54 protein-coding genes and 2 pseudogenes are annotated in these 52632 nt (G+C 69.6%); 23 read left to right on the top strand and 33 right to left on the bottom strand.

Features of this window, described 5'->3' with window-relative positions; all coding sequences use genetic code 11:
- Positions 1-551: 551 nt before the first annotated feature.
- Positions 552-1112 (top strand): helix-turn-helix domain-containing protein, encoded by a 561-nt coding sequence (locus AC07AB_RS32685; RefSeq protein WP_478574682.1) that lies wholly within the window; start codon positions 552-554, stop codon positions 1110-1112.
- 262 nt (positions 1113-1374) lie between these two features.
- Here the strand turns inward: AC07AB_RS32685 and sbnB are convergent, their stop codons facing one another.
- The 12 genes from sbnB to AC07AB_RS32625 form a co-directional block, all read right to left on the bottom strand.
- A complete protein-coding gene (gene sbnB / locus AC07AB_RS32680; protein ID WP_478574679.1) occupies positions 1375-2493 on the bottom strand; it encodes a 2,3-diaminopropionate biosynthesis protein SbnB in 1119 nt (372 codons plus the stop codon).
- Positions 2494-2513: 20 nt separating this feature from the next.
- Positions 2514-3866 carry a ricin-type beta-trefoil lectin domain protein gene (locus AC07AB_RS32675; RefSeq protein ID WP_478574677.1) on the bottom strand — a complete coding sequence of 451 codons (1353 nt, stop codon included), beginning with the start codon at positions 3864-3866 and terminating at the stop codon, positions 2514-2516.
- Positions 3867-3936: 70 nt separating this feature from the next.
- Positions 3937-4746, bottom strand: a complete 810-nt coding sequence (locus AC07AB_RS32670; RefSeq protein WP_478574690.1) for an ABC transporter permease — start codon at positions 4744-4746, stop codon at positions 3937-3939.
- An 86-nt stretch (positions 4747-4832) separates the two neighbouring features.
- Positions 4833-5579 (bottom strand): ABC transporter permease, encoded by a 747-nt coding sequence (locus AC07AB_RS32665; protein ID WP_478574674.1) that lies wholly within the window; start codon positions 5577-5579, stop codon positions 4833-4835.
- A gap of 61 nt (positions 5580-5640) precedes the next feature.
- Complete coding sequence (locus AC07AB_RS32660) at positions 5641-6582, bottom strand: ABC transporter ATP-binding protein (protein ID WP_478574671.1); 942 nt, start codon at positions 6580-6582, stop codon at positions 5641-5643.
- 46 nt (positions 6583-6628) lie between these two features.
- Positions 6629-7705 (bottom strand): glycosyltransferase family protein, encoded by a 1077-nt coding sequence (locus AC07AB_RS32655; RefSeq protein WP_478574668.1) that lies wholly within the window; start codon positions 7703-7705, stop codon positions 6629-6631.
- Positions 7702-8706, bottom strand: coding sequence for a pyridoxal-phosphate dependent enzyme (locus AC07AB_RS32650; protein ID WP_478574665.1), 1005 nt, complete (start codon positions 8704-8706; stop codon positions 7702-7704). The genes AC07AB_RS32655 and AC07AB_RS32650 overlap by 4 nt, the downstream gene beginning before the upstream one ends.
- Positions 8703-9401, bottom strand: coding sequence for a GTP cyclohydrolase I (gene folE, locus AC07AB_RS32645; protein ID WP_478574662.1), 699 nt, complete (start codon positions 9399-9401; stop codon positions 8703-8705). Before folE ends, AC07AB_RS32650 begins: the two co-directional genes overlap by 4 nt.
- A 21-nt stretch (positions 9402-9422) precedes the next feature.
- Positions 9423-9782, bottom strand: a complete 360-nt coding sequence (gene queD / locus AC07AB_RS32640; protein ID WP_478574659.1) for a 6-carboxytetrahydropterin synthase QueD — start codon at positions 9780-9782, stop codon at positions 9423-9425.
- A gap of 53 nt (positions 9783-9835) precedes the next feature.
- Positions 9836-10555: a 7-carboxy-7-deazaguanine synthase QueE gene (locus AC07AB_RS32635; protein WP_478574656.1), complete on the bottom strand. Its 720-nt coding sequence runs from the start codon at positions 10553-10555 to the stop codon at positions 9836-9838.
- A complete protein-coding gene (locus tag AC07AB_RS32630; protein WP_478574654.1) occupies positions 10552-11193 on the bottom strand; it encodes a 7-cyano-7-deazaguanine synthase in 642 nt (213 codons plus the stop codon). The genes AC07AB_RS32635 and AC07AB_RS32630 overlap by 4 nt, the downstream gene beginning before the upstream one ends.
- Positions 11194-11314: 121 nt before the next feature.
- The gene (locus AC07AB_RS32625) at positions 11315-12736 is read right to left on the bottom strand and encodes a hypothetical protein (RefSeq protein WP_478574651.1); all 1422 of its coding nucleotides are present in this window, start codon (positions 12734-12736) and stop codon (positions 11315-11317) included.
- 751 nt (positions 12737-13487) lie between these two features.
- On the opposite strand from AC07AB_RS32625, the gene AC07AB_RS32620 reads away from it, so the two are divergent.
- The 3 genes from AC07AB_RS32620 to AC07AB_RS32610 all read left to right on the top strand — a co-directional run bounded on the left by AC07AB_RS32620 (position 13488) and on the right by AC07AB_RS32610 (position 15940).
- Entirely contained in the window at positions 13488-14012 is a 525-nt protein-coding gene (locus AC07AB_RS32620; RefSeq protein ID WP_478574648.1) for a methyltransferase domain-containing protein, read from the top strand.
- 212 nt (positions 14013-14224) lie between these two features.
- Positions 14225-14893, top strand: coding sequence for a HEAT repeat domain-containing protein (locus AC07AB_RS32615; RefSeq protein ID WP_478574645.1), 669 nt, complete (start codon positions 14225-14227; stop codon positions 14891-14893).
- 6 nt (positions 14894-14899) lie between these two features.
- Positions 14900-15940, top strand: a complete 1041-nt coding sequence (locus AC07AB_RS32610) for a MerR family transcriptional regulator (RefSeq protein WP_478574642.1) — start codon at positions 14900-14902, stop codon at positions 15938-15940.
- Here the strand turns inward: AC07AB_RS32610 and AC07AB_RS32605 are convergent.
- Positions 15926-16897, bottom strand: a complete 972-nt coding sequence (locus AC07AB_RS32605) for a LysR family transcriptional regulator (protein ID WP_478574639.1) — start codon at positions 16895-16897, stop codon at positions 15926-15928. The genes AC07AB_RS32610 and AC07AB_RS32605 overlap by 15 nt on opposite strands.
- 84 nt (positions 16898-16981) lie before the next feature.
- Between AC07AB_RS32605 and AC07AB_RS32600 the strand changes: the two genes are divergently transcribed.
- Together AC07AB_RS32600 and AC07AB_RS32595 are read left to right on the top strand one after the other, a co-directional pair.
- The gene (locus AC07AB_RS32600; protein ID WP_478574636.1) at positions 16982-17743 is read left to right on the top strand and encodes a sulfite exporter TauE/SafE family protein; all 762 of its coding nucleotides are present in this window, start codon (positions 16982-16984) and stop codon (positions 17741-17743) included.
- Between the two features lie 203 nt (positions 17744-17946).
- The gene (locus AC07AB_RS32595) at positions 17947-18384 is read left to right on the top strand and encodes a protein-tyrosine phosphatase family protein (RefSeq protein WP_478574634.1); all 438 of its coding nucleotides are present in this window, start codon (positions 17947-17949) and stop codon (positions 18382-18384) included.
- A gap of 72 nt (positions 18385-18456) precedes the next feature.
- Here AC07AB_RS32595 and AC07AB_RS32590 read toward each other — a convergent pair whose 3' ends face one another.
- On the bottom strand, positions 18457-19356 hold the full coding sequence (locus AC07AB_RS32590; RefSeq protein ID WP_478574631.1) for an NmrA family NAD(P)-binding protein: 900 nt from the start codon (positions 19354-19356) through the stop codon (positions 18457-18459).
- A 345-nt stretch (positions 19357-19701) separates the two neighbouring features.
- Between AC07AB_RS32590 and AC07AB_RS32585 the strand changes: the two genes are divergently transcribed.
- The 4 genes from AC07AB_RS32585 to AC07AB_RS32570 all read left to right on the top strand — a co-directional run bounded on the left by AC07AB_RS32585 (position 19702) and on the right by AC07AB_RS32570 (position 23039).
- The gene (locus AC07AB_RS32585; protein WP_478574629.1) at positions 19702-20616 is read left to right on the top strand and encodes a helix-turn-helix domain-containing protein; all 915 of its coding nucleotides are present in this window, start codon (positions 19702-19704) and stop codon (positions 20614-20616) included.
- Between the two features lie 251 nt (positions 20617-20867).
- Positions 20868-21686: a phosphotransferase family protein gene (locus AC07AB_RS32580; RefSeq protein WP_478574627.1), complete on the top strand. Its 819-nt coding sequence runs from the start codon at positions 20868-20870 to the stop codon at positions 21684-21686.
- 4 nt (positions 21687-21690) lie between these two features.
- A complete protein-coding gene (locus AC07AB_RS32575) occupies positions 21691-21894 on the top strand; it encodes a hypothetical protein (RefSeq protein ID WP_478574624.1) in 204 nt (67 codons plus the stop codon).
- Positions 21895-21914: 20 nt separating this feature from the next.
- Positions 21915-23039: an MBL fold metallo-hydrolase gene (locus AC07AB_RS32570; protein WP_478574622.1), complete on the top strand. Its 1125-nt coding sequence runs from the start codon at positions 21915-21917 to the stop codon at positions 23037-23039.
- Positions 23040-23202: 163 nt separating this feature from the next.
- On the opposite strand, the gene AC07AB_RS32565 is transcribed toward AC07AB_RS32570, so the two are convergent.
- Complete coding sequence (locus tag AC07AB_RS32565; protein ID WP_478574619.1) at positions 23203-23772, bottom strand: CGNR zinc finger domain-containing protein; 570 nt, start codon at positions 23770-23772, stop codon at positions 23203-23205.
- A 26-nt stretch (positions 23773-23798) separates the two neighbouring features.
- Here AC07AB_RS32565 and AC07AB_RS32560 point away from each other — a divergent pair, with 26 nt between their 5' ends.
- Positions 23799-24293: a GNAT family N-acetyltransferase gene (locus tag AC07AB_RS32560; protein WP_478574616.1), complete on the top strand. Its 495-nt coding sequence runs from the start codon at positions 23799-23801 to the stop codon at positions 24291-24293.
- Positions 24294-24730: 437 nt separating this feature from the next.
- Here the strand turns inward: AC07AB_RS32560 and AC07AB_RS32555 are convergent, their stop codons facing one another.
- Positions 24731-25474, bottom strand: a complete 744-nt coding sequence (locus AC07AB_RS32555; protein WP_478574613.1) for a dienelactone hydrolase family protein — start codon at positions 25472-25474, stop codon at positions 24731-24733.
- A gap of 315 nt (positions 25475-25789) precedes the next feature.
- On the opposite strand from AC07AB_RS32555, the gene AC07AB_RS32550 reads away from it, so the two are divergent.
- Complete coding sequence (locus AC07AB_RS32550) at positions 25790-26539, top strand: SDR family oxidoreductase (RefSeq protein WP_478574610.1); 750 nt, start codon at positions 25790-25792, stop codon at positions 26537-26539.
- A 284-nt stretch (positions 26540-26823) separates the two neighbouring features.
- Here AC07AB_RS32550 and AC07AB_RS32545 read toward each other — a convergent pair whose 3' ends face one another.
- Positions 26824-28497 carry a VWA domain-containing protein gene (locus tag AC07AB_RS32545; RefSeq protein WP_478574608.1) on the bottom strand — a complete coding sequence of 558 codons (1674 nt, stop codon included), beginning with the start codon at positions 28495-28497 and terminating at the stop codon, positions 26824-26826.
- 19 nt (positions 28498-28516) lie between these two features.
- A complete protein-coding gene (locus AC07AB_RS32540; RefSeq protein ID WP_478574687.1) occupies positions 28517-29719 on the bottom strand; it encodes an AAA family ATPase in 1203 nt (400 codons plus the stop codon).
- 1072 nt (positions 29720-30791) lie between these two features.
- On the opposite strand from AC07AB_RS32540, the gene AC07AB_RS32535 reads away from it, so the two are divergent.
- The 3 genes from AC07AB_RS32535 to AC07AB_RS32525 all read left to right on the top strand — a co-directional run bounded on the left by AC07AB_RS32535 (position 30792) and on the right by AC07AB_RS32525 (position 33441).
- Entirely contained in the window at positions 30792-31886 is a 1095-nt protein-coding gene (locus tag AC07AB_RS32535; protein WP_478574605.1) for a helix-turn-helix domain-containing protein, read from the top strand.
- A gap of 44 nt (positions 31887-31930) precedes the next feature.
- On the top strand, positions 31931-32359 hold the full coding sequence (locus tag AC07AB_RS32530) for a hypothetical protein (protein ID WP_478574602.1): 429 nt from the start codon (positions 31931-31933) through the stop codon (positions 32357-32359).
- A 257-nt stretch (positions 32360-32616) separates the two neighbouring features.
- Entirely contained in the window at positions 32617-33441 is an 825-nt protein-coding gene (locus AC07AB_RS32525; RefSeq protein WP_478574599.1) for an SAM-dependent methyltransferase, read from the top strand.
- A gap of 175 nt (positions 33442-33616) precedes the next feature.
- Here the strand turns inward: AC07AB_RS32525 and AC07AB_RS32520 are convergent, their stop codons facing one another.
- Entirely contained in the window at positions 33617-34540 is a 924-nt protein-coding gene (locus tag AC07AB_RS32520; protein WP_478574596.1) for a helix-turn-helix domain-containing protein, read from the bottom strand.
- Between the two features lie 88 nt (positions 34541-34628).
- The gene (locus tag AC07AB_RS32515) at positions 34629-34862 is read right to left on the bottom strand and encodes a DUF397 domain-containing protein (protein ID WP_478574594.1); all 234 of its coding nucleotides are present in this window, start codon (positions 34860-34862) and stop codon (positions 34629-34631) included.
- 271 nt (positions 34863-35133) lie between these two features.
- Here AC07AB_RS32515 and AC07AB_RS32510 point away from each other — a divergent pair, with 271 nt between their 5' ends.
- Complete coding sequence (locus tag AC07AB_RS32510; protein WP_478574591.1) at positions 35134-35628, top strand: ATP-binding protein; 495 nt, start codon at positions 35134-35136, stop codon at positions 35626-35628.
- A gap of 280 nt (positions 35629-35908) precedes the next feature.
- Positions 35909-37084: a serine hydrolase domain-containing protein gene (locus tag AC07AB_RS32505; protein WP_478574588.1), complete on the top strand. Its 1176-nt coding sequence runs from the start codon at positions 35909-35911 to the stop codon at positions 37082-37084.
- 112 nt (positions 37085-37196) lie between these two features.
- Here the strand turns inward: AC07AB_RS32505 and AC07AB_RS32500 are convergent, their stop codons facing one another.
- Both AC07AB_RS32500 and AC07AB_RS32495 read right to left on the bottom strand, forming a co-directional pair.
- The gene (locus tag AC07AB_RS32500; RefSeq protein ID WP_478574587.1) at positions 37197-37325 is read right to left on the bottom strand and encodes a hypothetical protein; all 129 of its coding nucleotides are present in this window, start codon (positions 37323-37325) and stop codon (positions 37197-37199) included.
- A gap of 105 nt (positions 37326-37430) precedes the next feature.
- A complete protein-coding gene (locus AC07AB_RS32495; RefSeq protein ID WP_478574585.1) occupies positions 37431-38384 on the bottom strand; it encodes a phosphotriesterase family protein in 954 nt (317 codons plus the stop codon).
- A 185-nt stretch (positions 38385-38569) separates the two neighbouring features.
- Here AC07AB_RS32495 and AC07AB_RS32490 point away from each other — a divergent pair, with 185 nt between their 5' ends.
- Positions 38570-39403 carry a LysR family transcriptional regulator gene (locus tag AC07AB_RS32490; RefSeq protein WP_478574582.1) on the top strand — a complete coding sequence of 278 codons (834 nt, stop codon included), beginning with the start codon at positions 38570-38572 and terminating at the stop codon, positions 39401-39403.
- A 232-nt stretch (positions 39404-39635) separates the two neighbouring features.
- On the opposite strand, the gene AC07AB_RS32485 is transcribed toward AC07AB_RS32490, so the two are convergent.
- Positions 39636-40568: an alpha/beta fold hydrolase gene (locus tag AC07AB_RS32485; RefSeq protein ID WP_478574579.1), complete on the bottom strand. Its 933-nt coding sequence runs from the start codon at positions 40566-40568 to the stop codon at positions 39636-39638.
- A 141-nt stretch (positions 40569-40709) separates the two neighbouring features.
- Here AC07AB_RS32485 and AC07AB_RS32480 point away from each other — a divergent pair, with 141 nt between their 5' ends.
- The 3 genes and pseudogenes from AC07AB_RS32480 to AC07AB_RS32470 form a co-directional block, all read left to right on the top strand.
- Entirely contained in the window at positions 40710-40838 is a 129-nt protein-coding gene (locus AC07AB_RS32480) for a hypothetical protein (RefSeq protein ID WP_478574576.1), read from the top strand.
- 300 nt (positions 40839-41138) lie between these two features.
- Positions 41139-41729 carry a TetR/AcrR family transcriptional regulator gene (locus AC07AB_RS32475; RefSeq protein ID WP_478574574.1) on the top strand — a complete coding sequence of 197 codons (591 nt, stop codon included), beginning with the start codon at positions 41139-41141 and terminating at the stop codon, positions 41727-41729.
- 58 nt (positions 41730-41787) lie between these two features.
- Positions 41788-41983, top strand: a pseudogene (locus AC07AB_RS32470) (ISAs1 family transposase); the annotation flags it as partial.
- Positions 41984-42051: 68 nt separating this feature from the next.
- Here the strand turns inward: AC07AB_RS32470 and AC07AB_RS32465 are convergent.
- A pseudogene (locus AC07AB_RS32465) lies at positions 42052-42207 on the bottom strand (GNAT family N-acetyltransferase); the annotation flags it as partial.
- A gap of 375 nt (positions 42208-42582) precedes the next feature.
- Complete coding sequence (locus AC07AB_RS32460) at positions 42583-43101, bottom strand: lytic polysaccharide monooxygenase auxiliary activity family 9 protein (RefSeq protein WP_478574571.1); 519 nt, start codon at positions 43099-43101, stop codon at positions 42583-42585.
- 291 nt (positions 43102-43392) lie between these two features.
- Between AC07AB_RS32460 and AC07AB_RS32455 the strand changes: the two genes are divergently transcribed.
- Both AC07AB_RS32455 and AC07AB_RS32450 read left to right on the top strand, forming a co-directional pair.
- Positions 43393-45012 (top strand): amidase family protein, encoded by a 1620-nt coding sequence (locus AC07AB_RS32455; protein ID WP_478574568.1) that lies wholly within the window; start codon positions 43393-43395, stop codon positions 45010-45012.
- 303 nt (positions 45013-45315) lie between these two features.
- Positions 45316-46479 carry a trypsin-like serine peptidase gene (locus AC07AB_RS32450; RefSeq protein ID WP_478574565.1) on the top strand — a complete coding sequence of 388 codons (1164 nt, stop codon included), beginning with the start codon at positions 45316-45318 and terminating at the stop codon, positions 46477-46479.
- 123 nt (positions 46480-46602) lie between these two features.
- Here AC07AB_RS32450 and AC07AB_RS32445 read toward each other — a convergent pair whose 3' ends face one another.
- The 8 genes from AC07AB_RS32445 to AC07AB_RS32410 all read right to left on the bottom strand — a co-directional run bounded on the left by AC07AB_RS32445 (position 46603) and on the right by AC07AB_RS32410 (position 52436).
- A complete protein-coding gene (locus AC07AB_RS32445) occupies positions 46603-47346 on the bottom strand; it encodes a class I SAM-dependent methyltransferase (protein ID WP_478574562.1) in 744 nt (247 codons plus the stop codon).
- Positions 47347-47859: 513 nt separating this feature from the next.
- Positions 47860-47982, bottom strand: a complete 123-nt coding sequence (locus AC07AB_RS32440; protein ID WP_478574560.1) for a hypothetical protein — start codon at positions 47980-47982, stop codon at positions 47860-47862.
- 125 nt (positions 47983-48107) lie between these two features.
- Positions 48108-48572 carry a VOC family protein gene (locus AC07AB_RS32435; RefSeq protein ID WP_478574558.1) on the bottom strand — a complete coding sequence of 155 codons (465 nt, stop codon included), beginning with the start codon at positions 48570-48572 and terminating at the stop codon, positions 48108-48110.
- A gap of 52 nt (positions 48573-48624) precedes the next feature.
- Positions 48625-49467, bottom strand: coding sequence for a nucleotidyltransferase domain-containing protein (locus tag AC07AB_RS32430; protein ID WP_478574555.1), 843 nt, complete (start codon positions 49465-49467; stop codon positions 48625-48627).
- A 274-nt stretch (positions 49468-49741) separates the two neighbouring features.
- Positions 49742-50161: a VOC family protein gene (locus AC07AB_RS32425; RefSeq protein WP_478574552.1), complete on the bottom strand. Its 420-nt coding sequence runs from the start codon at positions 50159-50161 to the stop codon at positions 49742-49744.
- A 4-nt stretch (positions 50162-50165) separates the two neighbouring features.
- On the bottom strand, positions 50166-51014 hold the full coding sequence (locus AC07AB_RS32420) for an AraC family transcriptional regulator (RefSeq protein WP_478574549.1): 849 nt from the start codon (positions 51012-51014) through the stop codon (positions 50166-50168).
- A gap of 152 nt (positions 51015-51166) precedes the next feature.
- The gene (locus AC07AB_RS32415) at positions 51167-51916 is read right to left on the bottom strand and encodes an SDR family oxidoreductase (RefSeq protein ID WP_478574546.1); all 750 of its coding nucleotides are present in this window, start codon (positions 51914-51916) and stop codon (positions 51167-51169) included.
- 97 nt (positions 51917-52013) lie between these two features.
- Positions 52014-52436, bottom strand: a complete 423-nt coding sequence (locus tag AC07AB_RS32410) for a cupin domain-containing protein (RefSeq protein ID WP_478574543.1) — start codon at positions 52434-52436, stop codon at positions 52014-52016.
- Between the last annotated feature and the right edge of the window lie 196 nt (positions 52437-52632).

Raw genomic sequence — 52632 nt, 5'->3', positions numbered from 1 at the left:
CGAGACGACACTCGGGCCCTCGGCCTGCACAGCCTCATCCACGGCACGAAAACGGTCCACCGACTCCGTCCGCAGACCGTCATGAAACTTCGAGGCTAGTGAGATAGCTGAATTGTTTCTAATATGGGACCGCGGCTGTCTTTGACTCACAGCTGGCGCGATGCTTTACGCACAGCAAGTTGCATCGATCGGCAATCGGCCGACCCTCACCATCACCAAAAATGTCAGCATCAGATAAGCATGTCAACGCTCACATCCCGGATTACAAGAGACTGAACAGACGAAAGCAATAACCATCGCACCGGCATCGCCATGCCGGTCCACCACCGGCCGAATACTGAAGCTCATCACCCTGGCGACGGGGGCACATCACGGGCAGCCGGCGACGCCATCTCCAGTCCGCTCCGCCATAGGCCCGTCAGCCCCGCGCGCCCCCAGCATTCCAAGATCATCAAATCGCCTTGACCAACACCTCAGACACTCCTCTGTGCTGAGTGCGATTCCACACCTGCCAACAGGTGGATACGGGGACTCGGGGACGGGAATTGTCGATGGCATTACGAGCACGGCACAGCCGTGATGCGGACGAGGAAGCCGTGGTGCGTCGGCTGGCGCGTGCGCGGAAAGCGCCGCGCGATACGGTCATGCGCGCCCAGATGATCGAGCTGAGTTGGCAGGGCTGGCACGTCCCGGCGATCGCCGTCGAGATGGGTTGCGGCGAGAAGACGGTACGGCGGTGGCTGCACCGCTTCAACCGCTCGGGCCTGGAGGGGCTGGAGGACCGGGGTGGGCAGGGACGTAAGCGGCGGATCACCGAGACCGAGCGTTCGAGGATCATCAGCCTGGTCGGACACGCCCCGCCAGGCGGGCTGAGGGAACGGGCGGACGGAGACCCCGCTTCAGCTGAACAGGGCGGCCCGCACGGGTGGACGCTCGACGCTCTCGCGGCCGAGGCCAGGCGCCTGGGGATCGAAGTCGGGCGTTCCCAAGTCCGTAGGATCCTGCTGGCCGAGGGGGTGGACTGGCACTGCGCCAAGTCACGCGCCCGGGCCGCGGCAGCCGTCCGTCCGGCAGCGCGGCGGTCGTACGCACCGGCGAGCCCGGGCCAGTGACCCCGGGGCAGCAGCCTCCCACCGGCACCGGACGGCCCGCACCGCCGTACCGCCCGTACCGCCCGTACCGCCCGTACCGCCCGCACCGCGCCCGCACCGCGCCCGCACCGCCGTACCGAACGCGGCCCGCCCGTAGGCGAGTCCGGCGTGGCGAGGCGCCATCGGCGATCAGTCGGGAACCCGGAGAAGCCGACCGCGCACCGCTTTGCGACACCCTCAAGTGGCCGTCACAGAGCGGTGCGCGGCGGTGTGACCTCAGCGTTCAGGCCGTGCCCGCGCGAACCGCGTCACCGTAGAAGTCCGGCAAGGACCGGCCGGCCCCGGCGGCCACGGAGCCTTCCCAGACCCACTGTCCGACCGCCAGGTCGAGCACACCGAGGCCGAAGGGCGAGAACACCGCGGCCCGCCCCGGGGTACGCGCGACAGTGCCGTTCAGCAGGTCCGCGAGCGTGCCGTCGATGAACTGCCGGTGTCCCACGAGCTGTTCGGTCAGGTGCAGGGAGGTCCGCTCCCGTACGGCGTGGTCGATGTCGTCGGTGAAGTTCTGGGCGGCGAGGATCATTGCCGGGTCCAAGTCGCGCAGCGACAGGTGCAGCACGACGGGTCCGTGGTCGAGCAGCCCGGGGTCGGCGATATGCGGCTCGCCTGCCACCGTGGTGACGACGACCAGGTCGGATGTGCTCAGAACCTCCGCGGCCGTCTCCGCCACAGTGGTCTGCCCGACACCGTCCGCCGCGAGGAACCCCGCGAAGCGCTCGGCGTGAGCGCGGTGCAGGTCGAAGACGGTGAAACTGTCGGTCTCCCACCTCAAGTCGCGCAGGAAGCGCCAGACATGACCCGCGATCAGTCCGGTTCCGACGATGCCGATACGGGCGGCGCGGCGCCCCCCGGCCAGCAGTTCGGCTGCCAGCACCGCGGAAGCCGCGGTACGGCTGGCCGAAACGATCGATGCCTCCATCGCGGCGAAGGGATATCCGGTCTCGGTGTCATTGAGCAGCAGAACCGCCGAAGCGCGCGGGATTCCGCGGCTGGGGTTGCCCGGGAAACTGGCGACCCATTTGATTCCGGCGACCTCGAACTCGCCGCCCAGGTAGGCCGGAAGGGAGATGATGCGAGCTTCGGGGCGCTGGGGGAATCGCAGAAAGGAGCTCTCGGGATTGGCACTGTCGCCGGCGGCGTGACACAGATAGGCGCGGCGCACGACGTCCAGGCACTCTTCCCGCCGTCCCTCCACCCTGCGCAGTACGTCCGCGCCGGTCAGAATCCCCAGCCCTGGCAGCGCGTCGCGCGGAGCCGGGCTGGAGGCGTGGTCCTGGATACGTCGGGCGAGAGTTGCGTCCTGGTCCCCCGCGGTGGGCGTCGTAGGAGAGGGGAGTTCCATGGCAAGCGGCTCCTCGGTGCTCAGGTGGGGTGGCTGTACCAGCGCTGCCCCGCGTCGTCCTCGTCGCAGGGGCGCAGGCGCAGGGCCGGTGTCGTCTTGAGCAGGTCGTCCTGGGTGAGGCAGCGCCCGGAGGCGGAGATCCGTCCGAGCCCGTCGAGGCGCCAGCGCTGCTCCGGCCGTCCGTCGCACCGGGCGGTCGCCACGGTGGTGCCGCCGGTCAGGCAGAGGCCGGTCGCCCTGGCGCGCAGCCTGCCCCCGGCCGTACTCCAGTTCTGCGCCGCGCTGCCGTCGCAGGCGGCGGTGCGGACCTGGCGGGGGGCCGGTCCGCGGCTCGCGGAGGCGTCCAAGCAACGGCCAGTGCTGTCGTCCGTGTTGGGTGCCGTGTTGGAGCCGATCCAGGACACGAGGGTGCCGGGTGCCACCGCCGGGGGCGCGCGGTGGTACTCGCGCTTCCACCATGCGGGATAGGACGGGAGTACGGGCGGAGGCTGCTTGGGGCAGTCGGCGGGGCGGCAGCCTTCGTGGCGGAAGTAGGTCAGATAGAGCTGGGCCTTGCGCTCTTCCTGTGCGGGGGTCAGGTTTGGGGGCGACTGGTCGATCGCGTATCCGCGGTAGGCGACCAGCGGTACGGCGTGGCCGCCGACGCCATGTGGTGCAAGGTTGGTGATGTCGGCGATACGGGCCAGACGGCCCGCTACGGAGTGGTCGCTGTGGTCGGCTCCGGGTTCGGTGCTGCGACCGAGTTCGGTGTTGTCGTAGTCCAGGGTGCGCACCACGTCAGGACGGGCCGCGTCGAGGATCGCGCGGAGCGTCGCGACGAGACTTCGTCGGGTGTACCTGGCGCTGCCGTCTATTGCGGTGATGCCGTGAATTCGTCCGTCGAATATCTTCTGCAGGCTTTGGTAGTGTCCGGCGGCCGAGCCTTGCCCCCGTTCGAACCCATCGGGCAGCCGCATGAATGCCACCTCTATACCGGGGCGGCCATGCGGAACGGTGAGCCGCGAGGTGCGTATTCGGTGGCCGGGGAGACGTGTCTTCTCGTCTGTCCACGCGTCGGGGACGCCGGCGAGAAGGGAGTAGGCCGCCCGGACTCCGTCCTCACGGGACTCGTAGAAGAGCGCGCCTTGTCCGCTGTCCCCGGCCGTGAGGTACACGATCTTCAGGCAGTTGCCCCGCTGGTAGTCCTTCTCCAGGTCGGGTCCCATGAAGAGAAGGTCGTCGTCCTGGTGCGCCACCGCCGCCACCGTCGTGTGATGGCATTCGGGCCCGCCCGCGGACCGCGCCGATGCGGCAGCGGGCTTCGGCGTCAGGAGTGCGGCGGCCAGGGCCAGTACGGCTATGAATTTCGGGAGAATGTGTTCCGCGAAGGGCATCGAATCAGTAAGCACACACAACACCGGCCTTCCTCTTGGTCCCCCGGGGTGGTCTGCGAATTGCGGTGTGTCAGTGGATGAGGAGTCTGTTCAAGCGCCGGGTGGCCACCAGCAGCCCGAGCGCCAGCGCCGCCGCGAAGTAACCGAGGTGTACGGCAAGTGAGGCGTCGACATGTCCGCTGACCAGCGCCCGCATCAGCTCGATCGCCTGATAGAGCGGCGTGGCTCGGACGACCAGCTGCACCGGCTGGGGGTAGACGGAGATCGGGTAGAACGTGGTGGAGAACATCAGCAGCGGAACGGTGACGAGCCGCACGAACTGCGTGTCCTGCCAGGTGCGCATGAAGGTCGTCGCGGCCAGACCGATCGCGCCGAACCCCAGGGCCACGACGAATGCCGCCGCGGGAACGGCGACGGCCCAGGGCGACGGCACCAGCCCCAGCGCAGCCATCACGCCGATGAAGACGGTGCCGTAGCCGGCGCCCCGCAAGGCGGCCCAGAGCACTTCGCCGAGCGCGATGTCGAGCAGGCCCAGCGGCGTCGCCATGAGCGCTTCGTACAGCCGGGCGTGGCGAAGTTTGAAGAAGATGCCCATCGTTGTGTCATAGACCGCGCCGTTCATGGCGGAGGCGGCCAGAAGACCAGGGGCGATGAACGCGGCATACCCAGCGCTGAGGGCGCCCGGGCTGTCTTTGAGCAGTGCCCCCATTCCATTGCCGAGGATCACCAGATAGAACAACGGCTCGAAGAGTCCGGACAGGATTTCCCACCAAGTGCGGCGGTATACCAGCACGGAGCGCAGCAGTACGACGCCGGGGCGGCCTGCGAAGGACTCGTGCCGATTCCGTCGCGTACGGGAGGCAGCCGCCGAGGTAGGCATGGTGCGCGTCAACTCCTTTCGTGAGTATGCGCAGGCAGTGTGTGTAGGCGCTCGTGAGTACTCGTAAGTGTTCGCGAGTCGGGAATTCAGTAAGTGAGGCGCCGCCTGAAGAGGCGGACCGTGGCGGCGAAACCGACCGCCGCCCACAGCGCCAGGACGCACAGGTGCACAGCGACGGGCCCCGGCGAGAGGTGGCCTGTCACGCCTGCGCGGCACAGCTCGACCGTGTGCCACAGAGGGGTCGCCATGGCCAGGCCGCGCGCGGCCGTCGGTAGCTGTGAGACCGGGAAGTACGTTCCTGCCACCAAGGTCATCGGAAGGACGATCATTCTGTTGAGCGCCGTGAACGCCGAACCGTCGCGGACCATCGCGGAGAAGGCCATCACGGGTGCGGCGAAGGCCAGCGCGCCCACGGTGGAGAAGAGCAGAGCGAGTAGGGCCGGCAGTGAATTCATGGCATCGCTGAGGACCATGGCCAGGGCGACGAGGGCGCCCAGAGCGGCGATTTGGGCGGCTGTCCAGAGCAATTGGCCGATCACCATCTGCCGCGGCGTCACCGGGGTGACGGCCACGCCCTCGTAGGTGCGCTGCCATTTGAAGCCGGCCATCACAGGTTCCGTGGACTCGGCCACGGCGTATTGGAAGGCCGCGGTGGCAAGCACGGCAGGGGCCACGAACCTCAGATACGAGCTGTCGCCCACCGCCCCCCGCGGGACCACCGCGCCGAGTCCGAACCCGATCGCCGCCAGGGTGGCGAGGGGAATGACGAGGCCGCCCACCACGGCTCCGCGCCAGTTGCGGATTCCGTGGACCGCCTGCCATTCCAGGACCATCAGGCATCCTCGCAACCCCGTGACGCCGGTCGGGGGCCGGATACTCGGAATTCGCTCGTACTCAGTCGTCAAGGCTACGGCCCGTCAGGTGAAGGAATACGTCTTCGAGGGTGCTGCGGCGCACCAGGCTGGACTCCGGCGGCAGCCCGCTCCGGTAGATCTCGGACAGGGCTTGCTCGGAGTTCTGGACGAAGAGCAGGAGGCGCTCCGGGAGCGTTTCGATGCGGTCGCAGAGACCGGCGAGTTTCTCGGCCGCGACGGCTTGGCGGTCCGGCGGGTACCGCAGTTCCACGACTTCGGGCGGCGCATGCCTGCCGATGAGGTCGGCCGGCGTGCCCTGCTCGATGATCCGGCCCTGGTCGATGATCACCACCCGGTCGCAGAGCCGCTCGACCTCGTCCATGTAGTGCGTCGTGAGGATCAGGGTGACGCCGGCACGCTTGAGCCCGAGCAGGCGGTCCCAGAGCAGGTGCCTGGCCTGGGGGTCGAGTCCCGTGGTGGGTTCGTCCAGGAGCACCAGCTCGGGGTCGTTGACCAGGGCCCGTGCGATGGTCAGCCGACGGCGCATCCCTCCGGACAGGGATTCCACCTCCGCCCCTGCCCGGTCCGTGAGAGCCGCGAACTCCAGCAACTCCGCTACCTTCCGCCGGACTTCCGGCCGCCGGATGCCGAAGCACCGGGCGTAGACCCTCAGGTTCTCGCTCACGCTCAGCTCGGTATCCAGGTTGTCCTGCTGCGGGACGACGCCGATCCGGGCCCGGATCGCGGGGCCGTGGCGGTCGGGGTCCATGCCGAGGACGGACAGGCGGCCGTCGGTCCGGGGTGAGACACAGGCGACCATGCGCAGGGTGGATGACTTGCCCGCGCCGTTGGGGCCCAGGAATCCGAGGAATTCACCGCGCCGGACGTGTATGTCGATGCCGCGTACGGCCGTCCGGTCGCCGTACCGCTTGGTGAGCCCGTCCGCGACGACGATGTCGTCGGCAGCGTCGATGCCGCGCATGCTGGACCGGTCTCCTTTCCCTGCCATCACTGGACCTGACACATCATCAGTATGTGAGAACCTCGGCAACTCGCTCATAGTCCACACGATCCCGTACGAGGAGCCGGGACCGCCGCGCGAGCGCCGGGGGCAATTCGCCGTCGGTCACGGTGAGCAGCCGCTGTACCACGGCTTCGGTGCGGTAGTTCCGCTCGAAGAACTCGCGGAGGGCCGGCGCGGCCGCCTGCGCGTCCTTGACGGCCTGGACGAAACCCTCCGAGGAGAAGTCGCGCAGGCTCTCGGTGATCGCGAGTCCCGGTGCCAGCAGATTGGTTCCGCACTGGGCCCGGCGCACGACGACCGGTACGCCCGCGCCCGCGGCCTCCGCGACCATCCGCCCCCATGAGTCGCTGACCGAGTTGGCCAGCAGCACGTCGACGGCTTGGTAGAAGCCGGTCATCCAGCCCCATTCGTGGTATTCGCCGACGCGTAGGTGGACTCGCGGATGTGTGGCCGCCGCGGCGGGCCAGTCAGCCGCTGCCGTCGCCGACTCACGGGGGACCAAGGTGCACAGCAGGTGGGCACGCGGGTCCGTGCAGGTGTCCAGAAACGCTTCGACCAGCTCGCCGACGCGTTTCCCGGGGTGCAGTTCGTTGCCGCCGGCTCCGTAGACGAAGTCGCCCTCCGGGATGCCGTACATGTTCCGGATCGCCTGCCGCCCGATCCGCCCTACCGGCCTCTTCTGCGCGATCGGAATCACATGCAGCGGGCGGTTTCGCAGGACTGGGTGGAGTCTGAGCAGTTCGACGCGGTTCCAGTCCAGGAATGTGTACGGCACGATGTGGTGCGGGAGCGACAGCACCTCTTCCACGTATTCCGCCGGTTCGATTCCTCGGGAAGCCGGTACAAGCGGGCAGTCTGCCGCGTACCCGGAGAATTCCAGCTTCCAGAGGATCCGCGCTCCGGGAGGCAGGCGCTTCAGTACTTCCAGCGGGCGGCGGTGGAAGTTCGCGATACGGATCCATACAGGGTCCGCGTCGACGGCGTCGGCGGCGATCTCCGCCACGGACCGGCGATCCCACTGCGCGTGATCGAGCGGAAGGATCAGCCCGTCGCCGTGGCGGACCGCGATGCGCATGTTCATGGGGCGGCTCCCGGCACTTGAGGGTCATGCAGGAATACTGATTCCAAGTACCGCTCGCCGCGGTCCGGCAGGAGCAGCACATGGGTGGACCCCGGCGGGGTCGCTTCCATGTGCGCCAACGCGGCGGTGACGACGGCCCCCGAAGAGGCGCCGGCCATCAGCCCTTCCGAATTCAGCAGGCGGGTGCAGCCGGCCCGGCAGTCCTCCTCGCTGACATGGATGACATGGGATTTCTCCAGGAATCTGGCGAACGCGGGCGGGTACGGGGCCCCCATACCCGGCAGCGTGCGGTTTCCGTGCGCCTTCACGCCGAAGATGCCGCTTCCCAGAATGTCGACTGCCACTATCCGTGTCGGCCAGCCCCGTTTCTCGACATACTGTCGGCAGCCTGCGAGGGTTCCGCAGGTACTCACCGCGCCGTACAGGTAGTCGGGCGGGCGGCGCAGCGCTTGGTGAATCTCCGGCATGGTCGTGGAAACGTGCGCCGAGGTGACGGCCTCGTTCGCGTACTGGTTGGTCCAGAAGCTGTTCGGATGCTCGGCGAGCAGTTGGCGGACCCTGGCCAGCCGGGCCGGGAGGAACTCTCCGGACACCGCGTCCGGTGTGTCGATGACCTCGGTCGACACGCCGTACGCGCGCAGCAGGTCGCGGTGGGTGGCAGTGGTGCGGGCATCGATGACGCAGATCATCCGCAGGCCGGTGGTGGCGCACAACTGGGCCAGGCCGATCGCGGTGTTGCCGGAACTGGACTCGACTATCACGGTGTCGCGCGTCACGGTTCCCGAGGCGATCGCGTCGACGAGGATCTGCCGGGCGATGCGGTCCTTGATGCTCCCGCCCGGATTCGCTCCTTCCAGCTTGCCGTACAGGCGCCGCGTGCCGGCCCCCGCTCCGGCGGCAAGGTTCTCCAGGCCGACCAGCGGAGTCTTCCCGATGGCCTGGTAGACGGCGGACCGTTCCAGGACATCGAGAAGGGCCTCGTCGGTACCTGCCGTGGTCAATGGTCCGCGCTCCCGGCCCATTCGTCATCGGAGTCAGGGCCTTCCCACGGCGGGGGCGGGGCGCCCCCGCCGTGGGACGCGCCGTGCAGTGCGAGCGCCATGAATTCCGCGCGCAACTTTCCCGAGGATCGGACCAGTCCGCGGAGAGCGGATGTCCGGGTCCTCGCCCCGCGCGAGCGGACTCCCCGCAACGTCATACAGGTGTGCTCGGCTTCGAGCACGACACCGATACCGCGGGGCTGGAGGTGCTCTTCCAGCCAGTCCGCGACCTGTATGACGAGGCGTTCTTGCACCTGCGGCCGGCTGGCGCAGTACTCCACGGCGCGGGCCAATTTGGAGAGCCCGATGATATGCGACCCGGGAATATAACCTACGCTCGCGGTCCCGATGAACGGCAGGAAGTGGTGCTCGCAGATGGACCGAAACGGTATCGCGTAGGCAACCACCAGCTCGTCGTATCCATCATGGTTGTCGAAGACGGTCGGTGTGAACGGCTGGGGAGTGAAGAACTCCTTGTATGCCTGCACCATCCTCCGGGGCGTATTCTGCATCACCTCCTCGTCCTCGCCGGCCCCGAGAGCCACCAACATCTCGCGTGCCGCCTTCTCCGCCGCCTGCACATCTTGCACGCGGTGGGCCGGCAGGGGTTCCTTGCCGTCGATCAACTCGGTGTGACCGGGCAGTGTCTGCTCCATGCGACTCCGTCCTCTCGCTGATCAGGCCGGCTTGCGTAGCACGCAGGCGGACGTGCAGGTCTCGTGGACGGTGATCGCGGAGAGCAGCGGCAGGCCGGGCTGCAGGCGATCCCACACCCAATAGGCGAGCACCTCACTGGTGGGGTTCTCCAAACCCGGGAGTTCATTGAGGAAGTTGTGGTCCAGCTCCTCGATCAGCGGTTTCATCGCCGATTTGATGTCGCCGTAGTCCACCACCCAGCCGGCCGAGGCATCGACATCGCCGTCGATGTGAACAGTGATGCGGTAGGAATGCCCGTGCAGCCGGCCGCACTTATGGCCTTCGGGCACATGCGGCAGCTGATGTGCCGACTCGAAGCGAAATTCCTTACTCAATTCCATGTGGCCCCCTCGGCCGATACGGATACCGCTTTCTTCTTCCGTCCGGACATCTTTCAGACTCCTCGCTGATCACCCCAGATGAGGACATGGAGTCTCGGGGTGATATTCCAGCCGTACTCCAGAACCGTCGAGCTCAGGTCGCGCAGACCATGCAGGACCGCGTCGGAAGTCGTTCCCTCGGGCATGATGTAGACCGGATCCAGTGAGTGGTCCTCGACCATCTGACGCACTTCCGCCAGATCTTCCGTTGAGCTGACCACGAACTTGAACGCGGCCTTTCCGGTGGCGTTCAGTGCGGCGAGCGCTTGGGGTTTGACGCGCTTCGTACCGCGCACGCCGGCGTTGGCGAGCTTGGGCGATACGTTGAATCGGGCGACGCGTGCGCGGATCTCCTCGCCCGGGATGATCGTCCCGTTGGTCTCGATCTCGACGTCGACGCCGCGCGGCAGCCGCGCGAGGAGGACGCCAAGGGCCTGCTGCTGCATCAGGGGCTCGCCCCCGGTGACCACAAGGAGAGGGGCACCGATACGGGCGACGTGCTGGACGGCCGAGTCCACCGTCATGACGGTCAGTTCAGTTGCGGCGTCGTGGCGAGACCAGTCCCAGGTGTACGGCGTATCGCACCATTCACAGGTGAGATTGCAGTGGCCGAGGCGGAGGAATACGGCGAGCCGTCCGACCGACGCCCCCTCCCCCTGCCATGTCGGGCCGAATATCTCCGACACCACGAGGCTCGGTTCGAGCGCCCGTGCCGCGTCCGCGATGCTCGTCATCCCAGGGGGTCCCTGACGCCGAGCTCCTTGAAGGCCCCGGCCCGATCCAGGCAGTTGTTGCATTCACCGCACGGCACGTCCGCATCGTTCTGGCACGACCAGGTCTGACCGAGTGGCACGCCGAGCTCGATACCGCGGCGCAGGCTCTCTGCCTTGCTGCACTCCCCCAGCGGCGCCCAGGCCGTGATATCGGCCCTGGTGCCTACGGCGATGAGGCTGTTGAGCGCCCGAAAGTAGTCGGGGCTGTTGTCGGGGGTGATCCAGGGCCCGCCGATCGACCCGGTCACCACACGTTCGGCGCCCAGGGTCTCGGCCCAGGCGACCGCCAGGCTGTTGAAGACGGTGTTGCGGAACGGAACGTATTCCAGGTGGCGCGTTTCCTGGGTGACCCTGCTCGCCGTGTCCGTCAGGGCAGACCCTTTGATCTCGCCGAGGAACGGAACCGCGGCTGTGCGCAGACAGTCCACTTCCAGCCAGGCGGCGTTCTGCGCGGCGAACTTGGCCTCTCGGCTCGCGGTCCGCTGCCCGTAGTCGACGAACAGCCCGCTCACCAGAAAGCCGGCGTCGCGGGCGATTGCAGCGGCGACGACACTGTCCGGGCCCCCGCTCAACAGGCAGACGACTCGACGTTGGCTCATGGTGTGCACTCCTTTCCATCGGTAGTTGATTGCCGGTCGTTGTGCGCGAGTCGTTGTGCGCCGTTCCCATCCCTTTGACGGGCGTGCGCTGGTGTGTGGACTCGGGGGTGTTCGCGCCGCGTCAGCCCAGCAGCCCGACGTCGGCAAGGTGCGTACGTGCGAAGCTGTGGCAGCGTTCGGCGAGTCGCGCGGAGTCCGTCCCGGAATTCCCGAAGTCGGCGAAGGCGTCGGCGAGCAGCGCGGCCAGCTCGGGGATGCCGGCCGACACCAGGCCCCGCTGGGTGGCCCCGACCGTGCCCAGCCGGATACCGCTGGCCGCCGTGGGACCGCGGTCGCCGGGGAGCAGGTTGGCGTTGGTGAACACGCCGATTCTTTCGAGGTGCTGTGCCAATCGGACGGCGCGCGGTTGGTCCTTGAGGACGAGCATGTGGGTATCCGTCCCACCGAATGCGCAGTGGATGCCGTGGTCGCCGAGCGCTGTCGTCAGAAGAGCCGCGTTGGTGACGCTGCGGTGGATGAGCTCCCTGAATTCGTTGCTTTGGGCCACGCGGGCGGCGGTCGCCAGCGCGCAGATCTCGGCCATCCGGGGGGCGCCTTGCAGACCGGGGAACAAGGCTCGGTCGATGCGTCGTGCGAGTGCCGGGTCGCGTACGGCGATGGCGGCGCTTTTCGGCCCGCCCAGGGTCTTGTATCCCACCATGGTCACCACGTCTGCCCATGGCAGCGGGTTGTCGTACGTTCCCGTGGCGACCAGGCCGGCGAAGTGTGCGATGTCCGCGACCACCACGGGCCGTGGAGACAGCTCCCGGACGGTGTCGGCGACTCTCTTCCAGGAGATCTTCCGGGGGAAGGAGCTGGCGCCGATGATCACCACTCGGGGCTTGTGTCGCGCGGCGGTCTTGTACAGGGAATCGAGATCGATGCTCTGGTCGTCGACCCCATGGTCGATCGAGACGACGTTGTAGTCCTGACCGGACTGGTGGAATGGCGCCCCGTGGCTGAGGTGCCCACCGGATGACAGCCCCAGAGACAGGACGGTCTCGCCCGGCGACAGCGCCCCTCTCAGGACCGCGAGGTTGGCGAAGGAACCCGAGACCGGTTGGACGTTGATGTGGACTTCTTCGGGCTCAAGCCCCGTGCCGGCGCACAGCATGCGTGCGAGTCGGCGGGTGGCGAGAAATTCGATGTACTCGGCCACCGGGCCGGACGGGTTGTATTTGCTTCCGCCCTGATCGCGGTATCGTCGTTCGAAGTCCGCGTAGTCGCTGATGTCGGCGGGGCCGTTCTGCAGATACCCCTCACCGTCCAGGTTCAGCAGATCAGAGGCGAGACACTCGCGAATGGCTTGCGTGGTGAGCATGGAGGGGGCCAGAAGGTGAATTCCCTCGTTCTGCCTCACACGCTCCGCCGCTAACAGCGCGGCAACTTCCGGGTCGACCCGGGCGAGCGAGCTCGGTTCGGATTCGCCATCGGTTTCTGCTTCTTCTCCTACCGCTACTTCGGTTTCGGTTTCGGCTGGCGGTTCAGGACCTGCTGGGCACATGAACGTACTCCTCACCGCAGGATGACTGGCCCGAGCGTGCCGATAGCGGATTACCACGCCCCGCACGGCGGACACAGTGCAGAACTGTACACAGAGCGCACGTTCGTAAATAGACGTCGGCCATGGGCCCGGAAGGGATTCGGCCACCTTGGACGACCTGCGACCATGCGTGCCGGTTCCCTTTCCATGGGCATGAATCCGGTGGCCGGGCACGGCCGGTCGGCCAGACGCGCGAGTTCAATGGTCGCGGCACGAGCGCGGCCCGGTCCCGCCGCGAACGCGGAACCCTTTGCGTACCGGCTGGGCGCGTACGAGGGAGTCGCCACGCGTCGCCATGGCACGCTCGGACAGCCGGGCGGAACCGATAGGGTGGCCGGGTCCGGCGGTCACCGCCGAGGTTCCCGGCAGTGGAAACTCAATTCCATCGACGCATATCGCAGCACTGAATTGTGGACACTGTTTGTGGAATCCAGCAATCGCCGCCCATGGCGAGGTATCCGCGCGAGTGTTGAGATATCCCCATGTCACGTCCCCTGGACAGGCGTCAGCAGTCGAATGTGACCAGATGGCCGAGATCACTATGCCGTGGAGCATTCACACGCCCTCTGCCTGGCCCTGAGTAGATGATCAATGCGACGATCACCGCAGGTCGTTTTAGGCCCGGCGCCTTCCTCTCCTTACTTCCTCCTGGATCGGACACCAGATGAGAAGCGTTCGACATGCGATCGATTCGGCCCCAGAAGGGGGCAGCGTGCTGCTCGTAGGCAGCGGCAGAGGCGGCCTCCTCATGGAGCTGGCCGAGCGCGTAGGGGACCAAGGCCGTGTGATGGGCGTTGACGTCGATCCGGTGAAGGTCGAAAGCGCACGTGCTCTCGTGGGCCGATCGGGGTTGCGCCACGTGCACAGCGCGGCTGCCGACGGTTGGTACGGCTGGCGTGAGAACGCGCCTCACGACCTCCTGATCAGCACCGTCTCCGTGACCTCGCTCCCGCCTTCCTGGGTGACGCAGAGCCGCCTCGGGTCGTTGATCTGCGCCCCCGTCCAGCTGGACGGTGAGGCCGCACCGGTCTCCTTCGCCACGTTCAGGGTTGAGAGCAGACGCGAGGTTTCCCTCTTGGCGGCCGTACCCGGCCGGTACGACGGACTGCACCGGAGCTGGGCGCGTACGGAAAGCCCCGGCGGTGCGCCGGCCACCAGCGGCACGCGGGACTCGGCGGCCCACCCAGCAGATGCCGAGCTCCACGAAGCGCTCACGGCCCTGGTTCAGCTGAGTTGACGGTGATGTCGGTGATGTCGGTGATGTCGAGGCGGTCGGGGTGGTCGGGGTGGTCGGGGTGGTCGGGGGCTTCAGCGCCAGGGCCGCCGTCTCGTCCGACGTGACACGTTCGGGACTCGGTGGGCAGAGGGTGCCTGGTCCTCTCACCGCGTGGCCCGGCTTGACCTTGACACAGTGATAACGCTTTCACTGTGGTCAAGGAGGTGGTCCCGATGACCATGCCGAAAGAGGACACGAATATCGGTCGAGCTCTTCAGGGGCTGCAAAGCAGCAGATCTTCGGTGCGACTGCAGGCGGCGCTCGCGGCCGGCACGGCCCCCGATCCCCGGTTCATCGACAAGCTCATCGAGCGATGCGCGACCGAGCCCGAGTTCTACGTGCGCGAGACGCTTACGTGGGCACTCATCCGCCACTCGTCTTCAATGACGGTCCCGAAACTCATTGATGAAATTCGCTCGGAACGTACGCAGGCACGGAGCCAGGCATTGCACACCCTGTCCAAGATCGGGGAGCGGCGGGCGTGGCCGGCGATCACACGGGCGCTTCTGACCGACGCCGACGACGAGGTGGCGCGGAGCGCCTGGCGAGCGGCGGTCGTACTCGTACCCGAAGGCGAAGAGCCTCGGTTGGCGCGGGTATTGGCCACACAGTTCGGGCGCGGCGAGCGTGATACGCAGTTGAGTCTCAGCCGGGCGCTGATCGCGCTCGGTAAGGTGACCATGCCGACTCTGCGCACTGCGATGACGGATCTCGACCCTCACGTGCGGCAGCACGCGATCGCCACGGAACAGATGATGCGCGACCCGGATGCCGGATTCGAGTTCGCGATCGAGGAGGCGAAGCGCATCGTGGCTCTCGGCAGGACGGGCCAGGAAAGGTAGTGGACAGTGCTGATCGGTGATGTGGCACGACGGTCCGGGGTCAGTGCCCGCATGCTCAGGCACTACGAATCACTCGGCCTGATGCGGCCGACGGGTCGTACCGAGGGCGGCTACCGGGAGTACTCCGGCGAGGATATCCGGCGAATCTTTCATATCGAGAGCCTGCGGTCCTTGGGGCTCTCGCTGCGTGAAGTCGGATCCGCGCTGGATGATCCCGACTTCACGCCCTCGGAGCTCGTCGACGACCTCATCCACCGGACACGGGAACGCATCGCGAGTGAGACGGAGCTGCTCACGCGACTGGGTCGGATCGGCGCCGCGGAACCCGCCGGCTGGGAGGGCGTCCTCCGGATCGTGGCGCTCCTCCAGGGGTTGGGCTCGGAGAGCGCCGGGCAGCGTCAGCGCGCCGCCCTGTCCTCGATCGAAGGAATCGAAGGGGCCCCGGCGCCAGTGGAAGCCCTGGCCGAGGCGGCGTTGAGCGAGACGGACCCGAATGTCGCCGGGGCCCTTCGATGGGCTCTGGCACGAGCGGGCGACGGCGGATTGGCACTGCTGGCGGAGGGCCTCGGCTCATCAGCGGCCGACGTGCGGATACGAGCTGTCCAGGCCATTGCCGAGATCCCGGACGATGAGGCGACCGTACTGCTGCAAGACGCCCTTGTGGACGCCGATATGGCGGTCAGCAGATGTGCGGCTCTGGCGCTCGGGGCGCGTGGAGTGGCCAAAGCGGTCCCGACGCTTATCGGCATGGTCGTCGAGGGGGTGAGCGACGCGGACGCGGCGGATGCGTTGAGCGCGCTGGCAGGTGATCCCGCGTTGGCGGATCACATCGCTTCCGGATTCGTTGACGGCCTGGCCCGCGGCACCATTGAATCGGCTGCGCGTCGGCGGATTACGCAGGCGCTCGCGGAGATTCCGGGGAGTACGGCGTCACGTGCCCTTGAAGACCTGTCACATGATGGTGATCGTGTCGTTGCGCTTACCGCGGCTTACGTACTCAGAGAGCGTTCGGCGGGAGCGGACCCGGAGTCCTCACCCCGGGCGTGACGCCTGGACCGGTTGCCCGACCGATTCATCGCGCCTGTCCGGCAGCGCCTCCGCGGAGGGCATCGGCAGCGACGACGCCGCCTGCCTCAAGTGTTCGGCGAGCGCCTCCGTGGCTGTCGACGGTGTCCCGTCCTTGACTCCCCAGGCGAGGAGGTGGCGGCGGCGGGCCCAGGGGTCCTGGAGTTCGCAGACGTCGAGCGCCTGGCTGGGGTCGATGGCGCGGCGCGGTACGACGGCGAGGCCGACTCCGGCGGACACCAGGCCGGTCAGGACGTTGAGGTTGGCCACGCTGGTGCGGTAGCGCACGGCTGGGGCGTGCGGGCCCAGATGTTTCTCGATCCAGCGCCGTAGCGAGGAGTCGGCGTTGAGCCCGACCAGGGGGTGCTCGGCTACTTCTCCGTACGTCAACGAGGTGCGGCCCGCGAGGATTCCGCCCGCCTGGCCGATCACCACCAGGGAATCGTCGCCGAGGGGTTCCATGGTCAGGCCGCAGTCGCGGGCCTCGCCGTCGAGGACGACCCCCAGATCCGCCGCGCCATCGGCGAGCGCCCGTACCGTCTGCGGGGTACGGCTCTCGGAGACCGTGACGTCGGTATCGGGGTGTTCCCGCAGAAAGGAGACCAGGGCCCGCGGTACGAGCCGGTGCATCGCGGAGCCGCCGCCCAGCAGGGTCAGCGGAGCGCTCGGGGACCGGGTGTAGCTCGCGACGGCGCTCTCAAGGCGTGCCGTCTGGGCCAGCACCTCGCGGGCGTGCCGGGCCAGGGTCGTACCCGCCGGGGTGGGCCGTACCCCCCTGCGGCCGCGGATCAGCAGGGCCACGCCCGCGTGGTGCTCAAGCGAGCGCACTCGGGCGCTGGCGGACGGCAGGCTCAGATGCATCCGGCGAGCACCCGCCGTGATCGACCCCTCCGTCACGATGTCGAGAAAGAGCCGAAGGTCGTCCAAGTCGTACCGCACCCTCGTGAGCCTATGGCACTGCCTGATACCAGGTACGCCGATCGCGCATTGTGGGCCCGCCGGCCGCAGGGTGATCATCGGTGGGTGCCAGAGATATCGCTCATCCTGTCGGCCGGTGTCGGAGCCGGAGTGCTGAACGCCGTTGGCGGCGGCGGCAAGTTCATCGCGCTGCCCGCTCTGGTGGCGGCCGGACTGCCGCCCGTCACCGCGAACGCCTCGTCCACCATCGCTCTCGTACCCGGTGCCGTGGTCAGCGCGTCGGTCTGCCGACGTGAACTCGTACCGGTCGGTGCGGCGTCCACGAGGGCTCTCACCCTGATCAGCATGGCCGGGAGCGCGGTCGGCGCCGGTCTCATGCTCACGCTGCCCGCGGCGTCGTTCGAGGCCGCGGTGCCATGGCTGCTCGCCTTCGCCACACTGCTCGTCGCCTTCGGCCGCCACCTGTCCCGCGCGCTCGACAGCGCCCTCGGCCGCCGGGTCGGCATGAGTGCCCGGGCCGTGCTGATCGGCCAGTTCGTCCTCGCCGTCTACGGCGGATACTTCGGCGGAGCCGTAGGCATCATGATGATGGCCGTGTGGAGCGTCGGCCTCGGTCTCGACGCGGCGGTGAGCAATCCGATGCGGGTCACCCAGCTCGCGGCCATCTACGCCAGCGCGGCCCTGATACTCCTCGTCACGTCCGACGCCCTGGGCTCCCCGCTGATTCTCGTCACCATGCTGGTCGGCGCGGCGATCGGCGGCTACGTCGGCGCCCATCTGGCCCGCTGCCTCCCGGCCTGGCTGCTGCGGGCGCTCCTCGTGGCCTCCGCCGGCACCACGACCGTTCTGTATTTCCTCCGCGGCTGACCCGGCCCGCCTGCCGATCACCCGCCGATCGGCTACGGGCCTCGCGAGCCCGCCTCCCGACGACAGCGTGGCTCGCCCACCCGAGCGCGGCAGTGGCGGCGCGGATCCGCCGACTGACCGTACGGCCCGCTACGGGCGGCTGCCGGCTGCCTCGGCGCGCGCGAGGCGGACTCTTGCGTTTCACCGCCCCGTAGGGTGCCCGCATGGCTGAGAACTGGAGCGCGACCGACGCCGGGACCATACGTCTCCCTTCCGGCGTCGTGATACGTGGCCGGGGGTTGCGATATCCCCTGCCCTCAGGGCCGGGCCCGTCCTTCGCGGTCTATCTGCTCGGCAAGCAGCCTCCGGAGACCGGGTGGGAGGCTCGGTGGGTGCCGTGGCCCGACTTTCGGCTTCCCAAGGACCGTCGGCAAGCCCGGAACGCGTTGGAAGAGGCGCTGTCCCGGGCGAGGGACGAACGCGTCGAGGTCGCCTGCGGAGGCGGGCGCGGGCGGACCGGGACAGCGCTGGCATGCATGGCCGTCCTTGATGGAGTTCCGGCCGACCGAGCCGTGGCGTACGTCCGCCAGAACTACCACCATCGCGCTGTGGAGACTCCCTGGCAGCGACGCTTCGTGCTGCGCTTCGCGGACGCCGCGTAACGCGACTACGCGTCGAAGGCTCGGGGCGATCCGCGCTGTACGGTCGCGGCCCGCCGCCCCGCGGCCCCGGCGTTACCCCGCCGCGCGGTACCGGGGCGCGAATTCCTCCTCGGCGAACCGTTCGATCGTGGTGGGAGTGGATGTGCGGGCGGTACGCGGCTGCTGCATGCGTGTGTGGCGGGTGTTGAGGGCTTCGCCGACCTCGGCCATCATGTCCGCGACATTGGCGGACACGCCTTTCCTGCGGAGTTCCGCGTGGAATTCGGCGACGGTGGTCTGCTCGTAAGCGAGATCGTCGGCGCTCACAGCCTGCGCGATCACGCTCACGGCTTCTCGCATGCTCACATCGCGTTCGCCCTGGAGCTCCAGGATCTCCGTACCGCTCCAGGCCCCGGTGGCGAGTTCCTCGGCGGCCCGGGCCCCGATGTCGCCTGTGGTGACGAAGGGCAGGGGGAGGTCGGGGTCGAAGGGGGCGCTGATGCGGTGGTGGGCCCTGGCGGCGTCGACGTGGTCGAGCAGGTTCTCCATGAAGTAGCCGGCCCGCAGCCAGAGCGCGTCGACTCCCGGGACGGCCGAGAGGCGCTGTTCGAAGCGGTGGAGACCCCTGACCGGTCCGGTGCCCTCGGGGTGTTGGGCTCCCCAGCTGCTGAGCCCGACGACGCGGGTCACCCCGGAAGCGGCGACCGCCTCGGTCAGGGAGGCCGCCACCTGGTCCTGGAAGGCGCCGAAGTCGGGGTGGTCGGGGAGGTAGTTGGGCTGGATCACCGCGTAGACGCCGTCCGCGCCGCGGAAGGCTCCCGCCAGGGCGGCCGCGTCGGTCTGGTCGGCCTCCCACACCTCGGCGCCCAGATCGGCCAGGCCGGAGAGGCGTCGGGCCGAACGGCCGACGGCCCGGACGGGGTGTCCGTGCGCGAGCAAGTGCACGGCGGCGGCCCGTCCGGTTCGGCCACTGGCGCCCGTAACGACGTACATCGACTATCTCTTTTCCTTGGTCTTTGGCGTTGTCTGCTGCCTGCTGTCTGCTGTCCGGGAGGCCGACCGCGATCGCGCGGCGACCTGACGACTCTCCGGAGACGAGCGGTTACCGGGCGGTCGGGGGCGGCGACGGCCGGTGTTCGGCTGATGTCGGGATTCTCCCGGGACGCGTTCGGCACGGTAGTCATCCCTGTCGGCAGGCGGGTAGGAGTGGCACACCCACCCCCGGCCCTCGTGGATGGGCGAGGTGACCGCACGCTGTGGCGTGGCGGGAGCAGCGGGCTCTGGTGACGCGCTTCCGTCCCCGCGCCGCAGCGCACGCTTCGTCTTTACCCTGGTCGTATGAAGGTTTCGAGCAGCCTCGGCGCGAGCCGGCCACTGGCCGGCTTCCTGCGCGCCAGACGCGATCAGGTACGGCCCGCACAGCACGGGCTGGCCCCGGGGGCGCGGCGCCAGGTGCCGGGTCTGCGGCGGGACGAGGTGGCGTTCCTGGCCGGGATCAGCACCGACTACTACGTACGTCTCGAACAGGGCAGGGAACGCCGGCCGTCCCGCGCCGTGGTCGAGGGCCTGTGCGAGGCGCTGCTGCTGGATGCCGTGGCGGCGCGCTACCTGCGGGGACTCGCCGCCACGGAGCCGGTCCCGGAGCCGGGCACAGAACCAGTCACGGGGCCGGTCACGGGCCGGGAGGCTCTCTGTCCGGACGGTGATCGTCTGGAGGCCGTGCACCGGCTGCTCGACTCCATCACGGTGCCCGCCCTGCTCGTGAACCGGTGGCTCGACATTGTCGGCGGCAACCCGCTCGGCGGTCTCCTCCACGAGGGGTTGGAGCCTCTGGACAACTACGCCCGCATGGTGTTCCTCGCCCCTGGGGCGCCGTCGTTCTTCGCCGAGTGGCCCGAGCTGACCCGCTGCATGGTGGCGGCCCTGCGCGCGCAAGCCGGCCCCGAGGCGGGCTCGGCCCGCCTGACGCGGCTGGTGGATGAGCTGGCCGCGCGCAGCGATGATTTCAGGATCGCCTGGGGAGAGCACCAGCTCTACGAGAAGGCGATGGACCGCAAACTCTTCCGGCACCCGCGGGTCGGACCGCTCGTACTCGACCAGCACGTCCTGGAACTGCCGGGAAGCGAAGGCCACAGAATCTGGGCCTTCCACCCGGCGGACGACGCGACTGCACACGCTCTCCTCGACCTGGGTTCCCCGGCGCGTACGTCCGGCCTTCCGGGCTCGGACGCGCTGGAACTCACGGATTTCTGAGCCCGGAACGGCCTGGTACGCGCCGAGCCCCACCCCAGCGACGGCCGCAGATTCCTGCCGCACATCACCGACACCGGCCGCGCCCGCCTGCGGCTCGAACTCGCCCAGCGCGCCCATACCGTCGCCCCGCCATCCGCGGCATGTTCAGCCCCGAGGAGCAGCAGCTGCGCGACTGCGCCGGCTGCACCCCAGCAAGCCGGTGCCGTGGCCGCTGTCGGGCAGGGTGCGGCCGCCGGACACAATCACGTCCCATGACGTCCACCCCATGGAGTAGGCACGCTGTCGAGCTCCGTTCCGACATCGTGATCAAGAGGTTCCAGCGTGACAGCCGTGGCGCGGGCGAGCGGGAGTGGCGTGCGCTGACGCTGCTCGCCGCGTACGCACCGGGCCTGGCCCCTGTCCCTCGCAGCGTGGACCTCGACGCGGAGGAGCCGGTGGTGGTGATGGAGCGCCTACCCGGTGAGCCGATGCGGGGAGAGCCGCTGAGCGATCGGCGGCTCAAGGCTCTGGCCGCGGCAGCGAGCGAGCTGTACGCGGCTGTGCCTGCGGATGTCCTGGCCGAGGTCCCCGCCCGGCCTGGCCGACAGCAGCGGCTCATCACTCAGATCCGCGCCTGGGCGCTGCGGATACGCCCGCGAGCCGACAGTGAGGTCGGCGAGGCCATGGTCCGCGGTCTTGAGTGGCTGGCCAATTCAGGTATGGAGCGCGTCAGCATGCCGGGGGTCCCCTTGGTTTTCGGTCCCGGCGACGGCAACCTCGCCAACTACCTCTGGGACGGCACGCGCGTACGGGTCGTCGACTTCGAGGACTCCGGTCTCAGCGACCGGCCCTTCGAACTGGCGGAGATCACGGAGCATGTGGCCAGTTGGGTGGGGCCGCCGCTCGATGTCGACGCGTTCCTGGATCTCTTCGACCTGAACGCCGCCGAACTCGCGCGGCTGCCGGAGTGCCGTCGGCTGCTGGCGCTCGTGTGGCTGTTCCTCTTGTCCTTCGACGACCCGCAGCACCCTCGCAACCCACCGGGAACGGCCGAGCGACAAGCCGCCCGGCTGTCCGGGCTTCTCGCCTGAGGCCGTGCGCCGAGCGTCGGCGGCCTCGTACGCCCTGGCCGGGGACGGCCCGTTGAGGGCCGCGCCGCGGCTGATCGGCCGGTTCGACGGCCTCCGTCGTCCCCGCACCGCCGGTGCCATGATGATCGTCATCGGTGGGTTCCCGCCGGAGGCACGCAAGCCGGCTGACGAGCTCGCCCCGCCCGTTCACGGGCTGTACCGACTGTGATGTCCGTCGAAGGAGAGCACGTGGAAGAACAGACGCAGCAGGCGCCGGCGGAAGCTTGTCGCCAACGGGCGGCGGACGCTGCTCCGCGTGAACCGGTCGGAGCGGTGAGCCCGCGGCCGGTCGCGCCCTCGTCGGCATCGTCGTCCCCGGCGCCCTCGTCGCCCTCGTTGCCGTCGTTGCCGTCCTGGGTGGCCTGGCGGCAGCGGCCGTTCCCCGACGCCAACCTGCTCCTGCTGCACGGAAGGCGGCCGGCCCTGGTCGACAGCGGCTTCGTCGGCCACGCCGAGGAGACCGCCGACTGGGCCCAGGCACACGCCCGCGCCGGAAAGATCGACCTGGTCGTGAACACCCACTGGCACTCCGACCACGTCGGAGGCAACGCCCTCCTCCAGGCACGGGGCGCCGCCGTCGCGGCGGGAGCCCCGGAAGCCGAGGCGGTCTCCCGCCGGGACCCTGGCTGCTGCGCCGCCGAGTACCTCGACCAGCCGGTGGCCCCGTACACGGTCGACGTACCGCTCGACGACGGGCAGGTCCTCCGGCTCGGGGACGCCGACTGGGAGGTCGTACGCACTCCCGGGCACACCCCCGGGCATATCGCGCTGTGGCAGCCGGACGAGCGGCTGCTCGTGGTCGGGGACGCGCTGTCGGACTACGACGTCGGCTGGGTGAACCTCGCCCTCGACGGACCCGACACAGCGTCCACGGCGCTCGCCTCCCTCAAGCGCATGGCCGATCTCTCCCCGCGCATCATCCTCCCCTCCCACGGGCCCATCCCCGCCGATCCGGCCGCGGCGTTCGCCGCCGCTCTGCGCCGGGGCCGGCGGCTGGTGGACGACCCGGACGGGGCCGTCTGGTACGGCGCGCGACGGGTCTTCGCCTTCGCCTTGATGGTGCGCGACGGGATACCCGCCGACGAGGTCGAGCCGTACCTGCACGCCCGGGCGTGGCTGACGGACGCGGCGCGCCTCCTGGGCCGTACGCCCGAGGAACTCGCCGCCGAGTTGGTCGACACGATGCTCCGCAGTGGTGCCATCGTTCTGCGCGACGGCCAGGTGCACGCCGCCGCCGAGCACACGCCGGTCACGGCGCGATCGCTGCGCGTGCCGTACCCCCGCGCATGGCCGGCGGCGGCGCCATCCCGTTAGCCGTCCCTCCCCGCTGGAAGGTGCGCTCCGGATTCGGGGGCCTGGGTGCGCGCCTCCCGCGAGTACGCCCTCAACGCGTCGGCCGCCTGAGCCTGGCGGCCCGTCGACAGCCCGCTCCCCCGGCCCGTACGGCACCGCTCGCGTCCGGGGCCTCCGGCCGCCCTCAGATGCTGCCGCCCGGAGGCCGACGTCCGAGCCGGGGTCCTCCGGCGGCCCCGCCGCTTCGGGCGCGATGACGGCGTACGGCGTCGCGGTTGGCGCACGGCTGGGAGCAGTAGCGCTGCCGACCGGTACGGGAGGTGTCGGCGAAGATCGTGGTGCACTCGGCCACGGCGCACCGGTTGAGCCGGTGCATGCCGCGGCCCACCAGATGGAGCGCGGTACCGACGGCGATCAGCGAGAACAGCAGGGCGCCGAGCGGCTGCCGGTCGTCGCGGTAGTGCAGATGCCAGCCGTCTCCGGCGTGGTCGGTCAGCCGGGGGTGGGCGGCGGCTTCGGCCAGCATCCGGTTGACCATGTCGGCGCGCTCATGCTCGTCGTCGGCGTCCACGACTCTCTCCCACGCCCCCAGCGCGGTCCGGGCACCTTGCAGATCCTGCGCCGTGGCCGGATGCTCCAGCGTCAGCCCGGCGGCGCGGCAGCGGTCGGCGAGCTCCTCGGCGCTGGTCGGGCGCCGGTTGGCCAGGTCCGCGGCCAGGTTCACGGCATCCGCGCCGTAAGGGTTGAGGTGCATAAGCCCATTACATCAGCCTGGTCGGCATGAAACACCACATCGATGCACGGCAGGCAGGCGTACGTCAGGCGGCGGAGGACGACATCTCGGAGCTCGTACGGTTGCGGGCGCTGCTGTTCGAGACCCTCGGCGGCGAATTCTTCAACCCCCCGTCGGCGGGCGACGATTGGCGGGTCGCCCTCGTCTCAGTGCTGAAGGAACAGCTGACAGCGGTTGATGTGCGGGTCCTCGTCGTGGACGGCGGCAACGGGCTCGCCGCCTGCGGCATAGGCACCGTCGATCGGTGGTTTCCCGGTCCGCACTCGCGCAACGGGCGGGTCGGGCATGTGATCGGCATGGTCACTGATCCGACGTACCGGAGGCGTGGCCACGGTCGCGCGATAGTGCGGAGCTTGCTCGACTGGTTCCGTGAGCGCGAGGTCTCCCGAGTGGATCTGTACGCCTCCCACGACGGTGAACCGCTCTACCGCTCGTTCGGCTTCGTCAACCACCCGGACCCCCCGCTGTACTGGCGCCCGTAGTGCCGCCGGCGCTCGATCGCCGGCCATCCCAGGGGCGACCGGAGCCGTATCGCGTGCCGCCGGCCGTACAGGGTGCGTACTACGTCCGCGCCGGCGCGGACCGCGGCTGTCGCGACCCCGGCATCGTCAAGATCCGCGGGCGAGTTGGTCACGCCGCGCAGGATACCCGCGGCAGACGTTCGGGCTCTCGCCCGACCGAGGACACGGTGCGCCACCGAAAACCCCCGCAGTACGGTCTGGGCGGGGCCAGGTGGATCCGCCCCCGCCGAGCGCACTCGCCCCGGCGGCGCGGGCGGCGGCGCCATCGCGTACGCCGCAGCGCACAGCGGCCCGTTCGGCCGGACCGTTCCCGCCCCGTCCGCCGGCCGGCGGACCGGCTGACGTTCGCGTGCCGACCGCAGCGGGCGGGGTGGGGGACGGAACGGGCGGGGCAGGGGTCAGCCGCGGAGGCTCTCGGCGTACAAGCCGGTCAGGGCCGTCCAGTGGCGTTCGGCGGCGGCTTCGTCGTAGGTCGGGTTGTCCGGCACCGCGAAGCCGTGCCCGGCCGGGTAGGTCTCGATGGTGTGCTTCACACCGGCGGCGGTGAAGGCGTGCTCCAGCCGCTCGTGCTGCTCACGGGGGAAACTGTCGTCGTTCTCGGCAGCCGCCACAAGGACGTTCGCGCTGATCTGGTCGGCCAGCAAATGGGGGCTTTCGGCTTGGTCGGCGGCGGCGAGGTATCCGCCGTGGAACGACGCGGCGGCCGCGACGCGGTCCGGGCGGTTCCCGGCCACGATCAGTGAGATCCGGCCTCCCATGCAGTACCCCGTGGTGCCCACCCGGTCGCCGGACACTTCCGAGCGGTCAGCGAGGAACGTGAGGAACGCGTTCGCATCGCTGACGATCCTCTCCGCGGTCAGGCTCGTCATCAGGGAGAACAGCCGCTCCCGCTCGGCCGGGTCGCCGAACACCGTAGCGATGTCGAAGGGGGCGAAACCGCCGGACCGGTAGTAGATGTCCGGCAGGAGCACGGTGTAGCCGTGGCCCGCGAGCCGGTCGGCCATGGCCGCGAAGGTCTCCCGGACGCCGCCGGCGTCGGGATAGAGAATCACCGCCGGCCAACTGCCTTCCTCCGCCGGCGTATGCAGCGTCACGGCGCAGACGCCGTCCTCGGTCGGTACGGCGGCGTTCACTCTGGGCATCCTGGCTCCTGGCGTCGGGTATTGGTGGCTTCTGTTCTACTCCTGTTCTACTACGCGCGGCGGGCCCCCCGGGGGCTGCTGCGCTCTCAGTTCGCCTTCTTCACACGAAGATCCGCCGCATACCGGGCACGGGCCCGCCGCCATCTCCCCCACTTGCCGTCCAGTAGGTATCGACGGTTGCCGTCCGGAAGGTATCGACGGCACGCATGGAGCGACTCGAACCTTCTGTCGCGAAATAACCGATATGTACACCTAGTCTCGTCCATAGAGCGTGATCAAGACGATCACCAGCAGAGACGTGAGGACGTGCGAAACATGGCTGAGCACACGCTGCGGGACAAGGTCGCGGTCATCGGCGGGGGTGAGAAGAATCTGGGCGGACTGCTCAGCAGGACCTTCGCGGAGGCCGGGGCGAAGGTGGTCGTGCACTACCACAGCTCCGAGAGCGAGGCCCAGGAGACGGTGAAGGCCATCCAGGAGGCCGGGGGCCAGGCCGTATCCGTCCAGGGGGACCTGACGAAGATCGCGGACGTACGGCGGCTCTTCGACACGGCGGTGGACACCTACGGCGGTGCCGACATCGCGGTGAACACCACCGGGATGGTGCTGCGCAAGCCGATCCTGGAGACCACCGAGGAAGAGTACGACCTCATGTTCGGCATCAACGCCAAGGCGGCGTACTTCTTCATCCAGGAGGCCGGGCGGCGGCTGAACGACCACGGGAAGATCATCAGCCTCGGCACCTCACTGCTGGCCGCCTTCACGGACGGCTACTCGACATACGCCGGCGGCAAAGCGCCGCTGGAGCACTTCACCCGGGCGGCGGCCAAGGAGTTCGCCGACCGGTACATCTCGGTGAACACCGTGGCACCCGGCCCGATGGACACGCCGTTCTTCTACCCGCAGGAGACCCCGGAGCGGGCCGACTTCCACGCGTCGCAGGCGATGGGCAACCAGCTCACCCACATCGAGGACATCGTCCCGGTCATCAGATTCCTGGCCACCGAGGGCTGGTGGTTCACCGGTCAGACGATGTTCCCCAACGGCGGCTACACCACCCGCTGACCCGCGCGCCAACCGGCGGGCCGGCCGTACCAGCGCCGATCCGAGTACGGCCGGGCCGCCGGCTCCGGCCCCGGCCCCGGCCCCGGGTGCCCATCCGGTCCCGCGTCGTGCGTCCCGCGTTGTGCGCCGCCTTCGCCGTGAAGGAAAGAACGTGCACGCGAATGCGGAGAGGCACAAAGGCAGCCGCCCAGGTGCGCGGCCGGCCCGTCACCCGGTAGCCCTGCCGGAGAACCGCACGCCGAGAGCCCGAACGGTACGCGCCGGGCGGCAGGACGGCGGCCGGGTCAGATCACGCGGAAGAGGTCGGCGGCGGAGTGGACGTCGGTGAAGTCCTCGATGGAGCGGAGGTTGTCGCACAGGGCGTCCAGGACCGAGTCGGCTGCGGCGGCGCGCGGGGCTCCGATGGCCACGCCGAAGACGCGGAAGCCCAGCCGGTGCTTGGCGGCGTTCCAGCCGCGCGTCCACTCCTCGGTGACGCCGCATTCGTCGTCGGTGAGCAGCACGATGTCGCCGCGCGTGCGGGCGGCGTCGTTGAACTCCTCCTCCAGCAGTTCGCCGGCCGCGGTCAGGGGCGTCTGGTAGCTGGTGCCGCCGCCGAGAAAGGTCTCCGCGAAGTCCAGGACCTGGGCGATTTTGGCGGGCCGCCCGGCCGGGAAGCGGAAGATCTGGATCTTGTCGGCGGCGGAGAACAGGATGCCCACGAAGTCGCGCTTGGCGTGGCGGGCCTGGTCCAGCAGCGCCAGGGCGCACGCCTTGGCCCACGCTTCCCGGGTGACTCCCCCGGGCCCGGCCTCGTACATGGAGTGCGAGGTGTCCACGCACGCGATGACGGCTCCCCGGCCGGTGTCCTGCTCACCCTGGCTGTCGTAGAGCATCAGCTCCCCGGCGGCGTAGCGCGCGGCGAACAGGGCGCGCAGCTCGGGCAGGCCGAGGTTGGCCAGTTCGGAGGGGATGACGCGGGAGAGGTCATTGCCGAGCGTGACGCCGACCAGTTCCCCGGCGGCGTTCTCGACCTTGCGGGCGCGCTCGCCGCCGGCCATCTGCCGGAAGCGGCCGATCAGTTCGGCCCACTGTGCGAGACGGCTGGTGCGCAGCCGCTCGGCGAGCCGGGCGCGCTGGTCGAACGGCATCCGCTCCAGCTCGCCGGGGTCGACTCCCCACGCCCGCATCAGCGCGGCCTCCTCCCGGGTGGCCTCGGCGGCCTCCACCGCCGCGTTCCGCGCGGCGGCACGGATATGGGGGGCGGCTGCCGCGAGGGCCTGGGCCGCGGCCCGGGCGGCTTGCTGCGCGGCGGTCGCTGCGGCCCCGCTCGCCTGTCGTACGGCGCCGGTGCCCGGGGGCGGGGCCGGGGCCGGAGCGGGCACGGCGCCGTCGTCGGCGGCCGGGGGCGGTACGGCACCCCGTGCCGCCCCGACGGCCCCGCCATGTCCATCGTCTTCACCGTCTTCACCGGCGGCCTGCGGGAGCCCCTCGCCCGCGGCTGCCCGCTGGGCCTTCTCCGCCCGCTCGGCCTGCTCCTGGGCGCCCCGGGAGCGCTCCAGTATCCGGCGCAGCGCGGCGGCCTGTGCGAGTACGGTCATGGCGGCGGCGTACGGGTCGCCGGAGGTCTGCCGGCGCAGCTCGGCGAACTCCGGCGACTCCATCAGCGAGGCGATGACGTGGTGGTTGACCAGCCGGGAGGGGTCCATCTCCGCGCGATCGCGCAGCCGCGGTCTCCGCTTGTAGGCGGCGAGGAACACGTCGGTCAGCAGGTCGGTGGTGCACTCGTAGCGCTCGCGCAGCTCCTGGGCCAGTTCGCGCAGACCGGCCGACTGCCCGTAGGTGTCGCGCCACGCGATCCGGTCGAACCGGTCCGCGATCACGGCCGCGGTGTGCCGCTCGGGAGCCGTGGCGCACAGGCCCGGCCCCCTGTCTGCCCGGGTCGCCGGCTCGTCGAACTCGCTCGGTGTCTCGTCCATGGACCTGGTCTCCCGGCGTTCAGAACTGGGCCTGCGCCATGCTCGCGTCCACGCCGAGGGCCTCGGTGAGTACGCGGGCGCGGACGGCGCGTTGGCGGCCGGTGACCCGGTCGATGGCGGCGGTGGAGCGGCCGGCGCCCGCCGCCTCCTCGCGCAGTTGCTCCAGCCGCTTCCCCGCCATGGCGAGCTGGTTGTGGGCCTTCCTGATCACCCACTCGCTCAGCGCCTCGCGGGACTGCCCGGCCATGGCGTCGAGCTGGACCTCCAGCTCGTCGATGGTGTCGGCCAGGTCGAGCGCCTCTTTGGCGTCGGGGTTGACCAGTTGCAGCACTTCGCGCTCCACGGTCGGGCGCTCGGTCGGGGAGTCCCACAGTACGTGCGTCAGTACCGACAGGTCGGTCTCGCCGACCGCCGGGCGGCCGTCGAGATAGGCGGACGCCTGGAGCAGACGCACCGCCTGCCGCCAGCGGCGGTCGGAGGCGACGAGTTCCTTGCGGCGGAGGGCGGCCCGTAGCGTGCACACCGCGTCCACGATCGCATCGGGGACGCCCACGGCCGGAACGGCTTCGGTCACGGCGTGCTGCAACTCCGTCAACTCGACCGTGGTCCGCGTCGGTGCCGCGGGGCGGCTGATGGCGGAGCGGACCAGCGCGGCGAAGTTCGAGGGGTCAGCCAGGTATCCGACCTCGATCCGCACCAGCAGCCGGTCGTAGATCGCGGCCGAGTCCTCTCCGCTGGGCAGTTCGTTGCTCGCCGTGATGGCCCCGATCAGGGGGCAGCGGATCGGTCGGCCACCGTTCTCGGGATGGTAGATCCGCTCGTTGAGGTAGCCCAATGTCTCGTTCAGGGCCGCCATTGAGCACTTGAATATCTCGTCGATGAAGGCGATATGGGCGGTCGTGGCGCGGCCTTCGTAGACCTGGCGGTACTCGCCCCGGGCCAGCGCGGCGACGTCGATGGGGCCGAACATCCTCGTCGGCGCGGTGAACTTCGACAGGAGGATCTCCCAGTAGGACGCCCCGTCGATCCTGCCGGTGAGCTCCCGGGCCATCTCGGACTTCGCGGTTCCGGGCGGGCCGAGCACCAATGAGTGCTGCCCGGCCAGCAGCGTCACCACCAGCGTCCGCACCACGTCGGCCCGTTCGTAGAAGCGGTCCGACAGCTCGTCACCGATCGACCGCAGCCTCTGGGCCGTGTCCTGCGGGTGGGGTGTGCCCTGCATGCCCTGCGGGTGGGGTACGCCCTGCGGGTCCTGCGCTTTCGATGTGTCCTGCGCGTGCTGCGCGCCCTGCGTGTCCAAAGTCAACTCCTTGCACATGAGGAACTGTTGGGCGGGGCCCTTTGCCCGAGCAAGATAACTCGGAGTTCGGGAAGCCCCTCAGCGCCCCCGGTCTCGCGCGACTCCCCAGGCACAAGGGCCAGGCGCGACGCTCCGCCTCTTGGGGGTTCACTTAAGCGATTCGCTATTTGTTGCATCTGCACGTGCATGCAGCCGGAGTTCGTAACTCCGCTTGTGCCACCGCCACCCCGCATGAGGGAAAACCAGCACATGCGACTGATCGCCCTCCTCCCAGGCATTTGATCCGCGAGGAATGGAAGTGACCGTCTCTGCTCATTTTCCTGGCACAATACGACCGCCCCGAGGTCGATTCTGCCTTCTCTTCCCATAACGGGTTGAGACACTCGTCGCTCCGGCTACATTATTCGGCCCACAACGACCCCGGCACTGACTTGCACGGGCCTCTGCGTTTTCGGGTCGGGGGATCGAGGTAGCGAATGGGCCCCGTGGGCGCTACCTTCTACATTGCCTGCTACGTACGTTCACGTGACGCACGCACAAGTGGCCCCGGGGTACCAGCCCGGGGCCGTTCGATCAGAACAGAGGAATTGAAATGTCCAATCGAAACAGCCGAGGCGTCATTCAGATCTCCTCGGCTTCCAGCGAAATTAGCATCCCGTGATTCCCGGCTTCAAGAATTCCGGGGGCCTGTGTCTGGGGTATCAACGTCCGTCCGGGCCCGCCCGTCACCGCGCTCATCGCCCTGTGGGTGATGCCGCACGGCTCGGTCTCGCCACGCGCGGCCGGGTCTCTGACGGGGCCGCGGCCTCCGCGACCGGGCACTCCACCACGTGTTTCCGCGGTCGGGCCGACCGCGGCTGACCGGACCGCGCGGACGTGCCGAGGCTGCCGCTTCCGGCGCACCGACCCGTCCGCCGCGCTCTGCCCCCCTTCTTCACCGTCGGGTTTTCGCTCCTTGAAACGTCATGAGAGCAACTGGATGAGGAGTTTCGCCATGGTTCCTGTACCCGAGTACGCACGATGCGGTTTCTGCGGAACCCGCTTCTCGCAGCACGCCGGGCCCGGTCGCCGCAAGGTGTACTGCGACGCGCGCTGCCGCCGTCGCGCGCAGCGGGCGCGCGACGGGCACAGCGTCTCCGTGCCGTCCCCGTCGCAGCTGTGGGGGCGGGGCATCGCCGAGGACCTGCAGATGCTCGCGACGCGGCTGGCCTGCGCGGAGAGCGACCGGCGAGCATCGCTGCGGGTGCTGCTGAAACTCTCCGACAAGCTGGAGCACGAGCTGGCCTGCTACCGGGCGGCGGCGGTCCACGACGCCCGGGCCGGCGGCAGCACCTGGGAGGACGTCGCGGTGGCCGACGGCGTGAGTGCGCAGACGGCGCGCGCCCGGTGGAGCGAGGCGAAGGTGCGCCGGCTGCTGGCGCAGCGGACCCGTAAGCGCGAGGCAGGTCTGACGCGTGGGCGCCGGTGTCCGGCGCCGCCCGCCGAAGACGGGCCCACCGGCTCGGCGGGCGGGGCGCCCGCACCGGTGCTGCCGTCGCGGGCACTGGCAAGGGCGCTGTCCCACCTCCATCGGCACTCGGGGGTGTCGGTCAGCGAGGCCGCGCGGCAGGCGGACCTCTCACCGTCGTACGTCTCGCGGATCCTCGCCGGCGAACGGGTACCGGCGTGGCCGGTGGTCCACATGCTGGCCACGATCCTCGGCGGGAAGGCTCCGGAACTGCGGATCTTATGGGAGAGCGCGCAAGGCATCTGCCGCCTGTCGCGGCAGTCGGTCACGGCGGCGGCCGCGGCCCTGCACACGGCCCTGCGGGGCCTCTACTTGGCGGCGGCCCGCCCGGCCGTCGAGGAGCTGTGCGCGGGAACGGAGCTGACGTCCGATCAGGTCCACGACGTACTCGCCGGTGACCTCATCCCCGACTGGCCGGTCATCGCCTGCCTGGTGTCCCGGCTGGGCGCGGCCCCCTCCGGCATCCGGCCCTGGTGGGAGGACGTGCACTACGCCGCGCTCGTCGCCCACCTGGAGTTCCCCGTTCAGGGGGTGTCGCCGGGCGACGAGTCCACCGAGCCCCACCCCCCGTGTGATCCCTAGGGCCTGCCGGGCCGTGCCTCGGCTGCCACCGAAAGGACACATCCATGGCCTGGCCGCACTCACCCTTACCGGTGGATTACGCCGCCTTCCAGGAACTCCACCGCGACTACTACCTTCACTACGCCCGCCTGCGTACGGGCGATGAGGCCGCCGCGGCCCGCGCGGTCGAAGCGGCCTTCGCCCAGCTGGCCGCGTCCTGGCCCGACGTTCTGCGCAGCGCCTGTCCGGCAGCGCTGGCCTGGCGGGTTCTGGGCCGTACGGTCCTGCTGCACACCGACTGCCGCCGGCGGCCCGCGTCATCCGAGATCTACCGCCGGCTGGAGGGCCGGCAGGCGGACGCGGTGCTGCTTCGCCGCCACCTCGGGCTGTCCGCCGAGGAGGCGGCGGGGCTGATGGGCATCGACCCTTCCCTGCTGTACGCCCTGCTGCGCGTCGCCGAGCGGGGAGCGCCCGCCACCCGGCCGTACGCCTGACCGCGGCGGCACCATCGGCGCGCGATGGCCGAAAGGGGCCCGCGGCAGAGGTAAGAGGCGCGCTGCGGCCACGGGACGTCCGCGCCGTCCGCAGGAGATACGCGGGCGGATGTTTTTCTCCCCCTGCCTGCCCAGCGTTCCACCCCCCTCCCCCGGTCCCTCGTTCGGGGGCTGGCACCGACCCAACCCGCTGTCTAGCATGGCGAGTTCCAGCGATGGACACATCTGCCGACGAGACGACAGGGGGCGGATGAACGATGAACCCCGGGGAGAAACACATTTCTCACACCATCGATGTACGCACCCCCAGCGTGGCCCGTATGTACGACTGGCTGCTGGGCGGGATCGAGAACTACACCTCCGACCGGGAAGCGTGCCACGACCTGCTGGAGATCGCGCCGAGCACCCAGGTCCTGGCTCGCAACAACCGCGCGTTCCTCCAGCGGGTCGTGCGCGTCCTGGTGGAGGACTACGGCATCCGCCAGTTCCTCGACCACGGCTCCGGGCTGCCGACCCAGGACAACGTCCACCAGATCGCCCAGCGCAGCGACCCCCGTTGCCGCGTGGTCTACGTCGACAACGACCCCATCGTGCTGGCCCACGGGCGGACGACGCTGGAGGAGAACGAGCAGACCGCCATCCTCAACGAGGACATGCGCAACACCGCGGCGATCTTCGGCAACGAGCACGTCAGGCGGCTCATCAAGCTCGACGAGCCGGTGGCCGCGCTGTTCGTCTCCGTCCTGCACTGCCTTCCCGACACCCATGACGACCAGGACCCCGCCGCCCTGCTCCGACGGGTGGCCGAGCGGCTGCCCAAAGGCAGCTATATGGTCGTCTGCCAGCTCGTCAGCGACGATCCGGCTGTCCGCGACGGCGTGACCCGGCTGATGGAAATCGCCACGGGCGGCACCTGGGGACGCGTGCGTGAACAGCGCGAAGTACGGGCCTACTTCGGCGATATGGAGGTGCTGGAGCCGGGGCTGGTCGATGTCATCGACTGGCGGCCCGACGCCCCGCCCCCGCCCCCCGAAAAACGGGCCCTCGACTGGGTGGAGTGGGGCGGAGTCGCCCGCCTGTAGCCCGGCTCCTTCGCCCGGGGCGACCCCGGCCCTGCCGGGCGAGCCACTACCCGCCGGACGCCGGGGACCCCGCCCCCTGCCGCGGCCATCGCGGGGGAGGAACCGCCGCCCCGCCCCGGCCGTCCCCCGGGGCGGGCCTCCGCCACGCCAGTCATCGCACCCGCGGCACGATCCCCTACCCGTCGGTCATCTCACCGCGGTACCGCTCGATCGCCTTGTCCAGCAGATCCAGGCTCTCCTGCCGGGTGGCGGCGGCGTGGCTCACTTCGGCCAGGACATGCCGGTACCGGTCCACCTCCAGCGGCTTGGTCACATAGTTCGCGCTGTCGACCTGCTCGATGTAGACGAGCTCGGCCGGCCCGCCGTCCCCGAAGCGCAGGTGGGTGATCGGAGTCGGGGGCGCGATGCTGGCGCCCCTGGCGAACTCGACGATACGGATGTTGATGTTCTGCTCCCCTGTCAGGGTCCTGAGGTGCTCCAGTTGCTCGAACATCACCTGCGGCCCGCCCACCGGACGCAGCAGGATGCCCTCGTCCAGCAGCGCGATCACCTGCGGCCGCTGTTCGTGGCGCAGCAGGGCCTTGCGGCCCATCTTGAGCTCCACGCGGCGCTCGATGACGGCGGCCTCCGCCGAGGGCATGGCCGCTTCCACGAGGACCTGGGCGTAGCCACGGGTCTGCAAGAGCCCCGGCACCACGTGGGTCTCGTAGATGTAGATCTTCTGGGCGGCGCCCTCCAGGCCGATCAGCCGCCTGAGGAAGGACGGCGTCACATCGGCGTACTGCTGCCACCACGCGTCGTCGTGCATCAGCCGCAGCAGGGAATCCAGCTCCTGCATCTTCTGGGCACCGGCTCCGTAGTGACGTGCCAGATCCTTGACGTCCCGCTCCCGCGGGGGATTCTCGCCGCGCTCCAGCCGGCTCATCTTGGAGACCGAGGCACGGATGACCGGCGCGACTTCCTTGAGCGTCAGCCCCAGCCCGAGGCGCATCTGCCGCAGCTCCTCGCCGAGCAGTCGAGGCGCCGCCTCCCGCTTGGAGCCGGGCAAGGCGTGCACGGACGCCACTGGAGCGTCTTGGTACTTACGGACAGCGGACATACGCCCTCCCGTCGAGGATCGACCAGAAGCCATCCTTCCAGGCTGAAGTACGTATGTCCGCCGTATCAAGCCGTGGCCCAGGCCTTGCTCAGCCGCCCAGGTGGTCGAACTCCGCGTCCTTGACCCCGGTGATGAACGCCGAGATCTCCTCACGCGTGTATACCAGGGCGGGCCCTTCCGGGTAACGGGAGTTGCGCAGCGCCACCGCACCGCCAGGAAGGCCGGTAACTTCGACGCAATTTCCCCCGCCGGTGCTCGCGGAACTCTTGATCCACACAGCGCCGGGAATCAGGTTGGCAGGCATTCCATTTTCGAACTCCATGCTGCGGCCTCTTCCTTCTCGACCTTCCACATTCGATTCAAAAGCCCCTACGTTCACAGGACTTCACAGGCGTCACGTCCCGCGCATCCTCCACTCCTGAGAGCCTTGACCCTCGGGGCAGGAATCCCATATGCAATTGCATGATGGGTGCCACGTGAGAATGCTAGCCAGTCCGCGCCCCGATGGCTCCCCCTGAACACATGGGATTCGAAGGGCACTTGGCCAACGTCGGCGTTCGCCGTGCCGACAGAAGCGGAACACATCAGACACCGTGACCGACCACGCCTCCACCCCTCCCCCACGGCCCGCACCACTCGACTGGGGCCTCGCGATGGGCCTGGGCATGCCGCGCTTCGCAGCCCGCCGCTTCACGGCCCGCGACCGTTCCCTGAACCCCATACGCGACTTCGTGCGCCACACGCTCACCCGCTGGGAACTGGCCACCGCCCTCGACGACGTCACCCTCGTGGCCTGCGAACTCACCGCGAACGCACTGCGCCACGCACTGCGCGGCGATCACGCGGCCGACTGCGGATGGCTCGCCCTGGCCCACACCCACCACACCGTGCTGTGCACCGCGACCGACCCCGAACCGCGCTTCACCCCTCCCGCCCCTCCCGCGCGCCTCGATCGCCTCGATCGCCTCGATCGCCTCGCCGAGAACGGCCGGGGCCTGACGATCGTCCAGGCCCTCAGCGACACCTGGGGATGGCACCGGTTCCCCGACGGCACCGGCAAATCCGTCTGGGCGAAGTTCCCCGCCTGAACCCGCCGACCCGGCCGACACGCCGACGTCCAGTGGCAGGTCTCGCTGGAGGAGCGTGGCCGACGACTTCAGGGGGCCGCGAGACGGGCACGTCCACGTGAGGCTACGGAACTGGCTCAGCCGGTTCAGGAGGTGAGCGTCGGCCGGATGTTCGCCGGGGGGTATGCCCAGCTCTACCTGGAACTGGACGGGTAGCAGGATCGTGCCGGGTGATCACATCCGGACATGCTGAGCCCGGCAAATACCACTGGACCCCCATCGTTTCCACAGGAGTTGGCTCGTGCGTGAGCAGGCATGGCAGAAGGTACGTTCTTCCGGGCGGCAGCAGGGTGGTCGGCGCAGAGCCCTGCCGTTCGCCGCCGCCGTGGCCGCCGCGGCCGCGGGCGTCGTGACGATGGGCGCCCTGGTGCCGCCCGCGGCGCCCGCCGCCGCCAAGCAGGACACTGTCCAGCAGGGCCTAAACGCACTGGTGCGCTCCGACGACGTGCCCGCCGCGCTGGCGAGCATCAAGGACCGCGAGGGCCGCGCCCGCACCTACACGGCGGGCGTCGGCGACCTGGCCACCGGTTCCAAGGTCCCCAGGGACGGGCAGGTGCGGATCGGCAGCAACACCAAGACATTCACCGCGGTGGTCGTGCTCCAGCTGGTCGGCGAAAGGAAGATCGGCCTCGACGCTCCGGTCGACGCCTATCTGCCGGGCCTCGTCCGCGGGGAGGGAATCGACGGGCGCCACATCACCGTCCGCCAGCTCCTGCAGCACACCAGCGGACTGCCCAACTACGTCAAGTACCTTGACGACAAACCCCGGTACTACACCCCCCGCGAACTCCTGGACCGCGCCCTCCAGCACAAGGCGGACTTCGCTCCCGGGACGAAATGGCAGTACAGCAACACGAATTACGTACTGGCCGGCCTGATCGTCGAGAAAGTCACCGGCCACCCCGTCGCCAAGGAGATCGACCGGCGCATCATCGGACCCATCGGGCTGCGCCACACCTACTTCCCCGCCCCCGGTGACACGGCCATCCGGGAAGCCCACCCCAAGGGGTACGACCGGGACGCGGCGGGCGCCCCGCTCGACGTCACGGAATTCGACCCTTCCTGGGGCTGGTCGGCAGGCCAGATGATCTCCACCACCTCCGATCTCAACCGGTTCTCCAGCGCGCTCCTGAGCGGCGGCCACCTCCTCCCGAAGGCCCAGCTCGCCCAGATGCGCACCACGGTCCCCGCCGAATACTTCGGCCGCGGCGCCCGCTACGGCCTCGGTCTCGTCAGCAAGCCGCTGTCGTGCGGCGGCGTCTACTGGGGGCACGGCGGCAGCATGACGGGGTACGAGACCCGGGGCGGCGCCACCGACGACGGCCGCGCCGCGAACGTCGCGGTGACCACCCAGCCGACCGACAAGGCCGTCATGGACCACGTCGACAGCATCGTGGACAAGGCCCTGTGCCGCTGAACCACGGCACGCGGTCAGCGGTCTCCCACCGAGTTCCCAGGCCGGGCGCCGGTACTTGTCGCGGCCGTATCCGCAGTCGGCCGGTTCCGGGCGCGATCTGCATGACAAGCCATCAATTGCGCTTCGTGCGCAGCGAGTTGTGTTTCGGTGGAGCGATGCCCTCGACGGGTGCGTCGTAGTCTCCGCTGCCGAAGAGTTCCCGCGCGGCGCGCCGGGCCGTGACGTAGGCGACCCGAGCCACGCCCAGGCCGAGGTTCCCTCCAGCCGGGGCGTCCGGGTCGCCGAGACCGGCCGCCCCGGCCTCATGCCAAAGGCACTCCCGGAACCTCGGCCGGGCATTCTTCGCCTACTCGAAGTGCCGGCGGGTGTTCTTCACCAGCATCGTGTCGATCTCGTCCTCACTGACGCCCGCCGCACGCAACGCCGGGAGAACGTCCTCGCTGATGTGCCGGTAATTCCACTTCTCCCCCATGACTTTCGAGTCGTCGAAGAAGTCGATGTAGCACGACGCGTCGTGGGACAGCACGATGCTTTCGGTGTAGCCGCGGCGGACGAGTTCCACCACGGTCGCGACCCGCTGCCCGAAGGGCAGGAACGCGTCGACGCCGAACCGGTCCATGCCCAGCAGCGAGCCGTTATCGGCGAGCCTGGTCAGATATTCGAGGTCGGTGGAGTCCCCCGAGTGGCCGATGATGATCTTGGCCGGGTCCACGCCCTCCGCCACAAGGAGGTTCTGGGCCACCAGGCCGGACCGGGACGCGGCGTGCGTGTGCACGGTGACCGGTACGCCCGTACGGACGCCGGCCCGCGCCACCGCGCGCATCGTCCGCTCCACGCCGCGGGTCAGCCCCGGCTCGTCGATGGCGCACTTGAGGAAGGCGGCGCGCACCCCGGTGTCGGCGATGCCCTCGGTGATATCCCTGATGAACAGCTCGGTAAGAGGCTCGGGCCCCTCCACCATCTCGCCGGGCCCGCGATAGCCGAACTGCTGCGGCATGTCATTCCATGTGTACAGACCGGTGGCGACGACGATATTGAGATCCGTCCGCCGCGCCACGGCCTGGATGCGAGGAATGTAGCGCCCGAGGCCGAGGACGGTCGGGTCCATGATCGAGTCGATTCCCAGGGACTTCAGCCCATTGAGGTCCGAAACCGCCTGGGCGACCTTCTTCTCCTCATCCCATTCCCGTTCGTAATTGAGCCGGTACTCCTCTCCGATCACAAACACGTGCTCGTGTACGAGCGTCTTGCCGAGCCGGCCCGTGTCGATGGTTCCGGCTGCCGTGGGGATTTCGCTCATGGTCTCTCCTCGTACGGATCCGCGCTTTCGCACCCGCCCGGCCCGCGCCCGGACCGCGTGCGTCGCCGCGTCTCCTGTCTCTCGCCCGCCGGGCATCTGGTCGCACCGGAAGGGCGATTTCCACTTCACCACCGGGAGACCGCTGGAGCCATGACGGTTCTGATCTCGTTCGTTACCCTGAAGGTATGGATCGGTTGGAGACCCGCGAGCTCGATTACTTCGTGACCGTGGCGGAGGAGCTGCACTTCGCCAGGGCCGCGGAGAGGCTGGGCATCAGCCAGCCGCCACTTTCCCGGGCGATCGCCCGGCTCGAACGCCGCGTCGGGGCGCGGCTGTTCCACCGGACCAGCCGGCGGGTCGAGATGACCCCGGCCGGCGAGGTGTTCCTGTCGGACGCGCGCGCGGTTCTGGACGCCGTCGACGCCGCCGCACGGCGTGCGCGGCAGGCGGCGCGCGGCGACCGTCTCGTCGTCGCCGTGCGGCCGGGCACGGCCACCGGTCTGCTCGCCGACGTCATGCAGGTCTACACAGGCCGGAGCGACGCGGTGCCCACCGAGATCGTCTTCACCGACAACCAGGCGGGCGCGCTACGGGACGGGTCGGCCGACATCGGGCTGCTCTGCGGTACCGACGACCTCAGCGGGCTGCACAGCGAGGAGTTGATACCGGAGAGTTCGGTCGCCCTGCTCCCGTCCGGGCACCGACTCGCCGCGCACCCCGCGGTCGAGCTGAGCGAACTGCGCCACGACCCGGCTTTCCAGGAGCTCCCCCTGCGTGCCGCGGTCGATGAGATCGTCGACCTGGTGGCCCTCGGAAAGCTGACCACGGTCGTGGGCGAGAGCATCAGGCGCCGGCTCGGCCCGGGCGTCGCGGCGGTTCCGGTGGCGGACGACCCGGGCACCATGCTGGTCCTCGCCTGGCACCCACGCAGCCTCGCCGTATCGCGCGCGGCTTTCGTGCGGGCCGCCCGTACCGCCGCCGCGGAGCGAACGGCGCCCGCCGTCACCCTGGGCGCCTGAGTACGCCCGGCCTCGTACCGTGCTCCGCCGCACCGGCGGGAGTCCGCCTTCCGGCGGTGTCGCGTCCGGCCGGCCCGTACGAGCTGCCGGCGTCGCCCGCCGGGTGCGCGAGGTCGGTCTGCACTCCGCCGCTCCCCCGCGTACGGGCCCGCTGGTCGCAGTACTGCGATGCTGGGCAGCCGGGTCGGTCAGGGGTGCGGGTGCCGGTCCTGACGCTTGCTTCCGCCCAGTCTCAATCGTCTTCGGTGATGAAGTCGGTCAGCGCGGCAGCGACGGCAGCGGGCTGTTCGTCGGGGATGAAGTGTCCTGCGTCCGGCACGACGATCCCGGTGGTGTGGTCGGCCCACGGCCTGATGGAAGCTGCCATGTCGGGGATGGAGCCGTGGCTGCTGGAGATCCCGAGAAGCGGGACCGTCAGGCGCTGTTGTTCCAGCGCTTCGTGGTTCTTCTGCGCCGACTCTGCGACGTCCCGGTAGTAGGCCAAGGATGCGCGGAGACCGCCGTCGGCGGCCACGGACGCGGCGTATTGCTCAATTTCGGCGTCGTCGAAGGTGTCGGAGGAGAGGGTCTTGACCTTCAAGAACCAGCCGACGTACTCCCGTTCGCGGCCGGCGAGCAGTGTCTCGGGCAGGTCGGGCACGAGATGGAAGGCGAAGTGCCAGGTTTTCCACGCCTGTTCGGGGTCGGTGGGGATGGCGTCAGGAAGTGTGATGCCCGGGATACCGGCGTCGAGCAGTGCCAGGCCCCGCAACTGGTTCTGGTACTTCAAGGCGAGGGAAAAGGCGACCCACGCGCCGATGTCGTGGGCGACCAGCCAGTATGTCGAGACTCCGAGCGCCTTGACCGCGGCGTGGACGTGCGCAGCGGCCGTGTGCGTGTCGTAGCTGATGTCGGGGCGTTCGGAGTGGCCCTGGCCCGGCAGGTCGATCGCGATGACTCGGAATCGGTCGGCCAGGTTCGGCATCACCTTGCGCCATGCCCACCAGGTCTGAGGGAACCCGGCGAGCAGCACGATGGCTGGGCCGTCCGGCTGGCCGCCTTCAACCGCGTGAAGCCGGACGCCGCCCGCGTCGACCCAATGGTGGGTGAATCCGGCCAGGTCGGGCAGCGGCAGGTCAGGGACCGGGTTGCCGGAGTCGTGGGGGGTGCTTGCGGGGTCATTCATGGTTCTCCTGCACTGGTGTGAGGTGTGTTGTCGGTCTGCTGAAGGTGTCAGGGGTGCTGGTTGGTTCGGTGCGTCGGCCGAGGGCCAGGACCACGGGCGCGGTGGACACGACGAGAGGGGCGAGCGTGGTGCTGGAGGCCCGTGAACCAGGAGGACTGTGAGGCCGTCTGCCGGCGCGAATCCCAGAGCGCTCAGCGCCGTGAGGGCGAGCGGCAGCGCGAGAACGGGACGGCGGCCGAGGGCGCCGGACAGGGAACCGGCCCCGAGTAGGGTGCCGGCTGCGCCGACGGCGTAGGCGGTGAACACGGCAACGGTGGTGAGCGGTCCGAAGCCGAATCGTGAGGCCCACAGCACGTGCGGCGGGATCTCAGTGTTCCGCCCGCCACGACAACGGTGTGGACGGACGCGATGGCGCCGACCGCGAGCACGCGGCGCGCGTGTCGCTGCGCCGTGAGGTGTGCGGGGTATCCGGCCATGCGCATGCCTTCACCCTAACCCATCTTGAACTGATTGGTTCAAGATGAGATGATGGCCTCCACCAAGAAGGCAAAGCAGGAGGGAGGTGCCGGCATGGCAGGCAAGAAACAGTTCGACATCGCCACGGCGCTCGATGCCGCGATGATCCAGTTCTGGCGGGCCGGCTACGCGGAGACGTCGGTGGACGACCTGTCCCGGGCGACCGGGCTCAACCGCAGCTCCATCTACTCCTCACTCGGCGACAAGGACACGCTCTTCCTGCGCTGCCTGGAGCGCTACACCACGCGCTACGGAGACAAGTACGACGCCGCGTTGTCCTGCGCCCCCGACCGGCCCCTGGCAGCCGCGCGGGCGTTCTTCGACATCACCCTGGAACGCATCGCGGACCCCCGTCTGCCCGACGGATGCCTGGTGGCCCAGACCGTCATGGCGACCCCGGTGCTGAGCGCGAGCGTCGCGGCGCGCGCACGGGAGGCGATCGGCTTCCAGCACACCCGGCTACGCGCCGCGCTGGAGGCCGGCCGGCTGAACGGCGAGGCGGCCGAGTCCTTCGCGACCCACCTCGCGGCCGTGAACCAGTCCCTCGCCGTCATGAGCAGAGCCGGAACGAGCACGGAGCAGCTGCGCGCCATCGTCGACGTGACCCTCGACGCACTTGCGCAGACTCTCGGCGCGAGCGACTGAGATTGACCGTCCGGCAAAGCGGACTTCGCCGTCTGCCTGAGCGGAACCCGCCGCGCGTCAGGAACGGCGCCGGGCCCACCGGACCGCCGCCCGGGCCGATCCAGTCCGGTCCATCGCGGGTGTCAGGCGATCTCGGTGGACGGCAAGTGCCTGAGCGGTGCACGGCACCCTGACGGCAGTCGGGTTTTCGTGCTCTCCGCGGTCCGCTGCGGCGACGCATCACCCTGGCCTGGCGTGAGATCGGTGCGCAGACGCCGCATACGGGGGGGCGGAGAAGTGGTCCAGCCGGACCGTCTACGCCATCACCGACCTGCCCGCCGAACAGGCCGACCCGGCCGTGTTCGGGGTGGTCGAAAGCCTCCGGCACGGTGCCGATCGCCTCGAAGCCCAGCGACTTCCACAGGCGCACTGCCGAGCCGTTGGTCTCGACGACCGCGTTGAACTGGATTCCGCTATGCGGACCGCCATCCGCCGCAGCATATGCGCGCGACGCCCCTGCGGGGGAAGCACGTCCGTCGATGGACGGCGCTTCCGGGGCCTCGCCGCCCTGTCCCGATCCGCCCGTCTCACGGGCCGCTGCCAGGCGTACGGGCTTCTCTCCTCGACGCGCGGGGCCCGACGCTCCTGAGCGCCGCTCCCCGGGCTGGCTCTGGGGAACGGCGCTCAGTGAGGCGGCTGTCGCGTGGGCGGGACGGGGCGGCGCCGAGGGCTTCGCCGGTGAGACGGCGGGGGAAGCGAGGCCCAGCAGTACGCTGCCGTACGCACCGGTGGCGGACAGGCCGCCGCTCGTGGCGACGGTCACAGGCTGCCGTGGTGGCGACAGTCCCGCCCGGCACGACGCCGGTACGCGCCCCTACCCGCCGACGTTCACGTCGATGCAGGCGTAGAAGGCGTTGGACGTGTCAGCGATGTTCCAGACCGCGAGCACCTTCTGCTTGCCCGTCAGGCCCCCGAAGTTGACCTGGTGAGTGACCGTCTCATTCGGCCGTTGCCCACCGTCATTGATCTCCGCTATCTTCCGGCCGCCGGCGAAGTACTGCCAGGTGCTGGTCGCGTGACGGGCGGTCAGCTTCCATTTGAAGGCCGTCGTGCTGCCCACGGGCGTGACCTTCCAGCCCTTGCTGTCATTGTCGAGTTCGGCGAACTGCGAGTTGCCGCCACTGCAGCTCCGCAGGCCCTTCGGCCCCTCGACGCTCTGCGGCTCCCATTTGATGGGCCCGCACTGCACGGTGCCCGCCGCACACTGAGCCTGCCGGCTCGGAGGCGAGGACACGTAGCCGTGCGCACTGGCCGGGCCTACCGGCAACGTCACCACGAGGAGCGGAGCAATACCCGCACCGATACAAGCAGCCAACCTTCGTTTCGCGTTCATGCCAACTCCTTCACGCGGGGGTGGCGCCGCGCCTCGCGCACCGGACCGAAAGGCCGAAAGAAACGGACACCCCAGAACCGCGCTAGCCGATTGGTCTGTACCATACTCCTTGACTGATCACGGTCAAGGGGTGCTGCGAACGTATCCACCGCGGTCCCTCGGCCTCGCGAACGCCGCCGACCATCGCCCGGCCCCCGCCGCGCCTGGCCGCGCGTCTGGCGTACCGCCCGGCCCTCTTCCCTCCCCTGTCACTCTTGCGCCCAGCCTCCGACGTGTAGTCCGCTGACCCCCATGAAGAAGAGGAGTGTTGCCACGCTGATCGCCACTCTGGTCACGAGCTCCGTTCTCGCGGGCGCATCGGATGTGCGCGCGGGAACCGCTGAGGCCGATGCCGGCAGCCCGCCCCCGGCCCGTTCGTCCCCAGGACTCGGAGTCGACCTCGACACGGTGACGATCCCGGAGTTGCAAGCCCGTATGGCGCACGGTTCGCTGACCTCGTCGGCGCTGACCAACGCCTATCTGCGGCGGATCAAAACCATCGATCCCAAAATCCACGCGGTGCTGCGCACCGATCCGACGGCGCTACGCCAAGCGGCCGCCAGTGACGCCAGACATCGGCACGGGCGGACCCGTAGCCCGCTCGACGGAATTCCCGTCCTGCTCAAGGACAATGTCAACACCCGCGATATGCCGACGACAGCCGGTTCGCTGGCACTGGCCGGGAGCCCGCCGAAGACCGATGCCGCCCTGGTGAGCCGGCTGCGTGACGCGGGAGCGGTCATTCTCGGCAAGACCAATCTGTCCGAGTGGGCGAACTTCCGTGCGGCGAAACCGACATCAGGGTGGTCGGCGGTCGGCGGGCAGACCAACAATCCGTACGTACTGGACCGGAACCCGTGCGGATCGTCCGCCGGTTCGGCCGCCGCGCTCGCCGCTTCGCTGTCGCAGGTCGCGATCGGCACCGAGACGGACGGCTCCGTTGTGTGCCCGGCCGGGATGAACGGAGTGGTCGGCCACAAGCCCAGCCTCGGGCAGGTCAGCGGGGACGGCGTGGTGCCGATCTCCGCGGAGCAGGACACCGCGGGGCCCATGGCCCGTAACGTCACCGACACCGCACTGACCTTCGCCGTGCTCAGCGGCGACAGCGCCGCGCGCTCCGGCGCCCCGGCGGACGGATTCACGCACCCCGGCGGGCTGCGCGGCAAGCGGATCGGCCTGTGGCGGCTGCCCTCGCTCGGGGCGGAAGTGGACGCCGTGATGACCCGTACGGCGGAGAAGCTCCGTAAGGCCGGAGCCGAGGTCGTCGAGGTGACGCCCCCGTACCAGAAGCGAATCGGCGAAATCGAATTCCCGGCGCTGCTCAGTGAGTTCCACCGGGACATCGACGCCTATCTGGCCACCCGCAACGGGCCCCGGAACCTTGCCGCGCTGATCGATTTCAACCGCTCGCACCCGGCGGAGCAGACGTGCTTCGCCGGTCAGGAACTGTTCGAGCAGTCCCTCGCCGCGCCGCCGACCAGCGACCCGGAATACCGGGCCATGCGGACCGAGTTGACGAGCCTCGGGCGGCGTTCCATCGACGAGACCATGGCCGCCCACCATCTCGACGCCATCGCCTCACCGACGAATCCGCCCGCCTGGACGACCGACTGCGCACGGGGCGACAACGACGTCATCCCCTCCTCCACCCCCGCGGCCGTGGCCGGATATCCGTCGTTGTCGGTGCCCGCCGGGTCCGTGAAAGAGCTTCCCGTCGGCCTGCTCCTGATGGCCGGCAATCACCAGGACAACGAGCTCCTGTCGCTGGGAGCCGCGGTTGAACACCGGCTGGACGCCTGGCGAGCACCGCGCTACCTGCCGTCCGCGACGTCGGCGGCTTCCGCTCCCATGACATCCGGCGCCGCCCGCTGAACGTACCGGCAGCGCGACGAAACCTCTGATACGCACTCGCGCGCCGATCCCGGCATCCCCCATGACCTGAAGGCCGCCCGAATCATTTCGGGCGGCCTTCCTCCGTCCGGGGAGGCAGGCGGACGGTGCGCATGGCTCCGGCGGTCGGCGCCTCAGCACGGCGCGCCGTACAGGACGGACAGATCGCCCGTGAGGCGGCTGCAACCTCGGGGTGGCCCGCGCGTCATTCACAGCGAGAGGACGCCACGGCCCCTCGCCCCACCTGTCGCCCCGGCGGCAGTCACCAGCACCCATGGGAGAGTCATGCGCAATACGAACGCCGGCAGCGGCGCAGCGGGAACAGCGGAAACGGCCTTCGCCACTGCCACGGGCCGGCCGGACAGCCACCGCGCCCAGCGGGCACTGGTCCGCCGCGCGGCGACCGGGCTGGCCACCGCGGTCGCGCTCGCCGGGTTCCTCGCGCCCACGGCCCAGGCGGTGCCGGTGGCGGATGCCGCGGACGTCACCCCCGGCGCCGGGGCCCCGGCCAAGGGGAAGGCGACAGTCCATCAAGCAGCCCCGACGGCCAAGGACGAGCAGCGCGTACGTGCGTACTGGACCGCGGAGCGCATCGCCGCCCTGTCCACCCCGCTCTCGAAGAACCCTCCCCTCGACGCGGCGGACGGAGCCCGCTGGAAGGGCGATGGCGCCGTGACCACCACGGTGGGCCGTCTCTTCTTCACCGACCATGGCGAGGACGCGAGCTGCACGGCGACCCTGGTGAAGAGCGCGAACCACAGCACACTCGCGACGGCCGCCCACTGCCTGAACAACACTGACCTGCTCGGCGATCACAACGAGTGGCAGACCCACCTCATGTTCATCCCCGGCTACCGGGAAGGGCACGCCCCGATGGGCAGCTTCGTGGTCCGCCAGGCCGTGCTCAACTCCATCTGGCTGGCGAACAACCAGATGGACTCCCGCACCTATGACGCACACGACCAGGGATTCGCCGTGGTCGGCCGCAACGAGCACGGGAAGACGGTCGAGGAGGCCGCGGGCGCGGCCCAGGGCATCGCCTTCGACGCACCCGGGAACCGTCCGGCCTATGAATTCGGCTACCCCCGCGCCGCCTCGGACCCGGCCCGCTCGGGGCTGCCGGAGTACACCGGCAGGGAGCTGGCCTACTGCCAGGGAACCCCGAAGGAGTACCCGGGCGTCAAGGACGCCCCTGAGCCCGCGGGCCAGTGGGGAGTGCCGTGCATCATGGGCGGAGGATCGAGCGGCGGCCCGCGCTTCGCCGGCTTCTCCACCGGTACGGGCCTCGGCACCCTGGTCGGAGTCGACACGCAGTCGGGCCAGATGGACTCCACCGGCGCGGCCTGCGAGGACAGGAACGACGCGAAGTGCGTACGGCACCTGGTCGGAACGCAGTTCACCGCGGCCCTCACCAAGCCGCTCTACGACAAGGCCCAGCACCTGAGCTGACGGAACGGGCCGGGCCGGGCCCCATCCGGGAACGGCCGCGCGCCCTGCCTGAGCTGCGCGCGGCCGTTCTCGGGCTATCCGCACACGCCGTCATGGTGCGCGGTCCCGCCGTCGACTGGTTCGCTACTGCCGGGTCAGGTAGTGGAAGAGGCTGTCGGGGGTGATCCCCTCGGAGCGGAAGCCGCACTGTTTGAGCAGGCGCTCGGCCTGTTCCATGGTGTACAGGCGGTACTCGCAGCGCTGGTGCGCCACGACCTCCTCGCTCGTTCCACCCTGCTGGTCTTCGACCACTCGTCTGACGTAGTAGTCCTTGGTGAAGGTGTTGCCGGGTGCCGGACGGATCTTCTGGGCGTAGACCAGGCCGCCGGGCAGGGTGCGTTCGTGGTCTCGGTGCGGACCCTGGGTGGCCAGGATCAGGAGGCTGTCGGGCTTCAGAGCCGCGTGCACCCTGTTGAGTGCGTTGATGTTGTCGTCGTCCTCCAAGAGGTGGCTGGCGAGGACGACGTCGTCGTTGTCCTCGTCGTGGATGTAGTACCAGACGCCACCGACTGAGTACGCCACGTCGAAGGGCGACGGGACGGTCAGGTGGCGGAGGTCCGCCTGTACGAACTCGGCTCGCTCACCCAGCCGTTGGCGTGCCTGGGCGAGCATGCTCTCCGTGTGGTCGACGCCCGTGATCTCCAGACCGGTCGGTGCCAGGTCCAGGAGTTTCTCGCAGACGAGTCCGGTGCCCGCTCCGATTTCCAGGAGCTGCCGGCGGTCGCCGATGAGGTCGAAAAGCGTACGGGCGTAGGCGTCGTAGTCGTAGTAGCCGGACGTCATGATCAGGTCGTAGTGGGTTGAGAGCCCCTCGTAGGAATCGCTCACGGGCGGACTCTAATGACGCTGGCATGAAGCCGACAGGGGCCTTTTGAGCCTCAGGGCTTCTGGGGGCGCGTGAGGGACGGGCGGCGGCTCACCGCGGCGTCTGGGCGCGATCATCAGAGCGCCGCGAACCATGTAAGATCATCTACGTCACTCCAGCGCACGGCATATGTCGAAGCAGCGGGAGTCGCGCGTCTGTGGTCCAAGGCAAGACGCCCGCCATCCAGCGGGAAATGCAGGTGCAAGGCCTGCCGGGCGCTCCAGATGAAGGTCCCCGTACTCGACGAGTACGGGGACCTTCGTCGTCTCCCTCCACCGCCGACGCTCTCGCCGGATCGGGCCGGATGCCGCTGTGGAGAGGCCGCTGAAGTAGGTGGGGTCGGTGAAGCCCCGCCTCGCGGCGATGGCGCGAATCGGCCGATGGTCCAGGCGGGGCTCGACTGGGGCATGGTGCCAGGGTTCGAGCCTGCGGGCGCGTTGGCCGCGGCGGACCGGAGCGTCGCGATCCGCCGCCGATCACCGGGCGGCGGCGGCCCGCTCGCCGCCGCCCCACAGCAACTCGCTCATCAACTCGCTCATCAACTCGCTCCATACCGAGCGGAGTTGATGTGGGTCCTGTTCACCGTAAGACGTCGGCACTCCCCCGATATCCGTAGGGGTACTCAGACACCTCTGGGTATCCGCGAGGCTCCACTGCCCCGTCCGTCGCTGTGGCAGCCGGCCAGGTCCCGGCCTTTCGAGGACGTGTGCGGAGCCGCGGGAGGCTAGTGCACGCAGTATTCGTTGCCCTCAGGGTCCGTCATGACCACCCACTCGCCGGACGGTTCCTTGACGTGGCGCTGGGTCTGGCCGCCGAGGGCGCGGAGGCGCTCCACCTCCGCGTCCAGCTCCCCCGCGGGGCCGTGCAGGTCGATGTGCAGGCGGTTCTTGGCCGTCTTCCCCTCCGGCCGCGGTACGCGGTTGAAGAGCAGCCGACGCCCCTGGCCCGTGCCGCTCTCCGCGTCGTACGGGTCGTCGGGGTGGCGTACCGCCGCCGCGTCCCGCCAGGCGCGCCGGCCGTGACGGTCGATGAGGATCTCGGGCGGGATGGCGCCGAGGCCGAGGAGCTTGGCGATGAGAACGCTGTGATCCTCGACCTCGTAGCCGAGGGCGGCGGCCCAGAAGTCGGCCTGGGCGTGTGGGTCGTGGGCGTCGACGACGAGTTTCCAGTGCAGGGGTGTCGGGGTCATGTTCCCCACTTATAGACCCCGGCACTGACATCGGCGGCCCTGCCGGGTGCGGTCAGCGGGTGTCGTTCAGGAGACCGCTGATCTGTTCATGAAGTTCATGAAGGTCATGGAGCTCGTGCGGCAGGTGGATGGGCCAGCGGTCGGCCGCCTCGGCGGCCAGGTCCCGGCTCCAGCGCCAGCTGTCGCACGCCGCTGTCCGCACGTCGTGTTGTCGGGCGGTGATGGCGGTGTAGCGGTCGCGGTCGGCGGCGGGCAGGTCCTGTTCCAGCGCGCGGCTGGGGGTGAGCCAGTGGGCCGTGCTGTCGCGCAGGAGGCGGCAGAGCTGGAGCTGCTGGGGTGTGATGACGGAGTGCAGGACGGCGTGGGCGCGGGCCGCCTCGCCGCGGGCCAGGACATGGGCGAGCATGAGCGTCCAATTGGTCAGTTCGTCGATGCGCTGCCGGGCGGTCGCCACGGGCTCGGGCGGGCGGAACCGTGCCAACTGCCGGGCGGCTGGGGCCAGTCGGCCGGTGCGGTCGAGCAGGACGGCGTCGTCGGGGCGGGGAAGGTGCACCATCCCCTGCCACGTGGGCACCTCGGCGATGCCCGCGCCCGCCGCGGCGAGGTGGAACTCGCCGCGCATCAGGTCGTCGAAGACCACGGCGAGGATGCCGTACATGTTGGTGTACGCCAGTTTGAGCGGCGCGAGTTGTTCCAGGAAGGCGCGACCGTCGAAGTCGGCGAGGCGGTCGTCCTGGATGTAGAGGTATGCCTCGATGTCGGAATGGGCGTCGGCCTCGCCCATGGTCCACGAGCCGTAGAGGAGGACGCCTTCCAGGCGGGGGTCGGCGTGGGCGAGCTGCCGCAGGCGGGCGATGCGATCGTCCAGGGCGGGGCAGGCGGAACGCATATGCATGATGGGGTGGGTTCTCCTGAGATGAGCGTGCGAGCGCGGTGACGGGGCCCAGCGCCTGCTGGGCGAATGCCTGTGAACCGTCGCGGTCCGCTCAGGAGAAATTGCACATGCCCGAGAGCATAGGGGACGCGCTCGACCGCCGAGCCAGGGCGACCGCGGCACCGCACGCGTCTCGAACGGGACAGGGCCCCATGTCTCCCCTCGCGCCCCGCCGCCCTCGACGCTGGGTCGCGGAAGGGGCCGGCGGGGCGGGGAGCGGTCTGGGGGCCGTAGATCAACTCGGGCGGGGTTCGCCCCGGTACGTACCGAAGGACCACATGTTGCCCTCCGGGTCGGCGATGGCGAATTCCCGGCTTCCGTACGGCTGGTCCTCGATCTCGCGGACGATCCGCGTGCCCGCCTCACTGAGCCGGGCGTACAGCTCGTCCACGTGGTCGGTGACGACGTACGCGCCGAAGGTGCCCGGCTTCAGGCACCCCTTGCGGGCGGGGTCGTAGGAGCCGAGCATCACGGCTCCTCCCTCGGGCCAGTCCAGTTGGGCGTGGGCGACGCGGCCGCCGTCCTCGTACACGGCTGTGCGCAGGAAGCCGACCGTGCCGACGAGGAAGTCGATGAGCGCGGGGGCGTCGTCGGCCTGGAGGGTGGGGAAGATGTCGGGGGTGCGGGTCTCTGCTGGGGTGCTCTGTGTGTCCATGGGTTCAGCCTCCGCCGTTGAGGTGGCCTCCGGCTTGGATATTCCGGCACTCTTCGGCCAGCCATGCGCTGGGGCTCACGCCCGTGTACTGGTGGAAGTCGCGGACGAGGTGCGAGTGGTCGTAGTAGCCGCAGTTCGCCGCGGTGCGGGCCAGGTCGGGCCCGGTGCCCGCGGTGGTCGCGCGGACGATGACCGCTTTGGCGTGCTCGAAGCGCATCAGGCGGGCCGCTTGCTTGGGGGTCGCGCCGGTCTCCGCTCGGAAGAGGGTGCTCAGGCGGCGTTCGCTCAGCGCGACATGCGCGGCGAGGCCGCGCAGCGTCCCCGCGCCGCGGTGCCGGGCCAGCCACGCCCATGCCTCGGTGACCTCGGGGCGTGGCGGCGGCCGGCCGTTGTTCGCGAGCTGTTTCTTCAGGTAGCCGGCGAGGGCGGCGAACCGCGCCTCCCATCCCGTCGTCTCGATCAGCTGACAGCGCAGTTCGGCGGCGCGTCGGCCGAGTATGTCCGTGCCGGGCGTGACGAGCTGTCCGGTCAGCTCAGCGGCCGGGAGCCCGAGGAGAGCGCGGGCCGCGAGCGGGTGGACGGCCAGCTGGATGCCGGTCTCGCGCTCGGGCTGTACGACGTACGCGGGGCTCTGGTGCAGGCCGCCCACGACGATGTCGGTGCTGATGGCGTCGGAGCCCCTCGCCTGGGCCGGAGTGAAGCCGCTGGTGACGGGCCCGTCCAGGGAGAAGATCAGGGTGAGGTAGGGGGAAGGCAGCCCCCGGTGGAGAGGGCGCGCTGCCTCCTGCCCCGGTCGTACGGCGCGGTAACCGACCCCGGAGACCACGCCCCCCGGCAGGGGGCCGGCTCTCACGAACTCATGTTTCGGTGCCACAGGCCCAGTATGCGCTCCTGGCCTTATCGCCACGAAAACATCCTTACCGCCCCGGCGGCCCCTGTCACCGAGGTCGCGGCCCGGCCCGGGAGAGCGGCTTCGCCGCCGTATCCGTGCTCAAGGTTCAAGGTTCAAGAGGAGTGGCGCAACCAGTCCTCGAAGCGGGTTTCGGTCGGCCGGGCGTGGCCTTCCTCGGGGACGAGACTGCGCTCCCCCAGTTCGGAGCCGTAATAGCGGGCGTGCGGGTCGGCGACGACCGTTCGCGGGTCGTTCCATGCGCGCAGCGCTTCGGCGACGAGTTCGTCGAAGCGGAACCGCTGGGGTCCGGCCACCTCGGCGGTACCCTTCAGCGGGGTTTCCACGGCGGCCCGGGACACCGCCTCGGCGACGTCTTCGGCCGCCATGGGCTGGAAGAGCACGGGCGGCACGCGCACGGTGTCGCCGCTGGTGGCGGCGTCGGCGATGCCCTTGACGAACTCGAAGAACTGCGTCGCCCGTACGATCGAGTAGGGGATCTGCCCCTGTTTGACCAGCTGCTCCTGGGCCACCTTCGCCCGGAAGTAGCCGTTGTCGGGCAGACCCTCGATGCCCACGATCGACAGCGCCAGGTGGTGCGCCACGCCCGCCGCGGCTTCGGCGGCCAGCAGGTTGCGGGTGGAGGTGGTGAAGAAGTCCAGCACCGCCGATTCCTCGAAGGAGGGCGAATTGGAGACGTCCACGACCACCTGGGCTCCGGCCAGCACCTCGGTGAGGCCCTCGCCGGTGAGGGTGTTGACGCCCGTACCGGGCGCGGCGGGCACCGCCTCGTGCCCGCGGTCGTTGAGTTTGCCGCACACTTTGCCGCCGATGAGGCCGGTGCCTCCGATGACCACGATCTTCACGTCGCGTACTCCTTGCTCCGAGGGCATTCCGGAAACGGACTGCCCGGTGGCGGATGGTGGCGGATGGTGGCAGGGGTGGCGGCGGTGGCAGGTACCGTCAGGCCGGCCGGGGCGCGCGCAGGTGCGCACGCTGCTTCAGTTCATCGTCGTCGACCAGGGCGAGCATGGGCTGTCCCGGCGCGCAGAGCATGGTGACGAGGAAGCGCAGGCGCGTGTCGGCGAGGTAGTTGCCGTCCTGGTAGTGGATGACGTCACCGCCCGGCTCCCAGAACGTTTCTCCGGTCCGGACGATCCGCTCCGGCTCGCCTTCCAGCTCGAAGCGCATCTCGCCTTCCAGGACATAGCCGAAAGCGGGCCCGGAGTGGCGGTGCGGCGGGGTGCCCGGGTCGCCGGGCGGGTACTCGATCTGGACGGTCATCGCGTGCGCGCCCTCCGGGATGCCGGGAGGAGCGGCCTCTTGCAGCACGGTGAGCGCGGTCTTCCATGCCTCGGAGCGCGGGTGCTCGTTGGTGTCGGGCATGGCGGGTCTCCTCTTGCAGTGCCGGCTGTCGCGGGTGTGCCGGTCGACGAGGGCGGACGGGCCTTGCGGGGCGCGGGCCTCGCCGGCGCGGAGAACGAGCTTTGCGGGCGTGCGGGCTTTGAAGGCCACGGCTCGCGGGGCGCGTCCAGGAAAGCCCATTGTTCAGAACCCCGGCATGCTCGGTGAGCGCCGATCC

The sequence above is a fragment of the Streptomyces sp. NPDC044033 genome (assembly GCF_056434425.1).
The sequence above is the reverse complement of the archived record's forward strand: the minus strand, read 5'-3'. Positions and strand labels throughout refer to the sequence as shown.

Coding starts and splice junctions, on each gene's coding strand:
- AC07AB_RS32685 (WP_478574682.1), top strand. CDS start 552: ATGGCATTACGAGCACGGCACAGCCGTGATGCGGACGAGGAAGCCGTG.
- AC07AB_RS32540 (WP_478574687.1), bottom strand. CDS start 29,719: ATGCAGGGCACACCCCACCCGCAGGACACGGCCCAGAGGCTGCGGTCG.
- AC07AB_RS32475 (WP_478574574.1), top strand. CDS start 41,139: ATGGCAGGCAAGAAACAGTTCGACATCGCCACGGCGCTCGATGCCGCG.
- AC07AB_RS32530 (WP_478574602.1), top strand. CDS start 31,931: ATGGCCTGGCCGCACTCACCCTTACCGGTGGATTACGCCGCCTTCCAG.
- AC07AB_RS32675 (WP_478574677.1), bottom strand. CDS start 3,866: ATGCCCTTCGCGGAACACATTCTCCCGAAATTCATAGCCGTACTGGCC.
- AC07AB_RS32585 (WP_478574629.1), top strand. CDS start 19,702: ATGAAGGTTTCGAGCAGCCTCGGCGCGAGCCGGCCACTGGCCGGCTTC.
- folE (WP_478574662.1), bottom strand. CDS start 9,401: ATGGAGCAGACACTGCCCGGTCACACCGAGTTGATCGACGGCAAGGAA.
- AC07AB_RS32490 (WP_478574582.1), top strand. CDS start 38,570: ATGGATCGGTTGGAGACCCGCGAGCTCGATTACTTCGTGACCGTGGCG.
- AC07AB_RS32450 (WP_478574565.1), top strand. CDS start 45,316: ATGCGCAATACGAACGCCGGCAGCGGCGCAGCGGGAACAGCGGAAACG.
- AC07AB_RS32615 (WP_478574645.1), top strand. CDS start 14,225: ATGACCATGCCGAAAGAGGACACGAATATCGGTCGAGCTCTTCAGGGG.
- queD (WP_478574659.1), bottom strand. CDS start 9,782: ATGGAATTGAGTAAGGAATTTCGCTTCGAGTCGGCACATCAGCTGCCG.
- AC07AB_RS32630 (WP_478574654.1), bottom strand. CDS start 11,193: ATGAGCCAACGTCGAGTCGTCTGCCTGTTGAGCGGGGGCCCGGACAGT.
- AC07AB_RS32455 (WP_478574568.1), top strand. CDS start 43,393: ATGAAGAAGAGGAGTGTTGCCACGCTGATCGCCACTCTGGTCACGAGC.
- AC07AB_RS32525 (WP_478574599.1), top strand. CDS start 32,617: ATGAACCCCGGGGAGAAACACATTTCTCACACCATCGATGTACGCACC.
- AC07AB_RS32545 (WP_478574608.1), bottom strand. CDS start 28,497: ATGGACGAGACACCGAGCGAGTTCGACGAGCCGGCGACCCGGGCAGAC.
- AC07AB_RS32550 (WP_478574610.1), top strand. CDS start 25,790: ATGGCTGAGCACACGCTGCGGGACAAGGTCGCGGTCATCGGCGGGGGT.
- AC07AB_RS32660 (WP_478574671.1), bottom strand. CDS start 6,582: ATGCGCGGCATCGACGCTGCCGACGACATCGTCGTCGCGGACGGGCTC.
- AC07AB_RS32555 (WP_478574613.1), bottom strand. CDS start 25,474: ATGCCCAGAGTGAACGCCGCCGTACCGACCGAGGACGGCGTCTGCGCC.
- AC07AB_RS32430 (WP_478574555.1), bottom strand. CDS start 49,467: ATGCATATGCGTTCCGCCTGCCCCGCCCTGGACGATCGCATCGCCCGC.
- AC07AB_RS32635 (WP_478574656.1), bottom strand. CDS start 10,555: ATGACGAGCATCGCGGACGCGGCACGGGCGCTCGAACCGAGCCTCGTG.
- AC07AB_RS32560 (WP_478574616.1), top strand. CDS start 23,799: ATGAAACACCACATCGATGCACGGCAGGCAGGCGTACGTCAGGCGGCG.
- AC07AB_RS32625 (WP_478574651.1), bottom strand. CDS start 12,736: ATGTGCCCAGCAGGTCCTGAACCGCCAGCCGAAACCGAAACCGAAGTA.
- AC07AB_RS32670 (WP_478574690.1), bottom strand. CDS start 4,746: ATGCCTACCTCGGCGGCTGCCTCCCGTACGCGACGGAATCGGCACGAG.
- AC07AB_RS32485 (WP_478574579.1), bottom strand. CDS start 40,568: ATGAATGACCCCGCAAGCACCCCCCACGACTCCGGCAACCCGGTCCCT.
- AC07AB_RS32410 (WP_478574543.1), bottom strand. CDS start 52,436: ATGCCCGACACCAACGAGCACCCGCGCTCCGAGGCATGGAAGACCGCG.
- sbnB (WP_478574679.1), bottom strand. CDS start 2,493: ATGGAACTCCCCTCTCCTACGACGCCCACCGCGGGGGACCAGGACGCA.
- AC07AB_RS32665 (WP_478574674.1), bottom strand. CDS start 5,579: ATGGTCCTGGAATGGCAGGCGGTCCACGGAATCCGCAACTGGCGCGGA.
- AC07AB_RS32435 (WP_478574558.1), bottom strand. CDS start 48,572: ATGACCCCGACACCCCTGCACTGGAAACTCGTCGTCGACGCCCACGAC.
- AC07AB_RS32595 (WP_478574634.1), top strand. CDS start 17,947: ATGGCTGAGAACTGGAGCGCGACCGACGCCGGGACCATACGTCTCCCT.
- AC07AB_RS32425 (WP_478574552.1), bottom strand. CDS start 50,161: ATGGACACACAGAGCACCCCAGCAGAGACCCGCACCCCCGACATCTTC.
- AC07AB_RS32565 (WP_478574619.1), bottom strand. CDS start 23,772: ATGCACCTCAACCCTTACGGCGCGGATGCCGTGAACCTGGCCGCGGAC.
- AC07AB_RS32520 (WP_478574596.1), bottom strand. CDS start 34,540: ATGTCCGCTGTCCGTAAGTACCAAGACGCTCCAGTGGCGTCCGTGCAC.
- AC07AB_RS32590 (WP_478574631.1), bottom strand. CDS start 19,356: ATGTACGTCGTTACGGGCGCCAGTGGCCGAACCGGACGGGCCGCCGCC.
- AC07AB_RS32515 (WP_478574594.1), bottom strand. CDS start 34,862: ATGGAGTTCGAAAATGGAATGCCTGCCAACCTGATTCCCGGCGCTGTG.
- AC07AB_RS32495 (WP_478574585.1), bottom strand. CDS start 38,384: ATGAGCGAAATCCCCACGGCAGCCGGAACCATCGACACGGGCCGGCTC.
- AC07AB_RS32655 (WP_478574668.1), bottom strand. CDS start 7,705: ATGAACATGCGCATCGCGGTCCGCCACGGCGACGGGCTGATCCTTCCG.
- AC07AB_RS32535 (WP_478574605.1), top strand. CDS start 30,792: ATGGTTCCTGTACCCGAGTACGCACGATGCGGTTTCTGCGGAACCCGC.
- AC07AB_RS32460 (WP_478574571.1), bottom strand. CDS start 43,101: ATGAACGCGAAACGAAGGTTGGCTGCTTGTATCGGTGCGGGTATTGCT.
- AC07AB_RS32580 (WP_478574627.1), top strand. CDS start 20,868: ATGACGTCCACCCCATGGAGTAGGCACGCTGTCGAGCTCCGTTCCGAC.